This is a genomic window from Cupriavidus numazuensis (genome assembly GCF_905397435.1).
In the GTDB taxonomy this organism is placed as follows: Bacteria; Pseudomonadota; Gammaproteobacteria; order Burkholderiales; family Burkholderiaceae; genus Cupriavidus; species Cupriavidus numazuensis.
In genome coordinates, this window is the sequence record NZ_CAJPVI010000044.1 from 1 (window position 1) to 57,671 (window position 57,671).

The 57,671-nt window shown below is 66.2% G+C and carries 47 protein-coding genes, 1 tRNA gene, 1 pseudogene and 1 riboswitch; of the genes and pseudogenes, 22 read left to right on the plus strand and 27 right to left on the minus strand.

Annotation, left to right across the window (positions count from 1 at the left end):
• The 4 genes from KHO41_RS28780 to KHO41_RS28795 all read left to right on the plus strand — a co-directional run.
• Positions 1–267: hypothetical protein (locus KHO41_RS28780; RefSeq protein ID WP_211956649.1), on the plus strand; the 267-nt coding region annotated here is incomplete at its 5' end.
• An 80-nt stretch (positions 268–347) separates the two neighbouring features.
• A complete protein-coding gene (locus KHO41_RS28785) occupies positions 348–512 on the plus strand; it encodes a hypothetical protein (protein WP_211956650.1) in 165 nt (54 codons plus the stop codon).
• Between the two features lie 164 nt (positions 513–676).
• Positions 677–925: a hypothetical protein gene (locus tag KHO41_RS28790; RefSeq protein ID WP_211956651.1), complete on the plus strand. Its 249-nt coding sequence runs from the start codon at positions 677–679 to the stop codon at positions 923–925.
• 293 nt (positions 926–1,218) lie between these two features.
• Positions 1,219–1,428, plus strand: coding sequence for a DUF2188 domain-containing protein (locus KHO41_RS28795; protein WP_211956652.1), 210 nt, complete (start codon positions 1,219–1,221; stop codon positions 1,426–1,428).
• A 298-nt stretch (positions 1,429–1,726) separates the two neighbouring features.
• Here the strand turns inward: KHO41_RS28795 and KHO41_RS28800 are convergent, their stop codons facing one another.
• Together KHO41_RS28800 and KHO41_RS28805 are read right to left on the minus strand one after the other, a co-directional pair.
• Positions 1,727–2,239, minus strand: a complete 513-nt coding sequence (locus tag KHO41_RS28800; RefSeq protein WP_244874076.1) for a DUF4142 domain-containing protein — start codon at positions 2,237–2,239, stop codon at positions 1,727–1,729.
• A 200-nt stretch (positions 2,240–2,439) separates the two neighbouring features.
• Entirely contained in the window at positions 2,440–2,871 is a 432-nt protein-coding gene (locus KHO41_RS28805; protein WP_211956654.1) for a PRC-barrel domain-containing protein, read from the minus strand.
• A gap of 558 nt (positions 2,872–3,429) precedes the next feature.
• Between KHO41_RS28805 and KHO41_RS28810 the strand changes: the two are divergent.
• Positions 3,430–7,495: pseudogene (locus KHO41_RS28810) on the plus strand (CheR family methyltransferase).
• Between the two features lie 103 nt (positions 7,496–7,598).
• Here KHO41_RS28810 and KHO41_RS28815 read toward each other — a convergent pair.
• A complete protein-coding gene (locus KHO41_RS28815) occupies positions 7,599–8,141 on the minus strand; it encodes a hypothetical protein (RefSeq protein WP_211956655.1) in 543 nt (180 codons plus the stop codon).
• Positions 8,142–8,330: 189 nt separating this feature from the next.
• Between KHO41_RS28815 and KHO41_RS28820 the strand changes: the two genes are divergently transcribed.
• Entirely contained in the window at positions 8,331–8,924 is a 594-nt protein-coding gene (locus tag KHO41_RS28820; protein ID WP_211956656.1) for a recombinase family protein, read from the plus strand.
• Positions 8,925–9,037: 113 nt separating this feature from the next.
• Here the strand turns inward: KHO41_RS28820 and KHO41_RS28825 are convergent.
• Positions 9,038–9,124: transfer RNA gene (locus KHO41_RS28825), tRNA-Leu, on the minus strand.
• Between the two features lie 70 nt (positions 9,125–9,194).
• On the minus strand, positions 9,195–9,566 hold the full coding sequence (locus KHO41_RS28830; RefSeq protein WP_211956657.1) for a hypothetical protein: 372 nt from the start codon (positions 9,564–9,566) through the stop codon (positions 9,195–9,197).
• A gap of 701 nt (positions 9,567–10,267) precedes the next feature.
• On the opposite strand from KHO41_RS28830, the gene ilvA reads away from it, so the two are divergent.
• Positions 10,268–11,851 (plus strand): threonine ammonia-lyase, biosynthetic, encoded by a 1,584-nt coding sequence (ilvA, locus tag KHO41_RS28835; protein WP_211956658.1) that lies wholly within the window; start codon positions 10,268–10,270, stop codon positions 11,849–11,851.
• A gap of 33 nt (positions 11,852–11,884) precedes the next feature.
• Here ilvA and KHO41_RS28840 read toward each other — a convergent pair whose 3' ends face one another.
• The gene (locus KHO41_RS28840) at positions 11,885–13,228 is read right to left on the minus strand and encodes a tetratricopeptide repeat protein (protein ID WP_211956659.1); all 1,344 of its coding nucleotides are present in this window, start codon (positions 13,226–13,228) and stop codon (positions 11,885–11,887) included.
• 186 nt (positions 13,229–13,414) lie between these two features.
• Between KHO41_RS28840 and KHO41_RS28845 the strand changes: the two genes are divergently transcribed.
• Positions 13,415–13,864, plus strand: coding sequence for an FKBP-type peptidyl-prolyl cis-trans isomerase (locus KHO41_RS28845; protein ID WP_211956660.1), 450 nt, complete (start codon positions 13,415–13,417; stop codon positions 13,862–13,864).
• Between the two features lie 21 nt (positions 13,865–13,885).
• On the opposite strand, the gene KHO41_RS28850 is transcribed toward KHO41_RS28845, so the two are convergent.
• The gene (locus KHO41_RS28850; RefSeq protein WP_244874077.1) at positions 13,886–14,713 is read right to left on the minus strand and encodes an MlaA family lipoprotein; all 828 of its coding nucleotides are present in this window, start codon (positions 14,711–14,713) and stop codon (positions 13,886–13,888) included.
• Between the two features lie 64 nt (positions 14,714–14,777).
• Positions 14,778–17,411, minus strand: coding sequence for a hopanoid transporter HpnN (gene hpnN / locus KHO41_RS28855; protein ID WP_211956661.1), 2,634 nt, complete (start codon positions 17,409–17,411; stop codon positions 14,778–14,780).
• A gap of 183 nt (positions 17,412–17,594) precedes the next feature.
• Here hpnN and KHO41_RS28860 point away from each other — a divergent pair, with 183 nt between their 5' ends.
• On the plus strand, positions 17,595–18,239 hold the full coding sequence (locus KHO41_RS28860) for an MlaC/ttg2D family ABC transporter substrate-binding protein (RefSeq protein ID WP_211956662.1): 645 nt from the start codon (positions 17,595–17,597) through the stop codon (positions 18,237–18,239).
• A 12-nt stretch (positions 18,240–18,251) separates the two neighbouring features.
• Here the strand turns inward: KHO41_RS28860 and KHO41_RS28865 are convergent, their stop codons facing one another.
• The 8 genes from KHO41_RS28865 to ispH form a co-directional block, all read right to left on the minus strand.
• Positions 18,252–19,253 carry an HpnL family protein gene (locus KHO41_RS28865; protein WP_211956663.1) on the minus strand — a complete coding sequence of 334 codons (1,002 nt, stop codon included), beginning with the start codon at positions 19,251–19,253 and terminating at the stop codon, positions 18,252–18,254.
• 10 nt (positions 19,254–19,263) lie between these two features.
• Positions 19,264–20,070, minus strand: coding sequence for a hopanoid biosynthesis-associated protein HpnK (gene hpnK, locus KHO41_RS28870; RefSeq protein WP_211956703.1), 807 nt, complete (start codon positions 20,068–20,070; stop codon positions 19,264–19,266).
• Between the two features lie 47 nt (positions 20,071–20,117).
• Positions 20,118–21,542, minus strand: coding sequence for a hopanoid biosynthesis associated radical SAM protein HpnJ (hpnJ, locus tag KHO41_RS28875; protein ID WP_211956664.1), 1,425 nt, complete (start codon positions 21,540–21,542; stop codon positions 20,118–20,120).
• A gap of 21 nt (positions 21,543–21,563) precedes the next feature.
• A complete protein-coding gene (locus tag KHO41_RS28880; RefSeq protein ID WP_211956665.1) occupies positions 21,564–22,001 on the minus strand; it encodes a DNA-binding protein in 438 nt (145 codons plus the stop codon).
• Complete coding sequence (locus tag KHO41_RS28885; protein WP_211956666.1) at positions 21,952–22,572, minus strand: nucleotidyltransferase domain-containing protein; 621 nt, start codon at positions 22,570–22,572, stop codon at positions 21,952–21,954. The genes KHO41_RS28880 and KHO41_RS28885 overlap by 50 nt, the downstream gene beginning before the upstream one ends.
• Positions 22,573–22,638: 66 nt before the next feature.
• Positions 22,639–23,742 (minus strand): bacteriohopanetetrol glucosamine biosynthesis glycosyltransferase HpnI, encoded by a 1,104-nt coding sequence (gene hpnI, locus KHO41_RS28890; RefSeq protein WP_244874078.1) that lies wholly within the window; start codon positions 23,740–23,742, stop codon positions 22,639–22,641.
• Between the two features lie 27 nt (positions 23,743–23,769).
• A complete protein-coding gene (gene hpnH / locus KHO41_RS28895) occupies positions 23,770–24,930 on the minus strand; it encodes an adenosyl-hopene transferase HpnH (RefSeq protein WP_211956668.1) in 1,161 nt (386 codons plus the stop codon).
• A 23-nt stretch (positions 24,931–24,953) separates the two neighbouring features.
• A complete protein-coding gene (gene ispH / locus KHO41_RS28900) occupies positions 24,954–25,925 on the minus strand; it encodes a 4-hydroxy-3-methylbut-2-enyl diphosphate reductase (protein ID WP_211956669.1) in 972 nt (323 codons plus the stop codon).
• 159 nt (positions 25,926–26,084) lie between these two features.
• Between ispH and hpnA the strand changes: the two genes are divergently transcribed.
• Positions 26,085–27,086: a hopanoid-associated sugar epimerase gene (hpnA, locus tag KHO41_RS28905; protein ID WP_211956670.1), complete on the plus strand. Its 1,002-nt coding sequence runs from the start codon at positions 26,085–26,087 to the stop codon at positions 27,084–27,086.
• 3 nt (positions 27,087–27,089) lie between these two features.
• On the opposite strand, the gene KHO41_RS28910 is transcribed toward hpnA, so the two are convergent.
• The 7 genes from KHO41_RS28910 to cyoA form a co-directional block, all read right to left on the minus strand.
• Positions 27,090–28,238, minus strand: a complete 1,149-nt coding sequence (locus tag KHO41_RS28910; protein ID WP_211956671.1) for a glycosyltransferase — start codon at positions 28,236–28,238, stop codon at positions 27,090–27,092.
• 2 nt (positions 28,239–28,240) lie between these two features.
• Positions 28,241–29,095, minus strand: a complete 855-nt coding sequence (locus KHO41_RS28915) for a ferritin-like domain-containing protein (RefSeq protein ID WP_211956704.1) — start codon at positions 29,093–29,095, stop codon at positions 28,241–28,243.
• Between the two features lie 248 nt (positions 29,096–29,343).
• Entirely contained in the window at positions 29,344–30,723 is a 1,380-nt protein-coding gene (locus KHO41_RS28920; RefSeq protein WP_211956672.1) for an amino acid permease, read from the minus strand.
• Positions 30,724–31,047: 324 nt separating this feature from the next.
• On the minus strand, positions 31,048–31,440 hold the full coding sequence (gene cyoD / locus KHO41_RS28925) for a cytochrome o ubiquinol oxidase subunit IV (RefSeq protein ID WP_211956673.1): 393 nt from the start codon (positions 31,438–31,440) through the stop codon (positions 31,048–31,050).
• Positions 31,437–32,126 (minus strand): cytochrome o ubiquinol oxidase subunit III, encoded by a 690-nt coding sequence (gene cyoC, locus KHO41_RS28930; RefSeq protein WP_376989913.1) that lies wholly within the window; start codon positions 32,124–32,126, stop codon positions 31,437–31,439. Before cyoC ends, cyoD begins: the two co-directional genes overlap by 4 nt.
• On the minus strand, positions 32,119–34,122 hold the full coding sequence (gene cyoB, locus KHO41_RS28935; RefSeq protein WP_211956674.1) for a cytochrome o ubiquinol oxidase subunit I: 2,004 nt from the start codon (positions 34,120–34,122) through the stop codon (positions 32,119–32,121). The genes cyoC and cyoB overlap by 8 nt, the downstream gene beginning before the upstream one ends.
• A gap of 70 nt (positions 34,123–34,192) precedes the next feature.
• Complete coding sequence (gene cyoA / locus KHO41_RS28940) at positions 34,193–35,209, minus strand: ubiquinol oxidase subunit II (protein WP_244874083.1); 1,017 nt, start codon at positions 35,207–35,209, stop codon at positions 34,193–34,195.
• Positions 35,210–35,383: 174 nt separating this feature from the next.
• Here cyoA and KHO41_RS28945 point away from each other — a divergent pair, with 174 nt between their 5' ends.
• The 8 genes from KHO41_RS28945 (at position 35,384) to atzF (ending at position 46,996) form a co-directional block, all read left to right on the plus strand.
• Positions 35,384–36,700 carry an MFS transporter gene (locus KHO41_RS28945; RefSeq protein WP_211956676.1) on the plus strand — a complete coding sequence of 439 codons (1,317 nt, stop codon included), beginning with the start codon at positions 35,384–35,386 and terminating at the stop codon, positions 36,698–36,700.
• A 182-nt stretch (positions 36,701–36,882) separates the two neighbouring features.
• A riboswitch (guanidine-I (ykkC/yxkD leader) is annotated at positions 36,883–36,998 on the plus strand.
• A 59-nt stretch (positions 36,999–37,057) separates the two neighbouring features.
• Positions 37,058–38,077 carry an ABC transporter substrate-binding protein gene (locus tag KHO41_RS28950; protein WP_211956677.1) on the plus strand — a complete coding sequence of 340 codons (1,020 nt, stop codon included), beginning with the start codon at positions 37,058–37,060 and terminating at the stop codon, positions 38,075–38,077.
• An 8-nt stretch (positions 38,078–38,085) separates the two neighbouring features.
• Complete coding sequence (locus tag KHO41_RS28955) at positions 38,086–38,964, plus strand: ABC transporter permease (protein WP_244874079.1); 879 nt, start codon at positions 38,086–38,088, stop codon at positions 38,962–38,964.
• 2 nt (positions 38,965–38,966) lie between these two features.
• Positions 38,967–39,815: an ABC transporter ATP-binding protein gene (locus KHO41_RS28960; protein ID WP_211956679.1), complete on the plus strand. Its 849-nt coding sequence runs from the start codon at positions 38,967–38,969 to the stop codon at positions 39,813–39,815.
• Between the two features lie 40 nt (positions 39,816–39,855).
• Positions 39,856–40,662: an urea amidolyase associated protein UAAP1 gene (locus KHO41_RS28965; RefSeq protein ID WP_244874080.1), complete on the plus strand. Its 807-nt coding sequence runs from the start codon at positions 39,856–39,858 to the stop codon at positions 40,660–40,662.
• 8 nt (positions 40,663–40,670) lie between these two features.
• The gene (locus KHO41_RS28970) at positions 40,671–41,360 is read left to right on the plus strand and encodes an urea amidolyase associated protein UAAP2 (protein ID WP_211956680.1); all 690 of its coding nucleotides are present in this window, start codon (positions 40,671–40,673) and stop codon (positions 41,358–41,360) included.
• 108 nt (positions 41,361–41,468) lie between these two features.
• Positions 41,469–45,170: an urea carboxylase gene (gene uca / locus KHO41_RS28975; RefSeq protein WP_211956681.1), complete on the plus strand. Its 3,702-nt coding sequence runs from the start codon at positions 41,469–41,471 to the stop codon at positions 45,168–45,170.
• On the plus strand, positions 45,167–46,996 hold the full coding sequence (atzF, locus tag KHO41_RS28980) for an allophanate hydrolase (protein WP_211956682.1): 1,830 nt from the start codon (positions 45,167–45,169) through the stop codon (positions 46,994–46,996). The genes uca and atzF overlap by 4 nt, the downstream gene beginning before the upstream one ends.
• A 7-nt stretch (positions 46,997–47,003) precedes the next feature.
• Here atzF and KHO41_RS28985 read toward each other — a convergent pair whose 3' ends face one another.
• Together KHO41_RS28985 and KHO41_RS28990 are read right to left on the minus strand one after the other, a co-directional pair.
• Complete coding sequence (locus KHO41_RS28985; RefSeq protein ID WP_211956683.1) at positions 47,004–47,795, minus strand: helix-turn-helix transcriptional regulator; 792 nt, start codon at positions 47,793–47,795, stop codon at positions 47,004–47,006.
• The gene (locus KHO41_RS28990; protein WP_211956684.1) at positions 47,779–48,693 is read right to left on the minus strand and encodes a DMT family transporter; all 915 of its coding nucleotides are present in this window, start codon (positions 48,691–48,693) and stop codon (positions 47,779–47,781) included. Before KHO41_RS28990 ends, KHO41_RS28985 begins: the two co-directional genes overlap by 17 nt.
• 1,079 nt (positions 48,694–49,772) lie before the next feature.
• Here KHO41_RS28990 and KHO41_RS28995 point away from each other — a divergent pair.
• Together KHO41_RS28995 and KHO41_RS29000 are read left to right on the plus strand one after the other, a co-directional pair.
• A complete protein-coding gene (locus KHO41_RS28995) occupies positions 49,773–51,371 on the plus strand; it encodes a DUF1800 domain-containing protein (protein ID WP_211956685.1) in 1,599 nt (532 codons plus the stop codon).
• 22 nt (positions 51,372–51,393) lie between these two features.
• The gene (locus KHO41_RS29000) at positions 51,394–52,731 is read left to right on the plus strand and encodes a DUF1501 domain-containing protein (protein ID WP_211956686.1); all 1,338 of its coding nucleotides are present in this window, start codon (positions 51,394–51,396) and stop codon (positions 52,729–52,731) included.
• Between the two features lie 6 nt (positions 52,732–52,737).
• Here the strand turns inward: KHO41_RS29000 and KHO41_RS29005 are convergent, their stop codons facing one another.
• Positions 52,738–54,321, minus strand: a complete 1,584-nt coding sequence (locus tag KHO41_RS29005) for an AMP-binding protein (RefSeq protein ID WP_211956687.1) — start codon at positions 54,319–54,321, stop codon at positions 52,738–52,740.
• A gap of 309 nt (positions 54,322–54,630) precedes the next feature.
• On the opposite strand from KHO41_RS29005, the gene KHO41_RS29010 reads away from it, so the two are divergent.
• Positions 54,631–55,623, plus strand: coding sequence for a Bug family tripartite tricarboxylate transporter substrate binding protein (locus KHO41_RS29010; protein WP_211956688.1), 993 nt, complete (start codon positions 54,631–54,633; stop codon positions 55,621–55,623).
• A gap of 63 nt (positions 55,624–55,686) precedes the next feature.
• Positions 55,687–56,835 (plus strand): acyl-CoA dehydrogenase family protein, encoded by a 1,149-nt coding sequence (locus KHO41_RS29015; protein ID WP_211956689.1) that lies wholly within the window; start codon positions 55,687–55,689, stop codon positions 56,833–56,835.
• On the opposite strand, the gene KHO41_RS29020 is transcribed toward KHO41_RS29015, so the two are convergent.
• A complete protein-coding gene (locus KHO41_RS29020) occupies positions 56,836–57,540 on the minus strand; it encodes a porin (RefSeq protein WP_211956690.1) in 705 nt (234 codons plus the stop codon).
• Between the last annotated feature and the right edge of the window lie 131 nt (positions 57,541–57,671).

Genomic DNA, 57,671 nt, shown 5'->3' on the forward strand with positions numbered 1-57,671 from the left:
TCCACCTTCCTGATTCTTGTTGTGTCGCAACTCCAAGATAACAGCGGTGGGCGGTTGGCCCTTTTTGTTTCTAAGCGGTCACGCAATTCGGCGAAGAACCAAAAAAAAGCCCACTCATACGAGCGGGCAACCATCGGGAATCGACGCTCGGCGGCCAGACGCCGGGCACATCTGAAGCATATGTCGGAGAAACATCCGCACACCTGTCCGGAATGGCCCCATTTCGGACATAAAGAACCCACTGACGATTCCCCTTGGTTTTCGTAGCATCCAGTCAACAGCTAAGAATCCGGGGTACCGCCATGACTCCAGGCAGATTCCGTGACCTTGTCATTCTGGACCGCTACATGAACGAATTGAAAGCCGAGATCAGTCTGCAGCAGCAGCGCGCTGCGCGGCTGACCGATGCTGCCGAATCGCTGAAGGCGGCCGAGATGGTGGCGAGCCTGGAGCGCGCGCTGGCGGCGCTTGAGGTCCGCCTGAACTCGACGCGGTTGAGCAAGGCATCGTAGGGAGCACTGCGCCCGGGTTGAACCAGGTCGTCCACGATGACACGGTGTGTCGATACTGACGCGCTGGACGCGACACCGGCAAGACGGATGCCTGCGGCGGATTCCTGCTTTACCAGACAATCGCCATCAGGCAATAACACGACGACACGACGCGGAGAGTGGACATGAGTTCGCTGGAGCTCTGGTGCATTGCGCTCGCCGCAACGGGCCTGCTTCTGCTCGCGCGCGTTTATGCCATTTACCGGATACGCGCGACATTCATGGCCGACCCCCGGTTGCGCGAAGTCCTGTACGGCCGCTTGCCCGGCTACGACGAAATGGCCTTCGCACCCTGGCACTGGGCGCGGTGGTCGATCGGCGCATGGCAATCCTTTGCGCTGAATTCAGTCGAGACGGAGAAAAGGCAGGTCTGAGGGATCTGGCCTGGGCAATGCCGGCGCAAGCCATGTGCGCAGTAACTTTTGCAGGACTTGCCAACCTATGTTGCGCACAGCCTCCGGCAGATGATGCACGGCCGACATGCGACGGCCCTCGCATAGAGAATGGCCGACAAGGCGATGGCACAGACAATGCTCCGAAATGGTCAGCTTATGAAGCCGGTGCAAGCGGACAGCTCGCAGCCACCGCTGACATATCTGACATATGGACAGTGCGTGTGGTGCTGTGGCCAGACAGACGGGACCGGTTTCGCCCCGAGGAGTGAATCATGGCGGACGGTGTTGTAAAGGTAATTCCGGTGACAGGCATGCTGTGGGCGGTGGCCATGACGGCCAATGGCAAGACGACGAAGAGCGAAACCTTCGCCTGCCGCAGCGCCGCGATCGCAGCCGGTGTCCAGCTTGCGCTGCAAAACGAGTCGGTATTATTCATTCAGGGCCTCGGCGATGAATGTGCCGGGACCGAAACCATCCAGTAGTTCACGCCTCCCTGCCCGCATCCGGGCAGCCGCTGCAGCACCGCGGCATCCGGCACCGAACTTGTCTTTCTCAATGGTGACAGCGCAGTGCCTGGCCATTTAGACCGATATGGACAAGTCAAAGAATTCCCGCCGCAGGGCGCGGCGCTCAGTCTTCTGCTCGACGACCACCGCAAGGTCAAGAAACTCTTCCGGGCCGTTCACCAAGCCACGGACGCATGCGAGCGCGCAGCGATTGCCGTGGTTTCCGTTGGCCCACGGACAACGGAACCACGCGGCAGTACGAGGTATAGGCGAACTACTTGTTCTTCGCGGCCAGGTTGCGCGCCATGTCGAGGTGGTGTTCCAGCGTTGGCAGCGTTTTCGAGGCGAACGATTTGACGTCGGTGTCGCTTGCCGTTTGCGATGCGCCGCGGAACAGGTCGACGGCCTGCATATGGGCCTGCACGCCCACGGTGTCGGCATAGCGGCGGTCGAACGCGGCGCCGCTCAGGCTCTTGAGCGCGTCGAGTGTGGCGCGGTCAGAGGCGTCCGGTGCGCTCGGCAACGTCACCTGCTTGCGGCTGGCGAGCTGCTTGAGTTCACTGGCCGCGGCTTCGTGGTCCTTCAACATCTGCGCGGCAAAGTCCTTGACGGCGCTGTCGGTGGCCTTCTGCTGGGCAAGCTTGCTGGCCTCGATTTCCATGGTGCCGGCCTGCGCGGCTTTCTTCATGAAATCGGTGTCGGAAGCAGAGGGGGCGGCATACGCAGCAGGGACGAGCACAGATGCCAGGGCGATAGCGAGCAGCTGGGGGAAGCGGGTAACGGTCACGGGGAGTCTCCTGTTGTGTCCGCGGGCGGGATGCGAAGCCTGTGCAAGCTTCATGCCGCGCGCCATGACGCACGGTATCGCGTCAGGTCCTCGTGCACCGGGGGATGTTCCGGCGATGTACCTCTTGCAAGCGGCATCACCGGGAATGCATGACCGGGCAGCCGTTGGTGGAACAGCTGCCCGGTTCGAATGCCAGGTCCTCAGAGAACCGGCGATGAGCCAACCCAGTACGGCTCGCGCTCATAGTAGCGGTGCACGTCGGTGCCCCATTGCGCGTCTGCCATGCTTGGCCAGCTGTCCTTGTTGAAGCCCGGCGAGTTCTTGATGCGGTCGGCGGTCAGGCCAAGGCGGAAACACTTGGAGTCCGTGTCCATCACCAGTGCATTCCACGGAATCGCGTGCAGCGTGTCGCCCATGCCGAGGAAGCCGCCGGTGGTGAGCACCGCGTAGGCCACGCGGCCGCGCGGGACGTCGATCATGATCTCCTTGATCTCGCCGACATGCTGGTCGTCGGACGAGTAGACCTTGGTGTCATCGAGGCTCGACGCCGCCATGACTTCCGGGCCGGGGCCTTCGCCGACGCCGCTGCCCACGATGGCAGCGCCTTGATTCGAGTTGAGGTTGCGGTCCATTTGCAGTCTCCGATCGGTTGTGGGTCCCTTCGTGGAGCAACCCGCATGCCCGGTCGCCGCGTGGCACCCGGAACGCAGCGACGCGGCTTGCGCGGGCGCTGCCCCGCGCAACGTGCGGAAGAAACTACAACTGTCGGTAATGAGGTTGCCCCGGCGCTCGAGCTGGAGCCGGACCATGCCGGCGCGGAGCCGCGAGGCTGTATCAGTCAGGGGCATCAGTGGCGGCGATAGCGCCGGAAAGGGGGCGGGAGTCCATACTAGTCCTTGCGCGGAGGCGTTCTGGCCGATGAGGCGCCTGCCGCTTGCGGCGGCAATAGGGCGACAACGGCAGCGCACGCTGTTCGACGCGCTGGAGTGCACGACAGATTCCACGTGGGCCACGCAAGTTCGTGACAACACCGGGGATGCCGGCAACTTCAGGCAGGGAATGTCAAGTGATGACATACCGTCAAGTGATGACATACCGGTATGCCCGTACCGCCACATTCCATTGTCCTGGCAAGGACGTTGCGTAGTAACATCTTTGTCTTACCTGTTCTTCAGAATGCAAGCGCCACGATGGCTCCATCCCGAGTGAAATCGCTCCCCAGTCAACTCACTTTTCCCGTCGTCGGCATTGGTGCGTCCGCCGGTGGGATTGAAGCGCTCAAGTCGTTTTTCGAGACGTTGCCGGGGCGTACCGGCGCCGCTTATGTGATCGTGGTGCATCTCTCGCCCGATCATGCCAGCCACCTGCCGGCGGTGATCAGTGCCGTCACATCCATGCCCGTGACGCAGGTGACGGAAGTCACCTCCATCGAGGTGAACAATGTCTATGTGATCGCGCCGTCCATGACGCTGTCGATGATGGACGGCTGCCTCAGGGTCGAACCCGAAGCCGGGCGCGATACGCACCGCGCGGCTATCGACCTGTTCTTCCGGTCGCTGGCCGAGGCGCACCGCGAACGCGCGGCCGCCATCGTGCTGTCTGGTGCGGGTGCGGACGGTTCGGTCGGTATTACGCGCGTTAAGGAGATGGGCGGCATCGTGATGGCCCAGCAGCCGGAAGATGCCGCGTTTTCCAGCATGCCGCGCGCCGCGGTCAATACAGGCCAGGTCGACATCATCCTGCCGGTGCCGGAGATGGCGCAGAAGCTCATGGAGCTGTGGTCGAACGCGAACCGCATCCACCTGCCGACGGGCGACGAAGCCGGCGGCAGCCTCGCGGGCACGGCCGATACCGAGCACATCCTGCGCGAGATCATGGTGATCCTGCGCACGCGTACCTCGCATGACTTCCGCCAGTACAAGCGCGCGACGGTCCTGCGCCGCATCGAACGGCGCATGCAGGTGAACGGGCTCAGCGAGCTGTCCGAGTACCGCGATTTCCTGCACGGGCACCCTGAGGAAACGCCGCTGCTGCTGCAGGACATGCTGATCAGCGTGACCAACTTCTTCCGCGACCGCGAGGCATTCGACGCGTTGCGCAGTGAAGTGCTCCCGCAGATCATCGAAAGCCGGCGTTCGGAAGGCGACCCGATCCGTGTCTGGAGCGCGGGCTGCGCGACTGGCGAAGAGGCGTACTCCCTGGCCATGTTGTTGCAGGAAGCCACAGGAAACGCGTCGGAAGCGGTGCAATACCAGGTGTTCGCGACGGATATCGACGAGCGCGCGATCGCCCACGCACGGTCGGGGCTGTATCCGGAATCGATCCTGGCTGACGTCGATGCCGGCCGCGTGCGCCAGTTCCTGACGCGCGACGCCGGGCACTACCGCATCAAGAAGGAACTGCGCGAACACGTCCTGTTTGCGCTGCACAACGTGCTGCGCGACCCGCCGTTTTCGCGGCTCGACATGGTGTGCTGCCGCAACATGCTGATCTACCTCGACCGCGAGGCGCAGCTTGACGTACTTCGCACCTTCCATTTCGCGCTGCGTCCGGGCGGCATCTTGTTCCTGGGCGGTTCCGAGGCCGCGGACAGCGTCGGCAACCTGTTCAGCGTGGTCGACAAGAAGGCCCGCATCTACCGCGCCAACGTGGCCGTGCGGGCCGATGCGCCCATGCCCCACGCGCCGACGACCGTGGCGTCCAGCCTGCCGATGACGATCACGCCGCCGCTGGGCCGCCGCAAGTTCTCGTTCGGCGACCTGCACCAGCGCGTGATCGAGCAGCACGCGCCGCCCAGCGTGCTGGTCAGCCGCGATTCCGACATCGTCCACCTGTCGGACCGTGCCGGGCGCTTCCTGCAATATGCGGGGGGGGGAGCCTTCGCACAACATCATCGCGGCGGTGCGTCCCGAACTGCGGCTGGAGTTGCGCACGGCGATATTCCAGGCGCTGCAGGCCAATCACAGCGTGGAGGCGCGGCGCGTCCAGCTTGAGCGCGACGGCCGGCGCTTCTTCGTGAACATGATCGCGCGGCCCGTCCATGACGTGGAAGCCAACGCGGACTTTGTGCTGATCCTGTTCGACGAGGTCGAGGACAGCATGGCCGAGGCCGATGCGGCTGCCGTGAGACCGCAGCGCGACCCGATGGTCAGCCAGCTCGAAGGCGAGCTCCAGCGTACCAAGGAGCAGCTGCAGGCCACCATCGAGCAGTCGGAGACGTCGACCGAAGAGCTCAAGGCTTCGAACGAGGAGCTGCAGGCCATCAACGAGGAACTACGCTCGGCCACGGAAGAGCTGGAAACCAGCAAGGAAGAGCTGCAATCGATCAACGAAGAACTCACGACGGTCAATGCGGAGCTCAAGTCGAAGGTCGAGGAGACCAGCAAGATCAATGACGACCTGCAGAACCTGATCACCGCGAACGACATCGGCACGATCTTCGTCGACCGCAATATCCGTATCAAGCGCTATACGCCGCGGGCCACGGACGTGTTCAGCATCATCCCGTCGGACATCGGCCGCTCGCTGCTCGACATCACGCATCGCCTCGAATACGACAAGCTGTCGGACGACGCCGCCGAGGCGTTCGATTCGCTGCGGCTGATCGAGCGCGAAGTCCGCAGCAGCGATGGCCGCTGGTACCTCGCCCGGTTCCTGCCGTACCGGACCACTGAAGACCGCATCGATGGCGCCGTGCTGTCATTCATCGACATCACGTCGCGGCGCGCCGCGGAGGACCGGCTGCGCGACGGCGAGCTGCGCATGCGTATCGTGGCCGAAAGCACGCGCGACTACGCCATCATCACGTTTGACGACGATGGCCGCGTGACGAGCTGGAACGTGGGCGCGCACCGGCTCTTCGGCTATGACGAGTCCGAAATGCTGGGCCGGCCGGCCGATGTCCTGTTCACGCCGGAGGACCGCGAACAACGCGTACCGGCGGAGGAAATGGCACAGGCGCGCAAGTACGGACGCGTCGAGGAAGACCGCTGGCACTTGCGCAAGGACGGCACCCGCTTCCGTTCGAGTGGTGTGCTATCGCGGCTGGATACCGCCGGTATCAGCGGCTACGCGAAGATCGCGCGCGACCTTGACGAGGTGCTGCCGCAAGGTGCGCCGCGCAATGACCCGACCTGGCGGCAGGACGACGATCACGTGCGGAGCGACGAGTTCCTGGCGGTGGTTTCGCACGAACTCAAGCATCCGCTGAACCTGATCAGCGCGAGTAGCGAGCTGATCGCGCGCTCGGCCGAGGCGCGGCGCAACCCGGTCATCGCGCGGGCGACCTCGACGATCCGGCGTACCGTGCAGAACCAGGCGCAGATCATCGATGACCTGCTCGACATGTCGCGCGTGCGTACCGGCAAGCTGTCGCTCACGCGGGACCCGATCGACTGGCGCGAAGTCGTCCAGCGCGTGTGCGACGCCGTGCAGGAAGACGCGGCGAGCAAGAATCTGACGCTGCATTGCAATCTGTCGGGGACGCCGGTCTGGATCAATGCCGATGTCACCCGAATCGAGCAGGTGGTCTGGAACCTGATCAGCAATGCGCTGAAGTTCACGCGCGAGGGCGACGAGATCAGCGTCACGCTCGAGAACGAGGGTGATCGTGCCAGGCTGGTGGTCAAGGACAGCGGCCATGGCATCGACGCGCAGGTGCTGCCCCATATCTTCGACATGTTCCGCCAGGGCGCCAATGCGCGCGGGCGGCAGAGCGGCCTGGGGATCGGCCTGTCGCTGGTCAAGGAGATCGTGACGCTGCATGGCGGCACGGTTTCCGCGAGTTCCACGGGACTCGGCCATGGCGCGACCTTCACTGTCGAGTTGCCGGCGGGCTCCGACTCGCGCATCGATGACACCGAGCCGCCGGTGACGCCGTCACTGCTGCGCGGATTGCGCGTCATGCTCGTGGACGACGATGCGCCGACGGTCGAGACGTTCCGGATGCTGCTCGAATCCGAAGGCGCTGTCGTGCAGGTTGCGACGGATGCCGAGGTGGCACTCGGGGAGATGGCGGCGAGCCCGCCGGACCTGTTGCTGTCCGACCTCGGCATGCCGGGCATGGACGGCTTCGAGCTGCTGCGCGCCGCGCGCAAGCTGCCGGGCCTGGAAGGATTGAGGGCTGTCGCCCTCAGTGGCTACGGGCAGCAGCGCGACATCGACGCGGCCCTGGAGGCGGGGTTCGACGCCCACGTGTCCAAGCCGATCGTGCTGGACACGCTGCTTACGACGCTGATTCAGCTTCGCAAGGACTGACAACGTCGGGCGCCAGGCCCTGGTCCTTGTCGGGGCCAGGCGCCTGACGCCCGACGGTGTTGTTGCCTTGTTGTCGTGTCACTCTCACACACCGTTGCCGCAATTACCGGCTGCGCGATCGCACACGCGACGCCGCGGCGACCTGCTGGCGCAAGCGATTGCGCTGTTTGCGCAGCGACGCCACGGTGTGGCACAGGGTGTGCAACAGCATCTCTGTGAACTCGGTAGGCAGGCCGTCGGCGCGAAGCTGGCGCGCGAACCGGATCTGGCGACGGAGATTGCTGCGGACCTCGCAGATATGGCGTTCGAGGTCGAGCAATTGCCGCCTGGCGCAGTCAGTGGCCGCAGAGGGGCGCGGCAGGATCTTGTGCTGCAGCACCGTCGCATCGCCGTCTGCGGCGCAAGGGGCCTCCTCGGCCTCCTCCGGCTCCGCAGGCTCAGAGCTGGTATGCATATCGATCCAGCTTTTCGCCCACGCAAGCCCCTGGGCTTGCGCGCGTTCGCGGGTCCGGTAGAACCCCAGTTCGCCCGACTCGACCAGCACGGCGCCGGCACGTACCACGCAACCGGTCGCCTGCCAGGTGTCGTCGGACAGCAAAGTTGCTGAACCTTCGACGGTATGGTCGTAGTATTGTTGGGTCGTCATCGGCACTTTTTCGTGTCTCCGGTGGAGGCCGCGCCGCATGCGTGACTGCAACCGGCCGTAGTATTTATTTTCGTGTCTCCAAGGAGATGGTAAGAAAGGTTGCTTCTCGCTGATATGTCAGGGAGCCGTCGAGAATGCAATAATTCCGGACACCTAGGGTGCGCCGCTGGCCTGCGGCAAGGAGATGGAATGCCGACTACGTATCTTTATACGAATCAGGCAGGGAGCCTCAGCGAATTCGAGAACGAATGCATGGCGCTGGATGCCGCCGGGTATGTCGTCAACATTGGCAATGCCTGGTGGGAACGCTCGTTGGTGACGGGGCCGGCGATGCAGCGCCCCGCCTTCCAGCAAATGTCGCGGCGGCTGCGTGCGGGCGACACCATCGTTACCGCCACGCTCGCGAGCCTGGGTTGCAACCTGCGCGATGTCATCGCCACGCTGCAGCGTTGCTGGTCGCTGGGCGTGCGGGTGCATTGCGCGGAAGTTGGCGATGAGAACCTGTCCGCGCCGAGTTCGGTGACCATGCGGACCTTGCATGCCGTCGACAATCTCGAGCGACAAGGCCGCAGCGCCCGCATGAAGCAGAGCGCGCAGGAGGCCGTCGGCCGCGGTGCCCGGCTCGGCCGCAAGCCTTTGCTCGAACCCGATATGCACGAGGAAATCCGCGCGGCGATCCGTGTCGGGACATCGATCAGCGAGCTTGCACGTACGCTGCGCGTGTCGCGCCAGACGATCATGCGGATCCGCGATGGTTGCCCGGCACGCACCGAGGGGTTTTGACATCCACGCACATCCCCGAGCAATTTCTGTCGTCGTGACGGCGCCCTGAACGCGTCGGACGCATCAATGAAAAAAGGCTTGCCGAAGCAAGCCTTTTTCAAACTTCCAAATCTTGGTGCCCAGGAGAGGACTCGAACCTCCACAGTGTTGCCACCGCTAGGACCTGAACCTAGTGCGTCTACCAATTCCGCCACCTGGGCAAGTGAGCTGCGCATTGTATCAAAGGATCTGGAAAATGCAAGCGGTACCTCGCATTTTCCGATCGTGGCGCTACGCTTGCCCTTGCAGCAGGTACTCCTGAAGCTGCGAAAGCTCGATGGCGATACCGCCTGGAAAGCCCTGGCGCCCGCCGCGCTTGTCGATCAGCAGGTCTTCCAGATAGGCGCGGATCGCGGTGGGATGCGGCCACAATGCAGCGAGCTGATTGCCGATGCGCGGATAGCGGCGGCACAGTTCCATGGGCCGTGCTCCGGCCGGCAGCGAGGCAAGCCAGCGCATGGCGGTGACGCTCAGCACCCGCGATTCGGGCGGCTCGGGCCGCCGCAAAGTGGGCCAGTGTGGCTCGGCCTGCGCGGGCGGCGCGCCGTCCAGGATTAGTTTCGCTTCCTCGACGGAAACGAATTCGAATGATAGGGGTTCCATGCCGGTAGGAAATACGGTGCGGGACAAAAGCAGGCGAAAGCCCGCGTCATACAGTTACGGCCTTTCCGGCAATTTCTTGATGCCGCGTTCCGCGGCAACGTGTGATGACTCGCAGCAACTCCATACTGTCTGCGCTATTGCGCCTTCGCCATATTCGGGTTTGTGCCAGCTAGCCCGCGTGAGGACGTTGGAGTCTACTGGAACTGCGCACAAGACGTGGCTGGATGGAAGATCGGGCTGCAGTGCTGGCCCATCGCAATCCGGTCGGACTTAGATCCCTACGGAGACTACACCATGGTGACCAAGCAGGAAGACGCCTTCATTGTGAAGAACCTCATCGCGCTGGCAGCAGTGGAAACGATCGGCGCAGCGATTGCGCTGGGCCTGGTCTTCAACGTTCTTACCTGAGTCTCAGAGTCTCCCACTGGCCCGCGCCATCGGCCGCGGGCCACATCCCCACATCGCTACATCACTTCATTTCGCTTCACTCGTCATTGTCAATCAGAAGATTGACAAATCGCCCCGGGTCCGACAAGCTTTCGTCCATGGACCGCCGTCACAACGACATCGCGCTGATTATTATCACCATTCCTGGAATGGTGGGTTAGCGCGCGTCCTCAGATCAGTTACCGCAAAACCCGCCCTGAGGCGGGTTTTTTGTTTCCGTCTCCTGGGCACCCATTCAGCACAGGAGCCCCGCCATGCCGGCACAAGCCGCCGATCTTGCCACCGAATATTGCGATGTCCATTCGCCGGACGTTGCCGACCAGAACAGTTATCTCAGGCGCATCCTGAACGCGCGGGTCTACGACGTCGCGCGCGAGACCGAGCTTGAGCTGGCGCGCAACCTGTCCGCGCGCACTGGCAACGCCATCTGGCTCAAGCGCGAGGACAACCAGCCGGTGTTCTCGTTCAAGATCCGCGGCGCCTACAACAAGATGGCCAATCTGGATGCGCAGGCGCTGCAGCGCGGCGTGATTACTGCGTCGGCGGGCAATCATGCGCAGGGCGTGGCGTTGTCGGCCCGCCACCTTGGCGTGCGGGCGGTGATCGTGGTGCCGACGACCGCGCCGCAGGTCAAGGTCGACGCCGTGCGTGCGCATGGCGGTCCCACGGTCGAGGTGGTCCAGGCCGGCGCGTCCTATACCGATGCGTGGCGCCACGCAATGCAGCTGCAGCAGGAGCTTGGCCTGACCTTCATCCCGGCCTTCGATGATCCCGACGTCATCGCAGGCCAGGGCACCGTGGGCGCGGAGATCCTCGCGCGCCATCGCGGGCCCCTCGACGCCATCTTCGTGCCCATCGGCGGTGGCAGCCTCGCCGCGGGCGTGGCCACCTACGTCAAGGCCGTGCGTCCGGAAGTCCGCGTGATCGGCGTGCAGACGCAGGACTCGTGCGCAATGGCGCAGTCGCTGCGCGCGGGACAGCGCGTGGAACTCGACGATGTGGGCCTGTTCTCGGATGGCACCGCGGTGAAGCTGGTCGGCGAGGAAACCTTCCGTCTATGCCGGGCGTATCTCGACGATGTCATGACGGTCAGCACGGATGCCGTGTGCGCCGCCATCAAGGACGTGTTCGAGGATACGCGCAGCGTGCTGGAACCCGCCGGTGCGCTGGCCGTTGCCGCCGCCAAGCAATACGCGCAACTGCATGGCCTGCAGGGCCGCACGCTGGTGGCGGTGACGTCGGGCGCCAATGTCAACTTCGAGCGCATGCGCTTCGTCGCCGAGCGCGCGGAAATTGGCGATGCGCGCGAGGCCGTGTTCGCGGTGACGATGCCCGAGGCGCGCGGCACGTTCCTGCGCTTCTGCGATCTTGCAGGCAGCCGCAGCATCACCGAGTTCAGCTACCGCATTGCCGATGCGCAAACCGCGCACGTGTTCGTCGGCATGCGCGTGAAGGATCGTGCCGAGGCTGCGCAGATTGCTGGTGCGTTCAGTGCGCAAGGTTTTGCCACGGTCAACCTGACCGGCGACGAACTGGCCAAGCAGCACCTGCGGCATATGGTAGGTGGGCGCTCCGTACTCGCCGGCGGCGAACGCCTGTTCCGCTTTGCATTCCCCGAGCGGCCCGGTGCGTTGATGACCTTCCTGCGCGCGTTGCCGGCGGACTGGAACATCAGTCTCTTCCATTACCGCAACGATGGCGGTGACGCGGCGTCGGTGCTGGTCGGCATCCAGATGCCAGAGGCGGCTGCACAGCGCAGCGATGCAGTGCTGGCCGCGCTCGGCTATCCGTACTGGGAGGAGAGTGCCAATCCGGCCTATCGCCTGTTCCTGGCGTAGGCCGGATTGGCGCGAGATCGCCGTCGGGCTTTCTCAATGCCGGACCGCGGCCGGGCCGCAGTCGTCGGCGCGATGCATCAGGCGGCGCAGGCTCGGGTTCATCGGCTTGAGTGCCGCGCGCTCGGCGCACAGGGCCTGGGCCAGATTTGCGCGCCCGCCGCGCAGCGCGGCTTCGATGAGCGTCAGGTTGATGACGTCGCGCTGCGCATGGCTGCCGCCAAAGCGGTTCGCGATCAGGCGCGCCGGCATCAGCAGGTCGACGGCCGTGGCGTAGTCACCGTCCTCGAAGGCGATCAAGGCATCGGCGACCGGCACGCCGACCTCGCGCGACATCATGGCGTTCGTCCCCGTACCGGCTGCGGCGCCGGACAGGGCTGCGCGCGTTTCCGCCGCCGCGTCGGGCTGGCCGGCGCCCAGGCTGGCCATGATCGCGTGGACATCGTTGAAGGCGTAGTAGCCGGCAGCGCCACGCCCCTGCCAGTCGCTGGCAAGCGGCTGCCAGCGCGCGCCCGCCTCCACGCCGCGAAGGTGCAGCCGCCACAGCAGCGCCGAGGCGTCGACAAGGTCCAGCGCAATCGCGGGGGCAGGGCGGCACACGTGTTCGTCATAGAGCGCGAGCACCGCATCGGTATCGCCCTGTTCCAGTTCGAACAGCGCCAGATGCCACCAGTTGTGCACGGCCAGCATGTTGTCGTCGGCCCAGTCCTCGCGGCGCCCGCCGAGCCAGCCGATGCCTTCGTCGAGCCGGCCCTGCATTTCCATGACATGCGCCACGGCGTGGATGGCCCACGGATCGCGCGGGTTCAGGTCGAGTGCGCTACGACCGCGGTCTTCGGCACGTTCGTAGAACTGGGTTTCCTCAAGTCCGAACGCATGCATGCCCAGCAGGAAGCTGAACCCCGGCATCTCGGCGTCCCAGTGCGGCAGCACGCGGGCGATGCGGTCGCGCAGCATGCCGGACTGCCCGAGCAGGAAATCGCCGATATGCGCAACCTGCACGGCAAGCAGGTCGCGGGGGTAATCGATGGCGATATCGCCGTAGAGCGCGACGGCACGCGTGAACGATCTGTCCAGCCACGCGCGTGCTGCAGCGATATGGCGGCGCTCGCGGTCATTGGCACTGGCCTGCAGTGCCTCGCCGGCCTCGACGCTTTGGCGCAGCATCGGCTCGGCCGTGCCGTCGCCTGACGTTACCATCAGTCCCGCACGCAGCGCGTGGCCCATGGCGAAATCGGGTGCTTCGGCCAGCGCTTCGTCGATGGCGGCAAGCGGGTCGCCGTAGTAGCCGTTGAGCAGGTGCAGCGCCGCGTCGAACTGCTCCAGCGAGCGGGCGCCGCCGGTCGACACTTCCAGGCCGCGGGAATCGACTGTTGCCATGGCTTCCTCCGTGCATGTGGAACCAATCGTAGGCCGGCATTCGCAGGATGCAACGTACCGCACCGGGAATGCCGCGCTGACGCCGCATGCGCGCACGGGCTGTGCGTCATGCGCCGCTGGAGCGGGCGTCGGAGCGTCGGTTACACTGCCCGCTCTTTCCACTACGCCGTTGCAACCGGATTCCCCATGAAACGCATCGCCCTGCTTCTCAGCGCCATGACCTTCGCCTGCGCCGCCTTGGCGGCCGCGCCGGGCGCGTCGGCACCGGCCGCATCGGCCGCATCGGTCCCTGCGGCAGCCCCGCAGACGCTGCCCTCGGGCATGACCATCCAGCATCTGGTCAAGGGTACCGGCCCGTCGCCCAAGGCCACCGATACGGTACAGGTCCACTACCGCGGCACGCTGGCCGACGGCACCGAATTCGACAGCTCGTACAAGCGCGGCCAGCCGATCTCGTTTCCGCTGAACCGCGTGATTCCGTGCTGGACCGAAGGCGTGCAGACCATGCAGGTGGGCGGCAAGGCCAAGCTGACCTGCCCGGCGGCTACCGCCTACGGTGCGCGCGGTGTGCCGGGCACCATCCCGCCGAACGCCACGCTGACGTTCGAGGTCGTGCTGCTCGGCATCGGCGGCTGAGGACAGCGGACGCGCTGATGCTTATTGCTGCGGCGTTCCCGTTGCGGGCGCCGCAGATCCCGCCGGCTCGGCGGCCGGCGCGGATGCGGGTGCCGGCGAGGTCATGGATCCGCCGTCCGACTCTTCGTCATCGCTATAGTCAGGCAGCTTGCCGCTGCCGCCGTCGAGCAGGTAGCGCCGGCGCTGCATATAGGCATCGCGCACGAACGCGTACTTGTCCAGCGCTGCCAGCGTGAGCAGGTCGGTCGCGCCGAGCAGGTTGGTACGCACATCCACCACGTTCATGCCGTACAGCGAATTGCGCACGGCCGGCTCCGCGTACGTGGTCGGGTCGAACCAGAAATTCACATACAGCCCCACGCCGTCACGGAACGAACTCGGGCCGAATATCGGCAGCACAAGGTAGGGCCCGGACGGCACGCCCCACGTGCCCAGCGTCAGCCCGAAGTCCTGCGAATGCTTTTGCAGGCCGGCCGGCGTGGCAATGTCGATGAGGCCGCCGATCCCGAGCACCGAATTGATTGCCACGCGCATCAGGCTCTCGGCCGCATCCACGCCCTTGCCCTGCAGCAGGTTGTTGGCAAAATTGCCCACGTCCGCAATGTTCGAATAGAAATTGGTCACCGCGGTGCGCACGGGCTGCGGCGTGACCGCCTTGTAGCCCTTGGCGACAGGCGTGGCCACGTACTGGTCAAGCTTGTCGTTGACCTGGAAGACCACGCGGTTCATCGGTTCGAGCGGGTCGTCGGGATTGGCCTGCGGGCCGGTGGCGCAGCCGGCCGCGAGCAGCGGAACGAACGCCAGGAAAGCCAGCCGTGCGGGCTGGCGCGGAATACGGGGGAGCAACATGATGCAGCGGTGGATTCGAGGTTGTTATCGTTATGCGGCGGGCCGTGCGGTGGCTGTTCGGTGACTACTCCGCAGGGCTCGCCTGGTGCCGATTCGTGCCTTCGCGGGGTCGGCCCATCAGGATAGGTTGGAAGAACACGGCGCCCACCAGCGTGCACACCAGCGCGAGCGCCAGCAGCTTGCCCATGCTCGCAGTGCCGGGATGCTGCGACAGCCACAGGCTGCCGAATGCGGTGGCGGTGGTGGCGGCGCTGTAGAGCACCGCGTGCGTGAGGCTGGACTGCAGCAGCTTGGTCTTGCCGTGGCGCCACGCGATCACGTAGTAGATCTTGAATGCCACGCCGATGCCCAGCAGCAGCGGCAGCGCGATCACGTTGGCGAAGTTCAGCGCAATGCCGAATGCCGCGCACAACTCCAGCGTGACGATGGCCGACACCAGCAGCGGCACCAGCGTGCGCAGCACGTCGCCAAAGCGGCGCAGCGCAATCCACAGCAGCACGGTGATGGACAGCACGGCCCAGGCGCCGGCCTGTGCGAATGCGCCCATGATCGTGTCGGCGGAACCGCGGATCGCTATCGGGCCACCTGTCGCGTTCGGTTCCACGCGCAGCACGGCGTCCATGAACCGGTTGAGCGCGGCTTCCCGTTCGATGCCATCCTGCTGCGGCAGCCGGGGCGTGATGCTGACGAGTGCGCGGCCATCCGGAGTCAGCCAGTCGCGCACGATCTCGGGCGGCAGCGTTTGCTGCGTGATGGGCCGCGGCTCCAGCATCAGGCGCAGGCGGCCCAGCGCCAGGCGCAGTGGCAGGGCGATGGCCTGCTCGGCGCGGTCGCGCGTGGCGGCATCCGCGTCGGCGAGCCGCTTCAGCACCTTGGCCAGCCGCGCGGCCTGGGCCGCGCCGGTTTCGGGATGTTCGTCGGCCGCGATAGCGAGCTGGCGCGACGCACTGCGCAGCGCATTGACGCGGGCCATGTCGGTGGCCGGGGTGGCGGTCTGCTGCGTGAGCACCGGCATCAGCGCCGTGCGGGCGGTTTCGATGGCTGCGAGCTTGGCGGGCTGGTCGTCGGGGATGAATGTCTGCAGCGTGACCACGCGCGACACTTCCGGCAGAGGCGACACCTTGTCCGCAATCTGCCGCGCCGCTGCCAGAGACGGCGCCAGCACGGTGACATCGTCGGTGCCCGCTTCGGGCGCATCCTTGAGCGCGAGCAGCGTCGCCATCGATTCCGAATGCGGATCCTTCAGGTGCAGCGGATCGAAGTCAAAGCGCAGGCGCAGCAGCACCGGCGATCCGAGCAGGATCGCCGCACAGGTGAGCAGCAGCACGGGCTTGCGGTGGCGCTCGAAGAACTCGTCCGCGGGAGCCAGCCAGGCAAAGCCCGGCGCTTCGGCTTCGCCGCGCGGCTGCATGACCTGGATGAGCGCGGGCAGCATCGTGAACGTCGTGAGGAACGCCACCAACATGCCGACACCGGCAATCTGGCCAAGCTCCGCCACGCCGCGGAAGTCGGTGGGAAGGAAACAGAAGAATGCGGCGGCCGTCGCCGCAGCCGCCAGCGTCAACGGCATCGCGGTGCCCTGCGCGGCATGTTCCAGCGCTTCGGCGATATGGCCGCGGTCATGGCGCTCGGCGCGATAGCGCACGCCGAACTGGATGCCAAAGTCGACGCCCAGGCCAACGAACAGCACCGCGAAGGCCACCGAGATCATATTGAGCGCGCCGACCATGGCCAGGCCCAGCGCCGCCGTGATCAGCAAGCCCGTGATCAGGCTGGCCAGCACCGCCAGGATCAGCCGCTTTGATCGCAAGGCCATCCACAGAATCAGCACGACGACCAGCACCGTAAGCAGCCCATTGAGCGCGGCGCCTTCGCTGACGGAGGCGAACTCGTCGTCGGCCAGCGGCTGCGGTCCGGTCAAACGGACGCTGGCCTGGTAGCGCTCGCCCAGTTTCAGTTCGGCGGCCGTCGCGCGGATGGCATCGGCGGCGGCGGAGCCCGCCTGCAGGTCGCTGTAGTCGAGCACGGGGCTGACCGTGATGAAACTGAAGACGCGGCCTTCCTTGTCGGGCTTGAGGCGGTCGTCGAGCAGACCGGCCCACGACATGGCCGCCGGCTTGCCGGCCAGCACCTGTTCGAGCGCGCCGGCGCTGGCGCCGAGCAGGGTGTCCGTATCGGCCAGCTTGACCTGGCCCATCGTCAGCGGCAGGCCCAGCATGGTCGTCAGCGTGTCGGAGAGGCCGCGCAGGGTTGGGTCGTGCGCGAGCTGGTTGAGCAGCGGGCGCGCTTGGACGAGCTGTTGCGTGACCTGCCCGACTTCCTCGGTGCGCGCGAACAGCAGGCCGTTGCGGGAAAAGAATTCGCCTGCGCCGGGCTGGCTTACCGAGCGGAAATGCTCGGGGTGCTTGCGCAGCGCATCGGCCAGTTCGCTGGCGGCGGCATCGGCCAGTTCCGACGCGGGCGCCTGTACCACGGCCAGGATCATCTGCCCGCGCTGCGGAAAGGCCTCGCCGATGGCCGCATCCCGTTTCGCCCACGGCGCATCCGATTCAAGCAGCCGATTGATGTCCGTATTGATGGCGAAGTGCCGTGCCACATAGACGCCGCTGGCGGCGGTGAGCAGCAGGGCCGCCACGATCACCAGCCAGGCGCGGGTCGTGGCGAGCCTGACGAGGCGGGTCAGCAGCGAAGTCAGCATGGAGTGCTCGGGACAGGGCTCGAGCCGCGAGTATACCGGCTGGCGTCCGATTGCCGGGCTGGCGTGGCGCATGCGGCTCAGCCGGCGGCCAACCTCGTTCCGCTATACTGCCCCGGCATCCCGGGCGCCAGCCGAGACGGGGCCCCGGGTCCCTTTCAAACGCTTCTTGCAGCACACATCGGCATGAACAGATTCGGTTTGATTTCCCTGGCACCGGTCGCGGCGGTGGCCATGATCGCCACGGTGCAGGCGCAGACGGCGCAGCCCAACGATCTCAAGGCAGCGCCCGACCGCCTGGTGCAGGCCGCCGTGGAAGGCGTGATCACGACCATCCAGTCCAATCCCGAAACCCGTGGCGGCGACATGGCGAAGATCACTGCGGTGGTCCAGAAGCAATTTCTGCCCTACACGGATTTCGGCCGCACCACGCGGCTCGCGGTCGGCAGCGCCTGGCGCACGGCCACGCCGGAGCAGCAGAAGCAACTCAGCGAACAATTCACGCAACTGCTCGTGCGCAGCTATGCGGTGTCGCTGGCGCAACTGCGCGAGCAGAACGTCAAGTTCCGCTTCAAGCCGGCGCAGACTGCGGGTGGCTCGGGCGACGTGGTGGTGGAGTCGCGCGTGCTCAACAACGGGGACGAGATGCAGATCGACTACCGGCTGCAGCGCACGCCCAGTGGCTGGAGGATCTACGACATCAACATGATGGGCGCGTGGCTGATCGAGGTGTACCGCAAGCAGTTCGCCGATATCGTCGCGCGCGGCGGCGTCGACGGGCTGGTGCAGTACCTGGTCAACCATAACGCGCGGCAGGCGGGAGCGAGCTGACCCGCCGGGACTTCACCGGGCAGCGCTTTCCGCCACCCCGCGCCGCCAGCGGCGCAGCTCCACCCACTGCCACGACAGCAGCGCGGGCACGCCGAACAGGATTTCCCGCGCGCGCTTGACCAGTGCCAGCGCCAGCGACACATGGGCGTCCATGCCCAGCGCCTGGCCCAGCAGCAGCACCACGGCCTCCTGAACGCCCAGTCCGGCCGGCACGAAGAAGGCCACGTGGCGCACGGCCTGGGTGAGGGCTTCGATCGCCATGGCTTGCCAGAACGGCACGGGGTGCCCCAGCAGCATCAGCGCAAACCAGATTTCGAGCGTGCCACTGACAAGGCCCACGAACTGCCAGCCCAGCGCAGCCAGCAGTTCGCGCCGGCGCCGGTTCAGCGCGCGGATCTGCGCATCGAGCCGCGCACCGTCGATCATGGTCACGATGCGGTGGTCTTCGCCAAACAGCTTGCGCGCGGCGCCTTCCAGCTTTTCGAACAGCGCCGTATGGTGCAGCGACAGCGCAAAGGCCACCGGCACCGGCAGTGACAGCGCCAGTCCGGCCAGGATGATCCAGGCCTGGCCGCTGTCCTGCAGCGCGGCGACCAGCATCAGCACGCCCAGCGCCGAAAACAGGTACTGCGCGAACAGCGTGATCATGACTTCGACGACGATGGAGGCCGTGACCGCGGTCGTGTCGTGGATGCGCAGCCGGCTCAGCCGCACGCCGACCAGTTCGCCACCGATGCTCATGGTCGGCAGCAGGCGGTTCACGGCTTCGCGCACGGTGGCCACCCACCACAGGAAGCCCAGACCCGCTTTTTCTTCGGGATCGGCCGAGGTCAGCAGCACGCGCCAGCCCTGCGCATCCAGCAGCAGGGGCAGCGCGTGCAGCGGCACCAATAACAGCAGGAGCCAGCCGCCCTGTGCCATCACAGTGGCGATATCGCTGATGCCCTCATGTACGACCAGGGCAGTGAGCGCGAGCAGGCCCAGCAGGCCGGTCAGGTAAGCAATGCGTTTCATGTAAGAGGGGTCAGGCTGGTGCGAGCACGTCGGCAAAGCCGCCGCGCCGCACACCGGCCGCATCGAGGGCCGCGCGCACGCGCGGCGACAGCAGCGCGGCCAGTTCGTCGGCGTGGCGGTAGCCGGCCATGGTCGGCGCGATGGCCGCGCCCGATGTGACGGCCGGATGCAGATAGATTTCGCCGATGCCTTCCGGCAGCTTCGAAAGCGCGGCGAGCAGCACCGCCTCATCCATTGCGCCGCTGCGTGCGATGCCGACCACGTAGTCATTGTGCGCGATGCCGGCACGCTGCAATCGTCCGCGCAGCAGCGCGAGCCACGGACGCAGCAGCAACGGCGCATCGGATTCCAGCGGCAGGCGCATGGCGCGCAGGCCGAACTCGCGGCCGATCGACAGGATCAGCGACAGCACGGTCGGATGCAGGTGGAAATGCTTGTGCGTGTTGATGTGGTCGAGCGGCAGGCCGGTGGCCGCGAACGCTTCGAACTGCGCGCGGATCTCGGCGGCCAGTTGCCGGCGCACATGCGGCAGGAAGAAAAATCGGCAGCCGTCGCGCGCCATCGCCGAACCAAAGCGGCCTTGCGCATCGACGAGATCGGGAATGGCCGCGCGCGGGAGCATGGCGGGGCCATCGGCGAGGACCACATGCAGGCCCACGCGCAACGATGGCAGGCGTCGTGCGCGCGACACCGCATCGGCGGCTTCCGGCGCGGACACCATCAGGCTGGCGGCGTTCAGCACGCCGTCGCGATGCGCGAGTTCCACCGCTTCATTGACGGCGGTGTGCAGCCCAAAGTCGTCGGCGGTGATGATCAGGCCGCGCGCGGGGCGCGCGGCGGTGGCGGGGCTAAGAGACTGCAGAATCAGGCCTCGTGGGATCGCAGGAAACGGAAGAACTCCACGCCTTCGCGCAGGCGCCGCTTCATCATGTCCCAGCTGCCGAGCATCTCGCGCACGATCTCCCAGATCTTGCCGGGGCGGAAGTAGAACTGCTTATAGAAGCGCTCCACGCCGTGGTAAATCTCTTCCTTCGACAAATGCGGATAGCTGATCGCCGCAAGCTGCACGCCCTTGTCGTTGACGAGGTTGATGACCTTGTTCTCTTCGAGCCAGCCGTTGTCGACCGCCTGCTGGTACAGCGTGGTGCCGGGGTAGGGCGCGGCCAGCGATACCTGGATCGTGTGCGGGTTGATTTCCTTCGCGTAGGCGATGGTTTTTTCGATCGTTTCCTGCGTCTCGCCGGGCAGGCCCAGGATAAAGGTGCCGTGGATCTGGATGCCGAGCTTGCGGCAGTCCTCGGTGAAGCGGCGCGCGATATCGGTGCGCAAGCCCTTCTTGATGTTCAGCAGGATCTGGTCGTCGCCCGACTCGTAGCCGACCAGCAGCAGGCGCAGGCCGTTTTCCTTCATGATCTTGAGCGTGTTGTATGGCACGTTGGCCTTCGCATTGCACGACCACGTAACGCCAAGCTTGCCGAGCCCGCGCGCGATTTCCTCCACGCGCGGCTTGAAGTCGGTGAAGGTGTCGTCGTCGAACATGATCTCCTTGACCTCGGGCATGTTCTCCTTGATCCATTTCACCTCGGCGATCACGCTCTCGGCCGAGCGCGTGCGGTAGCGGTGCCCGCCCACGGTCTGCGGCCACAGGCAGAACGTGCAGCGCGAACGGCAGCCACGCCCCGTGTAGATCGATACGTACGGGTGCTTCAGGTAGCCGATGAAGTAGTTCTCGATCTTCAGGTCGCGCTTGTACACGGGCGCCACGAACGGCAGCTCATCCATGTTCTCGATCATCGGCCGCTGGCCGTTGTGTTCGAGCGAGCCATCGGGCAGGCGATACGACAGGCCGAGGATGTCCTTGAGCGGTTTGCCTGCGGCGACATCCTGGCACGTGTAGTCGAATTCCTCGCGGCAGACAAAGTCGACCGCATCGCTGGCGCCGAGCGTGCCGCCCGGGTCGACCGCCGGCTTGGCGCCGACCATGCCGATCATCACGCCGGGTTTGCGCTTCTTGAGTTCCTCGGCGAACTTGGCGTCGGTCGGGAACGACGGGGTGCTCGTGTGGATGATGACGAGGTCGTAGTCGACAGCGATATCCAGCGTCTGCTGCGGCGTCAGTTCATCGGCGGGCGCGTCGAGCACGCGGCTGCCGGGTACCAGCGCGGCCGGCTGGGCCAGCCAGGTCGGATACCAGAACGACTTGATCTCGCGCTTGGCCTGGTAGCGCGAGCCGGCGCCGCCGTCAAAGCCGTCGAAGGAAGGGGCCTGGAGGAACAGGGTTTTTTTCATGGAGGCCTCGATGTTGTCAGGTCAGGTCAGCTGCGGCTTGTTGGTGTGGAGCCAGGCCTTGACGTCAGCGATCAGTGCGGTGGCACTGGTAATGCACTCGCGCACGGCCGAAGCCGGCACGAGGTCGCCGGAATAGTCAGAGAGATTGCGCTGCTTGCGCAGGGCGTCGAGCACGATCATGCGATCGGCTGGCCAGCCGATCGTCTTCGTCAGCGATTGCAGGGTGGTCTGGTGGTGGCCGGGGCGGCTTGTCAGCGTGCGGTAGCCATTGGCATGCAGCGCGGCGAGCGCGGCTTGCATGATCGCTTTGTAGGCTGCGTCAAACCGGTTCTCATTGCTGAGAGCTTCGATGCCGGCATCGCTGAGGTTGCGCTCAGCCCCTGCCAGCAGGCGCGCTATCTGCTCACGGTCAGGCCGGATCGCGTCCAGGCTGATTCCCAGCAAGTTCTCCAAGGTCATGGTCGCTTCCGATCACGAATAACTTCGGCTTCGCCAGCACATCGCGCAGGAACGCATCGTTGTTCGCCAGCCCCGCGCGCCATTCTTCGCGGGAGAGCACCTTCGGATTGATCTCCCGCGCCAGGACGGCCTGCGCGGGGTAGAGCTGCTGTACAGCACGCGCGAAGCCGATGTCGCCGATCAGCATGATATCCACGTCGCTCTGCGCCGTCTCGCGTCCGCTTGCCGTCGAGCCATAGATGAAAGCTGTATCGATCTCGTGCGCGCAAGGTTGCAGTGCCTGGGCCAGGACGTCGGTCAGGCCCGAGGTCTTCCGCATGATGCTGGACAGCTCCTCGAACACCGGGGAGGCGCGATTGGCCCGATATGCGAGCTGGTTGCCGCGCGGTTCCCGGATCAGGATACCGGCCTGTGCCAGCTTGCTGAGTTCCTTGTGGAGCGTTCCCGGCGCGGTGTCCGTCAGTCGCGCGATTTCGCGCACGTGATAGGACGCCTCCGGATGCAGCAGGAGCAGGCTCAGCACGCGGCGGCGATATTCGCCGAAGAGAGTGTCGGAGAGTGTTTGAAGCATTTATGGCTACGATTGTAGCTAAAAAAGCTTCATTAGCAAGGGACGGGCGTGCACATGACATGGCGATCACAGTGGGGTGCCGTCCTGGACCGGATCACGCACGGACAGGATCTGATCGCGCCAGCGCACCCTCCTGCCGGCCAGCGCAGCGCCCCATCCGGCGAGCAACAGCGCATCGCGCAACGGCGCCCTGGCTGCGGGCGCCAGCGAGCCAGCTACCGCGCAGCGCGCAAGCACGCCGACCAGCGCCACGGCAAATATCACCGGCGTTGGCGCCAATACCACCCCCGCCACCAGCATCGGCCACGTAAAAGTAATGAACGTGAACGCAAATCCCGCTGGGTTCAGCGACCGGATGGTGCGGAGCCAGCGCAGTTCATGCGTCCACAGTTCGGGCAATCGCGTCTCGGTCACGTCGGTGGTGACCATCACGTCGGACAGCACGGTGCGCAGGCCCGCCTGCCGTGTCAGCTCGCCAAGCCAGAAGTCGTCGGCGAGCCGGTCGGACAGCGAGGCGAAGCCGCCGATCTGCGCCAATGTGTCGCGCCGCAGCGCAATGGTGGCGCCGAACGCGAAGCGGCGCGAACCACCGGCGTGGGCAATGCGTACAGACGGCGCGAACCAGTCGTCGATGAACTGCGCCCCAAGCTTCGCCCAGAAAGCGTCAACCGGACGCCCGCGATACAGGCAGGTGACGATGCCGACGCCAGGGTCGGCCAGCGGTGCGGCGACGCGCGCCAGGTAGTCGTGCGGTACCGCGATATCGCTGTCGGCCACAACCAGAACGTCATGGCGCGCTTGCGCGGCCAGGTTGATCAGGTTGCTGACCTTGAGATTGCTGCCGTGCACGCGCGGGTCGATGACCAGCATGATGTCGATATCCGGAAAATCCTGCTGCAGGCGTCGCACCATGGCAATGGCGGGATCGTCCGGGTCACGCACGCCGCACACGACCTGGTAGCCGGTGACGGACTGGCGGCACAGCGTAGCGAGGTTGTCGTACAGGCGTGGCTCGGCCCCGCACAGCGGCTTGAGCACGCTGGCGCGGACTTCGCCGGCCGCGGCGGCAGCCGGCGCACGTGCGCCGGCGCGCCGCGTCAGCACCGCGGCAGCCACGGCATAGCCCGCCGACACGCAGGTCAGCGCACTGCCAAGCAGGGTCGCGGCCATGGCCGCTGCTTCCGCGGGCATGAAGACTTAGTGGGCTTCGGAGGTCTCTGCTCGGGCCGGCCGTTCCTTGCGCGGCTGGGCCCGGCCGATCTCGGCCAGCTTGATCTCGACGTGGCGCGAGAACACGTAATCGGCAGGGCGCTGGTTGTCGAGCGAGATGTCCGGGGCCATTGCGCCATCGGTCTTCACGCCCCGCAGGCTCACGCCGAGCGCCTTGAGCGGATGCGCGAATGTATCGGCGACCGCGGTAGCCTCGTAGCCGCTGTGGACCATGCAATCGGCGCACTTCTCGTAGTTGCCGGTGCCGTAGGCGTCCCAGTCGGTCTCGTCCATCAGCTCCTTGAAGGTCTGCACATAGCCTTCGCCGACCAGATAGCAAGGCCGCTGCCAGCCGAACACCGTGCGCGCCGGGTTGCCCCACGGCGTGCAGTGGTAGGTCTGGTTGCCGGCCAGGAAGTCCAGGAACATGGTCGACTGGCTGAACGACCACTTCTTGCCGCGGCCGCGGCTCAGGATGTCGCGGAACAGCTGCTTGGTCTTGCCGCGGTTCAGGAAGTGCTGCTGGTCCGGCGCGCGCTCGTACGCGTAGCCGGGCGAGACGGTGATGCCGTCGACGCCCATTTCCTTGACTGTGTCGAAGAAGCTGGCCACGCGGTCGGGCTTCGCATCGTTGAACAGCGTGCAATTGATATTGACGCGGAAGCCGCGCGCCTTGGCGGCACGGATGGCCTCGACGGCGCGGTCATAGACGCCTTCCTGGCTGACCGAGTGGTCATGCATTTCGCGGTCGCCGTCCAGGTGCACGGACCAGACGAAGTAGGGGCTGGGCTCGTACTGGTCCAGCTTCTTCTCCATCAGCAGCGCGTTGGTGCACAGATAGACGAACTTGCGCCGCGCGACGATGCCGCGCACGATTTCGGGCATGTCCTTGTGCAGCAGCGGCTCGCCGCCGGCGATCGACACCACGGGCGCGCCGCATTCATCGACGGCGCCCAGGCATTCCTCGACCGACAGGCGCTGGTTCAGGATCGGATCCGGGTAGTCGATCTTGCCGCAGCCATTGCAAGCAAGGTTGCAGCGAAACAACGGCTCCAGCATGAGCGCAAGCGGATAGCGCTTCTGGCGCGCCAGATGCTTGCCGACAATGTAGGCGCCCACGCGGGCGACCTGCAGGAACGGGATAGGCAAGGGGACTTCCTTTTTATTCTGGTTCAGCCGGGGACTTTCTCGACAGGCTGGGGCGCGGCTGCGGCAGGCCGGACATCGGCCAGTTCGGCGGGCAGGCGGAATTCGGCATGCTCCTCGCGGCCTTCCATGGTGGACACATCCACCGGGCCCAGGCGGCGCAGCGCGTTGATCACGTCTTCGACCATTTCCTCGGGCGCCGAGGCGCCGGCGGTAATGCCGACGATATTGGCCCCCGTCACCCACGCCGGATCGAGTTCGCTGCCGTCGGCGATCAGGTAGCTCGGCACGCCGCTTTCAGTGCCGATCTCGCGCAGCCGGTTGGAATTGGAGCTGTTGGTGGCGCCGATCACCAGGATCACGTCGGCGCGCTTGCACAGGTCACGCACGGCGCTCTGCCGGTTCTGCGTGGCATAGCAGATGTCGCGCGTGTCGGGGCCGACCATGTTGCTGAAACGACGGGCGAGCGCAGCGATGATATTGCGCGTGTCGTCGACGCTGAGCGTGGTCTGGGTGACATAGGCGACCGGGGTGTCGGCCGGCAGGTCGAGCCGCTCGACCTCGGCCTCGTTCTGGACCAGGATCACCTTGCCCGGGATCTGGCCCATGGTGCCTTCGACCTCGGGGTGGCCGGCATGGCCGATCAGGATCACGGTCCGGCCGCTGGCCGCGTACTGGCGGCCCTGGTTATGCACCTTGATCACCAGCGGGCAGGTGGCGTCGATGGCGTGCAGCTGCCGCTGGCCTGCATCAGCTACCACGGCGCGCGATACGCCGTGCGCGCTGAAGATGGTGACGGCGCCCGCAGGGACCTCGTCGAGTTCTTCGACAAAGCGCGCGCCCTTGTTCTTCAATCCCTCCACGACATGCTTGTTATGCACGATTTCGTGGCGCACGAACACCGGAGCTCCATGCTTGACGAGGGCGCGGTCGACAATTTCGATCGCGCGCACGACGCCGGCACAGAAACCTCGGGGTTGAGCAAGAATCACCTGCATACGGTAGGCCCCCCGACCCGTCAATGGGTTTCAGTGAATGGGATGGTGTACAGAAATCACATTTCCGACACATGGTGGTTACTATATACCCGCCGCGCCGGAAATGTCTGGCAGCCCTCTCAGTCGGGCGGCGTTCCCATCTCACGATGAAACGGGGTTATGACCGTAAACGATTACGCGCTGGTGACAGGTGCATCGGGTTTTCTCGGATCCGCGGTGGTGCGGCAGGCGCTGGCACGCGGATGGCGCGTGCGCGCGCTGGTGCGGGCCACGAGCCCGCGTGCCAACCTGGCGGGTTTGACCGTCGACGTGGTCGAGGGCGATATGCGCGACCCGGCCGCGCTGGCGTCCGCCATGCGCGGGGTGCGCTACCTGTTCCATGTGGCGGCCGATTATCGGCTATGGGCCCCTGACCCCGAGGAGATCGTCCGCACCAATGTCGACGGCACCATGGCTGTCATGGAGGCCGCGCAGGAGGCAGGGGTAGAGCGCATTGTCTATACCAGCAGCGTGGCGACGCTGCGGGTGGCGGGCGCCTCGGCGCCCGTCGACGAGACGGCCGCTCTGACACCGCACGAGGCCATCGGCGCGTACAAGCGCAGCAAGGTGCTGGCCGAGCGCGTGGTCGAGCGCATGGTCGCCGAGCGCGGGCTGCCGGCCGTGATCGTCAACCCGTCCACGCCGATCGGGCCGCGCGACGTTCGGCCTACGCCGACCGGACGCATCATCGTCGAGGCCGCGACCGGCAAGATTCCCGCATTTGTCGAGACCGGGCTCAATCTGGTCCATGTCGATGACGTGGCTGCCGGCCACTTTCTGGCGCTGGACCGAGGGCGGATGGGCGAACGCTACATCCTTGGCGGCGACGACGTGATGCTGCAGCAGATGCTGCGCGATATCGCCGGCCTGTGCGGGCGCCGTCCGCCGTCGGTGCAACTGCCGCGCTGGCCGCTGTATCCGCTGGCGCATGCGGCCGAGGCCGTCGCGCGCGTGACGCGCAAGGAGCCGTTCATCACGGTGGACGGGCTCAATATGTCGAAGTACCGGATGTTCTTCCGCTCGGACAAGGCCCGGCGCGAACTGGGCTACCAGCCGCGCCCCTATATAGAAGGACTGCGCGACGCGCTGGACTGGTTCCGCAATGCCGGGTATCTGCGCTGATTGTCAGGGCCGCACGGGCGCCTGGCTGCGTCCCTTCCATTGCCCGCCACGACGCAGCCAGTAGCGCCGCGCGGAATCCAGCGTGGCGCCCAGATAGAACAGTGCGGTCAGCGGCAGCAGCGGCGCCAGCCACCAGGGCTGGCGGTATTCGCGCAGCATCGGTAGATAGGCCACCGCCATGGTCGCCCATGCCAGCCACGCCGGCCACAGCCGTGCGCCGCCGGCCAAGGCCAGCACGGGCGGCGCCAGATAGGTCAACGTCATGGCGACGGCAGTTCCGGCCAGCAAGACTGGCGAATAGCGCAGTTGCGTGTAGGCGCTGCGCGCGATCATGTCCCAGAGGCTGCGCCAGTCGTCATACGGACGCAGGGACTCGCTGTCATCGGCCAGGTCAAGCGCGATAGGCCCGCCGGGCTTGATCTTCGCCGCCAGGCTGCAATCGTCGATCAATTCGCCGCGAATGGCGGCGAATCCGCCGATACGCGCCAGTGCCGTGCGACTGGCCAGCATGCAGCCGCCTGCTGCGGCAGCCACCGGGGTGCGCGGATTGCGCACGCGCTCGAACGGGTACAGTTTGGCGAAGAAAAAGACAAAAGCCGGCACGATGAGCCGTTCCCACGCCGAAGCGCAGCGCAACCGCACCATGAGCGACACCAGGTCGCGTCGTTCATGCACGGCGCGCGCTACCAGCCCCCCAAGAACCTCGGGGCCATGCCAGATGTCTGCATCGGTCAGCCATACGTAGGCAGCGCCCGGTGCGATGCGATCGGCGGCGGCGAGCCCCTCGGACTGCGCCCATACTTTGCCGCTCCAGCCAGAAGGCAGATCTCGGGCCGAAACGACCGATAGCGCATCGGGCCGGGGCGTGGCAGCCGCAGCGGTGGCCGTAGTTTCGGAGGTGCCGTCATGGCTGTGGTCGTCCACCACTACCAATGACAGCTTTCCGGGGTATTTCTGGCCGAGCACGCCAGCCACACATCGCCCGATGACTTCCGCCTCATTGCGCGCCGGAACGATGGCTACCACTTCGGGCCATGCCGGAGGGGCGGGTACCGGCGCGGGCTTGCGAATGCGCCAGAAGCCCGCACGGCCGAACAGCAGGACACACCAGATGGCCAGCGATGCCAGGGACAGTGCGAACGCGGCTGTCATGATCACTTTACGAAGCGGCGCGCGAACCGCGCCAGACGCGGCACGGTTTCGGGCCGCAACAATCGTTCGTCGTAGCCGGCCATGCGCCGGTCGTTCTCGGCCAGGCACAGGTCGATCATGGTGCCCGGCGACAGCGAATCGCCGAGCGCTTCGGAGCCGTTCATCGTGAAATTGGCATCCTGCGCGACGCCATCTGCGTCGATCCCGCGCGCAATGCCGATGCGCTCCCAGATCAGGAACGCCCACACGCGCGCCACCTTGAGCGCAAACAGCGGCCGGCGCCACCAGGGCAGGTTGCGCCGATACCACGCGGCCCAGTTGACGAAGAAGAGGATGTGCCGGCCTTCCTCCTGGATCACCGGCTCGAACGTCTCGACCAGCTCGGCCGGGAAATAGCCCGAGCGTTTGGCCATGGCGAACAGGCCAAACGCGAAGAAGCTGTCGATGCATTCGCTGTAGCCGGTCACGAGCCAGCCCCATTCGGGGTCGTCCGGCGGCGGGTAGTCGGGTTCCGGCGCGAGCGGAATGCCATAGGCCTCGACCAGCTTCGACAGTACAACCTTGTGGCGCGCCTCCTCGCCGCCGTCCATGTCCAGCGCGCTGCGCAGCAGGGGGTCGGTGACGGTTTCGGCAAAGGTCTTCACGCGGATCGAGGCGCGGCCCTCGGTCTGCACGGCAATGTCCCAGATCGGCAGCGAGGTCACGCGCGCGAGCGCGTCGGGCGACAGCGTCGGCCATTCGATCACGGCCGGTTTATAGGGATTGTGGGTCTGCAGCAGCATGTTGCTGAACATGCGCAGATGCTGCGCGGAGCCGATCCGTACCGGACCCGGCGTGGGGTCGGTCCAGTGGCGCATGGCGAGGTCCGCCTGCTCGACCGCGGTGCGCGCGACCGTATCGGCCACGGCCGCTGCGCGTGCGACGGCATCTTCCGCCGAGTTGGCTCTTGCGGCAGTCACGCCGCCACGGCGTGCGTCTGGGTCGAGCGCCCCGTCATGGCGGCGCGGCGCGGCGTAGAGTTCGGACATCTGGCCCCCTGGCGATGGATTGCCCGGGGGCCATTGTAGCGGCGGGCGTCCGCTGGCGCACCCGCCGGGAATGCCGGTCAGGCCTGGTAAGTAACCGGGCCGCGAGCCTGCATGCCAAGACGGTAGTACAGCACCGTCAGCAGCACCAGCCAGGCCGGGCCGACGTACAGGGCGATGCGCGTGTCCGGGAAATAAGCCATCAGCGCAATGACCAGCGCCAGGAAGGCCAGCGCAATCCACGAGCCATACGGCCAGAACGGCATGCGGAACGCCAGCTTGTCGCGCTCGGCCGCCGACAGGTTCTTGCGGAACTGCATCTGCGTGACAAGGATGATGGCCCAGGTCCAGATCGCGCCGAAGGTCGAGATCGACGTCACCCAGACGAACACCTTCTCGGGCACAAGGTAGTTCAGCAGCACGCCGCACAGCAGCGCGCCGATCGAGACCAGCAGCGCGCGGCGCGGCACGCCGTTGCGGTCGACCTGGGCGAATGCCGCCGGGGCCTGCCCTTGCTGGGCCAGGTTGTAGAGCATGCGGCCCGTGCTGAAGATGCCGCCGTTGCATGACGACAGCGCGGCGGTCAGCACGACGAAGTTGATGATGCCGGCCGCGGTCTTGATGCCGAGGCGCTCGAACGTCATCACGAACGGGCTGCCCTGCGCGCCGATCTCGTTCCACGGATAGAGCGACAGGATCACGAACAGCGCGCCGACGTAGAAGATCAGGATGCGCCAGAACACCGAATTGATCGCGTCCGGGATCGACTTGCGCGGGTTCTTCGCTTCGCCGGCGGTCAGGCCGATCATCTCCACGCCCAGGTACGCGAACATCACCATCTGCAGCGACATCAGCACGCCGCTGGCGCCATTGGGCATGAAGCCGCCGTGCGCCCACAGGTTACTGATACCCGTGGCGATGCCACCATTGCCCAGGCCGAACACGATCATCGCGCCGCCGCCGAACAGCATCAGCACGATGGTCACGATCTTGATCATGGCGAACCAGAACTCGAACTCGCCGTAGGCCTTGACCGTCAGCAAGTTGACCGAGCCCATCGTGGTCAGCGCGGCGAGTGCCCAGATCCAGCGCGGCACGTCGGGGAACCAGACGCCCATGTAGATGGCCACGGCCGTGATCTCGGCCACGCAGGTCACAAGCCACAGGAACCAGTAGTTCCAGCCGGTCAGGTAGCCGGCCAGCGGGCCCATATGATCCTGCGCGTAGCGGCAGAACGAACCCGCGACCGGGTTGTGCACGGCCATTTCGCCGAGCGCGCGCATGATCAGGAAGATCATCGCGCCGCCGATCAGGTAGGCCAGCATGATGGCCGGCCCGGCCATCTTGATGGCATTAGCCGATCCCAGGAAGAGCCCTACGCCAATGGCCGATCCCAATGCCATCAGGCGGATATGGCGTTCGCCGAGCCCGCGCTGCAAATGCTCTGAATTTGCACTCATGTGTCGTTGTCTCCGTTCATCAGAAGGCCGCGCCGCCCTTGTGGGGCGATGCGGCGCAGTGAGCTTTGCTGTTCCGGCCAAAACGCGTGCGCGGCCAGGTCATGGCCGGAACGCGAAATGTCATCTCGTGGAGGTTGACGCGGGCAGGGGCGGGAAGGGCCAGGCAATGGCCACCCGCTTAACAGCAAAGAGCGGGCAGATTAATGACAATGCCTTGGCATTTGTTGCTGAAATCGCTGATGATTTCAGGAAACATTGCGTTATATGACGAAAAAGGCGCCCAGGGGGCGCCTTTGGGTACCTTGAAGTCTGTCGCCGGTGCCGTCAGCGCTCCATCCCCGGCATCATGTTCGAATTCAGGTGGAACATGACCCACAGCGTGCCGCTCAGCGTGATCACCACCAGCACCAGCGTGAACATCAGCGCCAGCATGTTCCAGCCGCCCTCGGACTTGGCGTTCATGTGCAGGAAATAGATCATGTGCACGACGATCTGCACGGCCCCGAGCGCCAGCAGCACGAGCGCGGTGGTGCTCGACTTCTCGAAGACTTTCCCCATGACCAGCCAGAACGGGATCGTGGTCAGGATCACCGACAGCACGAAGCCCGTCACGTAGCCGCTCATCGAGATGTGGATGTGACTGTCGTCATGGCCATGCCCATCATGCCCCTCGTGGCCGTCATGGCCATGGGCGAGCGTGTGGTCCGATGCACTCATGGCAGCACTCCCATCAGGTAGACAAAGGTGAAGACGCCGATCCAGACCACGTCCAGGAAGTGCCAGAACATCGACAGGCACATCAGGCGGCGGCGGTTCTCGGGGATCAGCCCATGCAGCCGCACCTGCAGCATCAGCGTGATGAGCCAGATGGTGCCGAAGGTCACGTGCAGCCCGTGCGTGCTGACCAGCGAGAAGAACGAGGTCAGGAAGCCGCTGCGCCACGGCCCCGCGCCTTCGCCGACCAGGTGGACGAACTCGTAGATTTCCACGCCAAGGAAGCAGGCGCCCAGCACGCCGGTGATGGCCAGCCAGCCTTGCGTGCCACCGACGCGGCCCTGCTGCATCTGCAGCATCGCGAAGCCGTACGTGATCGATGACAGCAGCAGGAACGAGGTGTTCAGCGCCACCAGCGGCAGGTCGAACAGCTCGGCGCCGGTCGGGCCGCCCGCGTAGCTGCGGCCGAGCACGCCATAGGCCGCGAACAGGCAGGCGAAGATGAGGCAGTCGCTCATCAGGTAGACCCAGAACCCGAGCAACGTGCCGTTGGGCGCGTGGTACTCGCTGGTCATGTAGAAGCGCAGTTCGCCCTCGTCGGTGCCATGGCCCGACTGCGTGGCGTGCGGCGGGGCGGACGGGACGGCCTGCGCGCGGCCGGCGGGGAAGGAGGCAGTCGTATCAGGCATGGCGTGCCAGCAGCGCCGAACGCGCCGCCTCCGTGTTGCCGACCGTATCGGCCGGGATGTAGTAGTCGCGCTTGTAGTTGAAGGTATGCACGATGGCCGTGATGATCGTGGCGGCGAACGCCAGCACAACCAGCCACCAGATATGCCAGATCAACGCAAAGCCGCACACGGTGCTGAGCCCCGCCAGGATGATGCCCGCGCCGGTGTTCTTCGGCATGTGGATCGGTATGAAGCCCTGCGCCGGGCGCTGGAAGCCGTGCGCCTTCATCTGCCACCAGGCGTCGGTGTCATGGACGATCGGCGTGAAGGCGAAGTTGTAGGCGGGCGGCGGCGATGACGTAGACCATTCCAGCGTGCGGCCATTCCAGGGGTCGCCGGTGACGTCGCGCAGCGCTTCGCGGTGCATGAAGCTCACTACGAGCTGGATCAGGAAGCAGCCGATACCGAGCGCGATCAGGAACGCGCCGAACGCCGCGAGCAGGAACCAGACTTGCAGCGACGGGTCTTCGAAATGGCTCATGCGGCGGGTCACGCCCTTCATGCCAAGCACATACAGCGGCATGAACGCGAAATAGAAGCCCACCAGCCAGAACCAGAACGAGCACTTGCCCCAGAACGGATCGAGCTTGTAGCCGAATGCCTTCGGGAACCAGTACGTGATGCCGGCCATCAGCCCGAACAGCACGCCGCCGATGATCACGTTGTGGAAGTGGGCGATCAGGAACAGGCTGTTGTGCAGCGAGAAGTCGGCGGGCGGCACCGCGAGCAGCACGCCGGTCATGCCGCCAATCACGAAGGTGACCATGAAGCCGACCGTCCACAGCATCGGCACTTCGAAGCGGATGCGGCCGTGGTACATCGTGAACAGCCAGTTGAACAGCTTCGCCCCGGTCGGGATCGAGATGATCATGGTGGTGATGCCGAAGAACGAGTTGACGCTCGCCCCCGATCCCATCGTGAAGAAGTGGTGCAGCCAGACCAGGTAGGACAGCACCGTGATCACGACCGTGGCATAGACCATCGACGCGTAGCCGAACAGCCGCTTCTGGCAGAACGTGGAGACCACTTCGGAAAACACGCCGAACACGGGCAGCACGAGGATGTACACCTCGGGGTGTCCCCAGATCCAGATCAGGTTCACGTACATCATGGCGCTGCCGCCAAGATCGGCCGTGAAGAAGTTCATGCCCAGGTAGCGGTCCAGTGCCAGCATGGCCAGCGCTGCGGTCAGCACCGGGAACGCGGCCACGATCAGCACGTTGGTGCACAGCGCGGTCCAGGTGAAGATCGGCATGCGCATCAGCGTCATGCCGGGCGCGCGCATCTTGACGATGGTGACCATCAGGTTGATGCCCGATAGCACTGTCCCGACCCCCGCAACCTGCAATGACCAGAGGTAATAATCGACGCCAACGTCCGGGCTATGGACGATGCCCGACAGCGGTGGATAGGCGAGCCACCCGGTGCGCGCGAACTCGCCGACGAACAGCGACATCATCACCAGCACCGCGCCGCCGGTGGTCATCCAGAAGCTGAAGTTGTTGAGGAAGGGAAAGGCCACGTCGCGAGCGCCGATCTGCAGCGGCACCACGAAGTTCATCAGCCCCGTCACCAGCGGCATGGCGACAAAGATGACCATGATCACGCCGTGCGCGGTGAAGATCTGGTCATAGTGGTGCGGTGGCAGGAAGCCCGGGTTGTCGCCGAAGGCCACCGACTGCTGCATGCGCATCATGACGGCATCGGCGAAACCCCGCAGCAGCATGATGATGCCGAGGATTACGTACATGATGCCGATCTTTTTGTGGTCGATGCTGGTGAACCACTCGCGCCACAGATAGCCCCACAGGCGGAAGTAAGTCACCGCGCCCAGCAACACCAGTCCGCCAATGACCACGACGATGAAGGTGCCCAGCAGGATCGGCTCGTGCAGCGGTATGGCCTCCCAACTCAGGCGGCCGAAGATAAGCGTGGCGAGTTCGGATCGCTCCTGCATGTTGTCCTCCAGGGCCAGGGTGTAGGTCTTTCGGTCTTTCGGGGCGATTGCAACCCGGTTCTGCTACGTGCTACTGCAGCGCTACCGCACTGCGTTCGCTGTACGGAGCGGCCGGATCGAACGGCGCTTTCGGCGTATTGCTGGCGGTGCAGACGGCGCCGAGCGCGCCGCCCGCCTGGCGGCGTGCGTCCATGGCCATCATGTCCTTGGTGCACACCTGTCCGGCGCGCACGCAGCGGTTCAGGATGGCGTCGAACAGGTCGGGCGCGACGCTCCCGTAGTGGCGCACGGGATCGCGCTCACTGGGCTGTTCGAGCTGCACATAGCCGTCGCGCGACAGCGGGGTGCCGCTGTTCTTCACGCGCTGGACCCAGCGGTCGAAGTCGTCATGGCTCATGCCGTGGAAGCGGAAACGCATGTGGGAGAAGCCCGCACCGCTGTAGTTGGCGGAGAAACCTTCATACTCGCCGGGCCGGTTCATCACCGCATGCAGCTTGGTTTCCATGCCTGGCATGGCATATACCTGGCCGGCCAGCGACGGGATGAAGAAGGAATTCATCACGGTGGAGGCCGTGATGCGGAAGCGGATGGGGCGGTCCACCGGCGCGGCCACTTCGTTGACGGTGGCGATGCCCTGCTCCGGGTATAGAAAGAGCCACTTCCAGTCGAGTGCAACTACCTCGACCGTCAGCGGTTGCGCATCGGCGGGCACGGCCCGCTGCGGATCGAGCCGCTCGATCGGGCGGTACGGATCGAGCTTGTGGGTGCTGACCCAGGTGACCGCGCCCAGCGCGATGATGATCAAGAGCGGTGCCGACCAGATCAGCAGTTCCAGCACCGTGGAGTGGTCCCAGTCGGGGTTGTAGGGCGCGCCGGGGTTCGAGTCCCGGTAGCGCCACGCGAACAGCAAGGTCAGCACGATCACCGGCACGATGATCAGCAGCATCAATCCTGTGGAGATCAGGATCAGGTTGCGCTGCTGGACGGCCAGGTCGCCGCCCGGCGACATCAGCACGGCACTGCATCCACAAAGGGCCGCCGCTGCCGGAACCAGGATGGTCCAGCGCAGCGCGCGCACTACTGCCATCGTCGCACGGTCGGATCGCATAGGCTTGGGTCCTCTGTTGCCATCCTGTACGCTTAAGCGTACGTGACTTAGACTGTTCAGAGCAACTATGGCAGTTTAGGCGCTCAGGGGCAATCGACGGGAAGCAAATTCCAAATTCCTGATGAGCCCCGATTCTCCATTGGAGGTATACGGATGGCCAGCATGACCCACCAGCATCGTGCGTCTCCTTCTGCACCTCCGGCGCCCGGGGCCACGCATATCGCGCCCGCGGAAATCGCCACCGGCGTCGTGATTGGCCGCGCATCCGAGTACTTCGACTTCTTCGTCTACGGCATTGCGTCGGTGCTGGTTTTCCCGACGGTGTACTTTCCCTATGCCGACCGGCTCGACGCGCTGCTCTACTCGTTCTCGGTTTTCTCGCTGGCCTTTGTCGCGCGGCCGTTCGGCACGGCGCTGTTCATGCGCATCCAGCGGCGCTGGGGGCGCGGCATCAAGCTGACGGCGGCGCTGTTCCTGCTTGGTACGGCCACGGTGGGCATTGCCTTCCTGCCCGGATATGCCACGCTGGGCCACACCGCCATCGTGCTGCTGGCCGTGTTCCGCGCGCTGCAGGGCATTGCCTTCGGTGGTTCGTGGGACGGGCTGCCGTCGCTGCTGGCACTGAACGCGCCGCCCGAGCGGCGCGGCTGGTACGCGATGATGGGGCAACTCGGCGCGCCCACCGGCTTCATCGTCGCCGGCTCACTGTTCCTGTTCCTGAACCTGAGCCTGGACCGCGGCGAGTTCCTGGAGTGGGGCTGGCGCTATCCGTTCTATGTCGCCTTCGCCATCAACGTGGTGGCGCTGTTCGCGCGGCTGCGGCTGGTGGTGACGCACGAGTACACCCAACTGCTGGACGAGGACGAGCTGGAGCCGATCAGCACCGTGGAGCTCATCAGCAAGCAGGACTACAACATCTTCCTCGGCGCCTTCGCCGCGCTGGCCAGCTTTGCGCTGTTCCACCTGGTCACGGTGTTCCCGCTGTCCTGGGTGGAACTGCATCAGACCCAGCCGATCACCGACGTCCTGACCGTGCAAGTGGCCGGCGCGTTCATCGGCATCCTGAGCACCATTGCCTCGGGCCGCATCGCCGACAAGATCGGGCGACGCACCACGCTCGGGACCATGGCGGTGCTGATCGGCGTGTTCGCACTGTTCGCGCCGCTGCTGATGGGGGGGGGGCCGCTGGCGCAGGACCTGTTCATCCTGATCGGCTTTGGCCTGCTTGGCCTGTCGTATGGGCAGGCGGCGGGCGCGGTCACGTCCAATTTCGAACGCCGCTACCGCTATACCGGCGCTGCACTGACCACGGATTTCGCGTGGCTGTTCGGCGCGGCCTTCGCGCCGCTGGTGGCGCTGGGGTTGTCCGCCAAGTTCGGGCTGATTGCGGTCAGCGCCTACCTGCTGTCCGGCACCTTCTGCACGCTGCTGGCATTGCGGATCAACCGGGCCCTGGCTTCCGAAGACTAGGAAGTTCCAAGGCGCGGGCGCATGCCCGAATACTGTGCGCGGCGGGGTCCACTGCACCGCCGCGCAGCGTCTGCGTGCCCATTCCCATGCACTGCATGCACGCTGGCGGTGCGCCGGGCATGCCTGATCGCTGGCACACCCCTTGCTGAATAGTGACCAGGGAAGCGATGCATCATCGCTCACCGAAGGGTCGCTAGGGTTCCGGTCGCGCTGCGCGCGATGCCTGGTCCAAGAGCAACCGGCCTCAGGCGCGCTCGACCGCGTCCAGGCTCCACGGCGGGACAAAAGCCCGGGAGGTTCACTTCGTTGCGAGGTGTCTTCCCTGCCTTTTTGTCACCGATCGAATGGAGCCGCCCCATGTCCCGCCCGTTGTCCGCGCTTTCCGCGTTGTCCGCATTCCCCCTTGCCAGACGCCTGCATGCCGCGCTGATCGGCCTGGCGCTGAGCCTTTCCCTTGTCGCGAGCGGCCCCGCGCGCGCAGAGATCCGTGTCGGCGTGTCCGACTGGCCCGGCTGGGTAGCTTGGTACGTCGCGCAGCAGAAGGGCTACTTCGGCAAGCACGGCGCGGACGTCAAGCTGGTCTGGTTCGCCAACTACAGCGATTCCATCGCCGCGTTGTCGTCGGGCCAGCTCGACGCGAATTCGCAGAGCTGGTCCGATACCCTCGGTCCGCTCGCCAAGGGCGTGCCCGTTAAGGCCGTGCTCGTCAACGACAACTCGGCCGGCAACGACGCGCTGGTCGCGAGCGCGAAGATCCGCGCCGTCGCCGATCTCAAGGGCAAGACCGTCGCGCTCGAGCAGTACAGCATCTCGCATTTCGTGCTCGTGACGGCGCTGGCCAAGGCCGGGCTCAAGCCCGCCGACGTGAAGATCGTCAACCTGTCCGCCGGCGATGCCGCTGCCGCCTTCATGATGGGCCGCGTCGATGCCGCCGTGGTGTGGAACCCGTGGATCGACCGTATCGTGAAGAGCGGCAAGGGCCGCGCGCTGTTCACCTCGGCCGACATGCCGGGCCTGGTGCCCGACCTGCTGGTCGCGCAGCAGAAAGCCATCGCCAGCCACCGCAAGGACCTGGTCGGCATGATCCGCGCATGGTTCGACGCGGAACGCTTCATCCGCGAACAACCTGCCGAGGCGGCCGCGATCATGGCCAAGGTGGTCGGCATGAAGGCGGACGACTACAAGGTCTTCCTGCCCGGCACGCGCTTCTTCGACGCCAGCGCCAACCGCGCCGCGTTCGACGCCGCGCAGCCGGCTTCGCTGCAGGCCGTGGCGCCGACCATTGCCGCGTTCCTGCACGACAACAAGCTGCTCGACGGCAAGCCGGACGCGACGCGCGGCGTCGATGCCACGCTGCTGGCCGAGGCACTGAAATGAGGGCCGCCATGCAAGACGAAAGCGCCCTCGCTGCGCCGTTGCCCATGACGTCAGCCACTGCGTCCGATCCGCGCGAGCCGCAATGGATCGACGTGCCGAAGCCCTGGTGGCAATTGCGTACTGCGCTGCCCGCGCGGCGCGTGGCACTGCTCGTCGGTGCCGGCCTGATTCTGCCCTTGCTAGGCTGGGCACTGCTGGCCGCGAGCGGATGGGTGGATCCCGTCTTCATGCCAGGGCCGGCTGCCATCGTGGCGCGCCTGCGCGAATGGGCCTTCGATGACGACCTGGCTGGCGATATCGCCATCAGCACGGCGCGCGTGCTCGCGGGCTGGGCACTGTCGGCGTTGCTCGCACTGCCGCTCGGCCTGCTGATCGGCAGCTTCCGCACGGTGCAGGCGCTGCTGGAGCCGCTGACCGATTTCATCCGCTACATGCCTGCGGTCGCGTTCATCCCGCTGGTCATGGTGTGGGTCGGCATCGACGAAGGCGCCAAGGTCGCGATCATCTTTATCGGCACGTTCTTCCAGATGGTGCTGATGGTGGCCGAGGACGTGCGCCGCGTGCCGATGGCGCAGGTCGAAGCCGCGCAGACCATGGGCGCCACGCGCGGCGAGATCATCCAGCACGTGATCGTGCCGTCGGCCAAGCCGGCGCTGCTGGACACGCTGCGCGTCACCATGGGTTGGGCCTGGACCTACCTCGTCGTGGCGGAACTGGTCGCCGCCAGTTCCGGGCTGGGCTTTGCCATCCTCAAGGCGCAGCGCTTCCTGCAGACCGACAAGATCTTCGCGGGCATCCTGCTGATCGGCGTGATCGGGCTGGCGATCGATCAGCTCATGCGCCGCCTGCACCGGCTCGCCTTTCCCTATCTCTACGCGGGACGCTGATCATGAACGCAACATCCCAACCCAAGCTCAGCGCGCGCGGCGTGTGGAAGTTCTACGGCCCGCGCAACGGCCAGCCTGCCTTGCAGGACGTGAGCCTCGACGTGCCCGAGAACGGCTTCGTCACGCTCGTGGGCGCGTCGGGCTGCGGCAAGTCGACGCTGCTGCGCACGCTGGCCGGCCTGGAAACACATGACGCCGGCGCGCTGCAGTGCGACGGCCATGCCATCGCGGGCCCCGCGCCGGAGCGCGCCATGGTGTTCCAGCACTACAGCCTGTACCCGTGGCTGACTGTTGCCGAGAACATCCGTTTCTGCCGCCGCCTGAGCCTGTTTGCACGCAACCGCACCAGCGCCGATGTGGAAGCGGCTTCCGGCCGTGCCGATGCACTGCTGCAACTGATGGGCCTCGCGCACGTGGCCAGCCATTATCCGGGCCAGCTTTCCGGCGGCATGCAGCAGCGCGTGGCGATTGCTCGCGCACTGATGAGCCGCCCGCGCGTGCTGCTGATGGACGAGCCGTTCGGCGCGCTCGACGCGCAGACGCGCGAGGTCATGCACGACCTGATCCTGCATGTGCACCGGCTCGAGCGGACCACGATCGTGTTCGTGACCCACGATGTCGAGGAAGCCATCTACCTGGGCCAGCGCGTGGTGCTGATGGCGCCGCGGCCCGGCCGCATCGACACCATCTACGACGTGCCGCTGCCAGCGCAGCGCTCGCAGGACATGAAGCACTCGCCCGAATTCCTGCAGCTCAAGCGCGACATCCTCGCCCGCATCCGCGCGACGTCCGGCATGCAGACCGACCTCGAACTGCTTGAACAGCTTTCGCGCGAGGCGCGCGCGGCCTGACATCCGGACCGACCCGCAACGATTCCCAAGGAGACCATCGATGTCCCACCCCGACCATACCCTCGACAACCCGCCGTCTCTCGCGCCTGTCGACGCCGCTGCTCACTGGCAGCGCTTTGCGGCGGATCTGCCCGCCACGCGCGTGCTGTGGAGCGAAATCGTGCCCGGCGGCGGCCACTGGAGCTGGCGCGTGACACGCGGCACGTCGCTGCGCTTCGCGGCGCTCGGCGAGCGTGCCAACTGCTCGGTGGTGCTGTACGCCGCCCATGACAAGCTTGAACGCTACAGCACGCCGGACACCTGCAAGGCGCTGCACACGGCCCACTTCACGCGCGGCCATGTGCTGATGAGCGATATGGGCCGCGCCATGGTGTCCGTCACGCACGACACGCTCGGCTGGCACGACCCGTTCGGTGCGGTGCTCGACACCGCGCGCATGCGCGACAAGTACGGGGAATGCCGCTTCGAAGCGCATCGCAATGCCATGCATCGCTCGGGCAGGGACGGCCTGCTGATCGAAGCCGGCAAGTACGGGCTGACCGCGCGCGACCTGATTGCGCCGGTCAACCTGTTCAGCAAGGTGGCGGTCGACGAGCAAGGGCGCTTCGCGTTCGATGCCGCGCGCTCCGTGCGCGGCAGCAGCGTCGAACTGCGCTGCGAGATGGACCTGGTGATCGCCATTTCTACCGCGCCGCATCCGCTTGATCCGCGCGATGGCTATCAGCCCGGCGCCATCGGCGTTGCCGCGTGGCGCTCCGGCCCTGCGCCGGCCGACGACTTCTGCCGCGGCTTCCGGCCGGAATGCGCGCGGGCCCTGCATAACGCCGACGTATTTGCCCTTTCCTGAACCGGACCATGACCCCTTCCATGACCATGCCCGCCGAGGCAAGCGCCTTCGTGCCACACACCAGCCTGCTTGATCCGGCTGCCGCCGCCTTGCGCCATCGCCAGCCCGCCGGTGAGCCATGGCTGGCCGAGATCCGTGCCGGCCAGACCGTGCGCATCGTCGACCTGCTCGGCAACCAGGCGGCCGACGTGCTGTTCTACAACCGCCATGACGTGGCCGAGCACTACAGCGCCACCGATACGCTGCTGCGGCAGGGCGGCATCTATTTGACCACCGGCTCGGCGCTGGTGTCGAACCTTGGCAACCCGATGCTGACCATCGTCGCCGACACCTGCGGCCGGCATGACACGCTCGGCGGCGCGTGTGCGGCCGAAAGCAACACCGTGCGCTACGCGCTGCAGAAGAAGTTCATGCACTCGTGCCGCGACAACTACCTTCTGGCGATGGCGCAGGCCGACGTGGGGCTGGGCAAGCGCGATCTCGTGCCCAACGTCAATTTCTTCATGAATGTGCCGGTGACGGCCGATGGTTCGCTGCACTTTGCCGATGGCGTATCGGGGCCGGGCAAGTATGTGGAACTGCGCGCCCACATGGATGTGTGGATGCTGGTCTCGAACTGCCCGCAGCTCAACAACCCGTGCAACGGCTACGACCCGACGCCGGTCGAGTTCATCGTCTGGGACGCCGCCGGCGCCTGACACCTTCCTCTCGCGCCAACTCCACTCCATTGGCGCCGCCGCGGGACGACCCGTGGCCGATACGCAACCGGCAGGACGACCTGCCCGACATCGAGAGGGAACACCCCCATGTCCGCGAATTCCACTCCAGCCTTCGGCGCCGGCACGCCCGCGCCGCGCTTTGACACCGTCCTGATTGCCAACCGCGGCGCCATTGCCTGCCGCATCATCCGCACGCTGCGCGAACTGGGCCTGCGTTCCGTCGCCGTGTATTCCGAAGCCGATGCCGAGTCCGCACACGTCGCCATGGCGGATGAGGCGGTATGCATCGGCCCGGCGCCCGCCGCACAGAGCTATCTCGATGCAGCAAGATTGCTTGAGGCCGCGCGCGCTACCGGCGCAGGCGCCATCCACCCGGGCTATGGCTTCCTGTCCGAGAACCCCGGCTTCGCGCAGGATTGCGAAGCGGCCGGCATCGCGTTCATCGGCCCGACGCCCGACCAGATGCGCGCATTCGGCCTGAAGCACACGGCCCGCGCGCTGGCGGAGCAGCATGACGTGCCGCTGCTGCCGGGCAGCGGCTTGCTTGATGGCCTGGACCACGCCCGCACGGAAGCCGCGCGCATCGGCTATCCGGTCATGCTCAAGAGCAGCGCGGGCGGCGGTGGCATCGGCATGCGGCTGGTGCGTAGCGAGGCGGAGCTGGTGCCTGCGTTCGAAGCCGTGGAGCGGCTCGCGCGCGCCAACTTCAAGGACGCCGGGCTGTTCCTGGAAAAGTTCGTCGAGCGCGCGCGCCATATCGAGGTGCAGTTGTTTGGCGACGGCTGTGGCAATGTGGTGGCGCTCGGCGAGCGCGATTGTTCCGCACAGCGCCGTAACCAGAAGGTGATCGAGGAAACGCCGGCGCCGGGGCTGGACGCCGCTACACGCGACGCACTGATGGCGGCGTCCGTGCGGCTTGGCCGTGCCGTCAGCTACCGCTCGGCTGGCACGGTGGAATTCGTGCTCGATGCCGACACGGGCGCGTTCTATTTCCTCGAGGTGAACACGCGGCTGCAGGTCGAGCATGGCGTGACCGAGCAGGTCACTGGCGTCGACCTCGTCGCATGGATGGTGCGGCTTGCGCGTGGTGATGCGCTTGCGCTGGAAGCACCCGCACCGCGCGGTGCATCGATTCAGGTACGGCTTTATGCCGAAGACCCGGCGCGCAATTTCCAGCCGAGCGCCGGCTTGCTGACCGAAGTGGCGTTTCCCGACGACATTCGCGTCGAAAGCTGGGTGGCCGCCGGCACCGAAGTGCCGGCCCACTACGATCCCATGCTCGCCAAGCTGATCGTGACCGGTGTCGACCGCGCGGATGCCGTGCAGCGGCTCCAGCGCGCACTCGCCGCCTGCCGCGTCGGTGGCATTGAAACCAACCTGCGCTACCTGCGCGACGTCGCCGCGAGCGAGGATTTCGTCAACGGTCGCATCGTCACACGTTCGCTGGGCCAACTGCATTTCGTGCCGGATGCCATGGAAGTGCTCGATGCCGGCGTGCAGACCACCGTGCAGGACTGGCCGGGCCGCCTCGGCTACTGGGACGTGGGCGTGCCGCCGTCGGGTCCCATGGACGACCAGTCGCTGCGGCTGGCCAACCGCCTCGTCGGCAATGCCGCGCATGCCGCGGGCCTCGAATGCACGCTGGGCGGCCCGACGCTGCGCTTCTGGCGCGAGGCCGTGATCGCGGTGTGCGGCGCGCCGTTGCCGCTGATGCTCGACGGCAAGCCACTCGCGCCGTGGATGGCGCATCGCGTGCCGGCCGGCAGCACGCTGGCGATCGGCGCGGCGCCCGCGCATGGCAGCCGCGCGTACCTGGCCGTGCGTGGCGGCCTCGACGTGCCGCATTACCTCGGCAGCCGCTCCACGTTCACGCTGGGCCAGTTCGGCGGCCATGGCGGACGCACGCTGCGCGTGGGCGACGTGCTCCATATCGGCGCGGATGTGGAAGAGGAACCGTCCGCGCTGGCGGCCGAAGCGGTGCCAGCTTTCCCGCAGGCAGGGCAGGCATGGGACATTGGCGTGCTGTACGGCCCGCATGGCGCACCGGATTTCTTCACCGACGCCGATATCGATGCGTTCTTCGCCGCCGAGTGGGAGGTCCACTACAACTCGAGCCGCACGGGCGTTCGCCTGATCGGCCCCAAGCCGCAATGGGCACGGCCCGATGGTGGTGAAGCGGGCCTGCATCCGTCCAATATCCACGACAACGCGTATGCGATCGGGGCGATCGATTTCACCGGCGATATGCCGGTGATCCTCGGCCCCGACGGCCCCAGCCTCGGCGGCTTCGTGTGCCCGGCCGTGGTGGCCGCGGCCGAGCGGTGGAAGCTCGGACAGCTGCGCCCGGGCGCCAAAGTGCGATTCCGGCGCATCGCGCAGTCGGAAGCTGCTGCACTGCACGCGACACAGGACGCGCTGGTGCGCACGCTCGCGCCGCAGTGCGCCCCCGAGCTGGCGTCGGCATCGCCCGAATCGCCCGTGGTACTGGCCCGGCCGGCGGCGTCGGGCCGTCCGGCGCTGGTCGTGCGGCAGGCCGGCGACCGCTATCTGCTCGTGGAACTGGGCGAGGCGCAGCTCGACATCGGCCTGCGCATGCGTATTCATGCATTGCATGCGGCTGTGCAGGCGCTCGGATTGCCTGGCATTGTCGACCTGACGCCCGGCATCCGCTCGCTGCAGATTCATTTCGATCCCGCGCGGATGGAACGCGGTGGGCTGGTCGATGCCATCGTGCAGGCCGACAATGCGCTGGGCGACACGGACGATCTCTCGGTGCCGTCGCGCACGGTGTGGCTGCCGCTCTCGTGGGACGACAGCGCGACGCGGCTGGCCATCGACAAGTACATGCAGTCCGTGCGCCCCGATGCGCCATGGTGCCCGAGCAATATCGAGTTCATCCAGCGCATCAACGGACTCGACAGCATTGAGGCCGTGAAAGACATCGTGTTCTCGGCCAGCTATCTCGTGCTAGGCCTCGGCGATGTCTACCTGGGCGCGCCGGTCGCGACGCCGCTCGATCCGCGCCATCGGCTCGTGACGACGAAGTACAACCCGGCGCGCACCTGGACGCCGGAGAATGCCGTAGGCATCGGTGGCGCATACATGTGCGTGTACGGCATGGAAGGGCCCGGCGGCTACCAGTTCGTGGGCCGCACGCTGCAGATGTGGAACCGCTGGCGCGATGCCGACAGCGGCGCGCCAGCGTTCGAAGCCGGCAAGCCGTGGCTGCTGCGCTGCTTCGATACGATCCGCTTCTACCCGGTCGGCGAGGACGAACTGCTGCAGATCCGCAAGGATTTCCCGGCGGGCCGCTATCCGGTGCGCATTGAAGCGGGGCGCTTTTCCATGCGTGACCATCAGCGCCTGCTCGAGGAGAATGCCGGCGACATCGCCGCGTTCCGCGTGCGCCAGCAGTCGGCGTTTGCAGCCGAGCGCGAGCGGTGGCGCCTGGCGGGACAGGCCGAGCATGTGGACGAGCCGGTCGCGGCTGCATCCGCTGCAGATGATGCGGGCGAGCGTCCGGACGGTGCACGCGCGGTCTGCAGCGCCGTGCCCGGCAGTGTCTGGAAGGTGTTGGTGCAGCCCGGCAGCAGCGTCGAAGCGGGCGACACGCTCGTCGTGGTCGAGTCGATGAAAATGGAGTTCGCTGTGGTGGCCCCATGTTCGGGCACCGTGTGGCATCTTGGCTGCGCCGAAGGTGCGCCGGTCGGCGCGGGGCAGGAGGTGGCGGTCGTCGTGCCGGATGCCGTGCAGGTCTGCGCCGATACGGCAAGCGAGGTGGCAGCATGAATACGCCCGCTCGCACCGTGCCGTTTTCGCTGGATATCGCCTCGCTGCAGGACGACTATCGCAGTGGCAGGCGTACGCCGCTCGATGTCGTCGAAGCGGTGATCGCTGCCACGGGCGAGGATCCGCACCATGCATGGATTCACCGGCTCGATGCAGGACAGTTGCGCGAGCGCGCCCGCGCGCTGATGGCGCGCGATCCCGCGACGCTGCCGCTCTATGGCATTCCGTTCGCAATCAAGGACAACATCGACCTGGCCGGTTGCCCGACCACGGCAGCATGTCCCGACTACGCCTATGTGCCGCAGCAGAGCGCGTTTGTCGTGCAGCGGCTCATCGATGCCGGCGCGATTGCCGTCGGCAAGACCAACCTCGATCAGTTCGCGACCGGGCTGAACGGCACGCGCTCGCCTTATGGTGCGTGCCGCAATGCGTTCGATCCGGACTACGTGTCGGGAGGCTCCAGTTCGGGCTCGGCGGTGGCAGTGGCGCTCGGCCACGTGAGCTTCGCGCTCGGGACGGACACCGCGGGATCGGGCCGCGTGCCGGCCGCGTTCAACAACCTCGTGGGGCTCAAGCCGACCTGTGGACTGTTGTCGGCGTCCGGCATCGTGCCGGCGTGCCGCTCGCTCGATACCGCGTCAATCTTTGCCTTAACTGCGGACGATGCGCACCGCGTCTTCGCCGCGGCGCACGGGTTTGACGAAGCCGACGCGTTCTCGTGCAAGGCCTTGCCACATGGCTTCGATTTCGGCGGCGCGCCGTCCTTCCGCGTGGGCGTGCCGGCGCTTCAAGCGTTGGGCAACCTGGCGCCTGATTATGCCGAGGCCTGGACGCAGGCACTTGATCATGCACGCAGCCTTGGCGCGGAGCTGGTGGAGATCGACATCGCTCCGTTCCTGGAGACCGCGCGCCTGCTCTACGAAGGGCCATGGGTGGCCGAGCGTTACCAGGCCATCCGCGCCTTCATCGACGCGAACCCGGAGGCCGTGTTTCCGGTCACGCGGCAGATCACGCTCGGCGGCGCGGCACCGCTGGCCGCCGATGCCTTTGCCGCGGCGTATCGACTGCGCGAACTGCGGCGCCGGTGCGATGCGGCATGGGGGCAGGTGGATGCCATGCTGCTGCCGACGGTGCCGCAGCATCCGACCATCGCGGCCATGCTGGCGGACCCGCTCGGGCTGAACAGTGAACTCGGCCGTTTCACCAACTTCATGAACCTGCTCGACTACACCGGCATTGCGGTGCCTGCGGGCTTTACCGCGCGCGGCCTGCCGTTTGGCGTCACCGTGGTGGCGCCCGCGCAGCAGGACGTACCGCTGCTGCGGCTGGCACGCCGCTGGCAGCAGGCGCTGCAGGGTCGCGAAGCGACGCTTGGGGCGACGGGCAGGCCAATGCCGCAAGGTTGCGCAGTCCCCGCTGCCGTGCCCTCCGGCCAGATCCGCGTGGCCGTGTGCGGCGCACACCTGCAAGGCCAGCCATTGCACCACCAGCTCGCCGACCGCGGCGCCCGACTCGTCGCGCGCACGCGCACGGCGCCGTGCTACCGGTTCTATGCGCTGGGCGGCGAAGGCCCGCGCCGGCCGGGGCTGGTGCGCGTGGCCGAGGGCGGCGCGGCGATCGAGGTGGAAGTCTGGGAGTTGCCGCAGACGCAGTTCGGCAGCTTCGTCGCGGGCATTCCGGCGCCGCTGGGCATTGGGCGCACGCTGCTGGCGGATGGTGCCGAGGTGACGGGCTTTATCTGCGAGCCGGCAGGGGTGTCGGGCGCGACCGACATCACCAATTGGGGCGGATGGCGCGCGTGGCTGGCACGGGCCGAGGCGGCCTGAGCTGCCTTCAGGCGCGCACCGATGCACGCCACGCACCGGGTGGCTGTCCGAACCGGCGTGTGAAGCTGCGCGTGAAGGTGGTCTGGTCGGGATAGCCGGAGGCCAGCGCCACCTCCACCAGCGGCAGGCCGCTGTCCGCCAGCAACTGCACCGCACGGTCCAGCCGCAGCCGGGTCTGGTAGCGGTGGGGCGTGTCGCCGAAGGCATCGGCGAACAGCGTGTGGAAGCGCCGCACGCTCCAGCCGAAGTGCCCGGCCAGATGGTCCGCATGCAAGGCTGACGAGAGGTTCGCGCGCAGGTAGGCGTCGATGGCCATGACCGGGAAAACGCTCGCGGCCTCATGCACGTCTGGCGTACCGAGGCTTTCGGCAAGATCGCCGGCCAGCGTCGCCGCCACGGTCCAGTTCAGAGGCGTGGCGCGCGGGTTTGCGGGACGCAGCGCGGCCAGTGCCTGCACGCGCGTGCCAAGCGCGCCGTCCAGCACGAACGCGCGGGGCCGCTCCATCAGCCGTGCGGGCAGCGCGACCGACGCGCCGGGGAAATCCGCCACGACCTGCAGGTTGCCGTCCAGACCGAGAAACTCGTGGTGGCTGCCGGCCGGCACGATCAGCCCGTGGTCGCGGTCGACCCGGTACAGGTGGCCGTCAATCTCAAGCTCGGTGGCACCGTCGAGCCCGAACAGCAACTGGTGATGGTCATGCGCATGCCCCGCGGGCCACGGGTGGTAGCGGCGGGGCTCCACCAGGGGGTTCGCGGCGCGGGCGCTTTCCATGCGCATTGGCTCAGTGGGCAGTGGCATGCCTCTGCTTTTGTTGCGGCTGCCGCGTCTGGCACAGCCAGACTCCGGCACCGGCGACGGCCATGCCGAGCCACTGCAGCGGCCCGAGGCGGTCGCCGAACAGCAGCCAGGCCTGCACCGCAGCCAGCGGCGGGGCCAGGAACATCAGCGCCGAAGCGCTGGCGGCCTGCCCGCGTCGGACGATGCCAAGCAGCAGCCAGGTGCCGGCGCCCGAGATCACCAGCGCCGCCCAGCCAAGCGCGGCCCACAGGACCGGTCCGGGTTGCCAGTGCGGTGCCGGCGACAGCCACACCGCGACGCCGGCCACCAGCATGGCGCCAACGTTCTGCCAGGCGGAGCTGGTGCGCAGGTCCGAAGCGGCGATCGACATTTTCTGCAGCAGGGTTCCCATGGTGATCGAAACAATGGCAAGCAGCCCGGTCAGCACGACCCAGGGCGACACGGCCTGGCCGATGCCGGCCTGCATGGCCGGCACCACCACCAGCGCCACGCCGGCGGCGCCGACGGCCAGTCCTTGCCACGTGCGTCTGGAAGGTAGCTCTTTCAGCAGGGGAATGGCAAGCAGTGCGGTCAGCAGGGGCTGCAACGCGCCGAGCAGCGCCATCACGGCGGGCGGCAGGCCGTGTGCGACGGCGCCGAAAGCGGCGCACAGGTACAGGCCCTGCATCAGCGCGCCGGCCAGCAGATGGCGCGGCACGTCGCGCCATGCCGGCCAGGCGGCGCGTGCGGACAGTGCTGCGATGCAGAACATCAGCGCTGCCAGCGCAAAGCGCGCGAGCAGGAACAGGCTGGTGTCGGCCAGCGGTACGATGGCCTTGCCGACGATGAAGCCGGTGGACCAGATCAGGACGAAGAGGAGGCCGGGCAGCCAGCTGGCTGAAGGGTGAGGGCGAGACATAGGGGGGGCACCTGCGTTTTAACGGAGTTCGGCACCTGTGGGGGATATCCACGGCGTCGGCATGCTGGGGAAATTAATGCTGCGCGGTGGGAATGTCTTGGCGATTTCGGCAATTGGGGGGGGTATGTTGGCTGGTTTGAGGGGTTCTGGGGTGGGGTTGGGTTGTCGTTCTTGGCTGGCGCCGCGGTTTCGCCGGCGTAGCCGGCGAGTCACTTTTTGTCCGAGCGACAAAAAGTAACCAAAAAGCGCGTCGTTGCCGCTGGCCATCAATTCCACGGTGGCAGTCGTTCAAACGGCTTTGGACGCCTGCGATGGTGGTCGGCCGTTCGACCCTGCTACGCCATGTGAGTCAGAACCTGTGCCTGGCGCGGCACGGCTTTTGGACGATCCCCAAGACGGACTCGGGTACAGCGTTTCAACCCGGTCAGTGGTGGGACGCCTTCGGCTGCGCTGCGCGCACGGCGTCGTCTGGATGCAAGCTCATCAACGTCGCTGGCGCCCGAGGCCTGTTTCCTTTCTCTACGCGCATGCAAGCGCGGGCATCTTCACCGAGGCGTGGTTTGCCCTGGGCCTGCGTGCTCAGACTAGGGCTCTGCGCGTAGCGCAGCCGAAGGCGATTACACGATACCGGTAGTAGCAGGGGCCACAGACGCTTGCAGGGCTCGTTCAATCAGCGCTGTAATTCTGACCACGGTCGTGCCCCACGCGGCAGGCAGCGTAACTCACTCTGAAGCCCATACCCGTACAACACCCTCAGCACACTACGATAAAAATTCGCCCCTTTGGGGCAACCAAAACGCGTTTTTGGTTACTTTTGTCGCTCGGACAAAAGTGACTCGCCGGCTACGCCGGCGAAACAGCCGCGCCCGCCAAGCACGACCAACCCTCTCCTAACCAGAATCCGGCTACACCAGCGAAGAAACAGTGGCGGCGCCCGCCAACCACGACCCCGCCGGCGATTCGAGCGGAAAACCGAAATCCTTTGTAACGAACAGCCAAGCCCAGCGCTGTCAACCGCGCCCCCTCGGGACACGTAAGATCACCATATCCCCGCATCCCCAAGCGAAGGAGCCTGGCATATGTCCCCTTGGCGGCAGACCATCCACGCCGGCGTCCGCATCCACCCCCTGCGGCGTGTGCTCGCCACGCTGCTGGCCGCTGCGTCCATCGTGTCACTGGCGTCTTGCGCGCTTCAGTCGCCGGCGGCGTCAGGCCCGCTCAGCGCCGCGGACCTCCACTGGCTCAATACCGTGAGCTTCGGCGCCGACCAGGCGAGCATCGCCCGGCTGCGCGAATTGGGCCGCAAGCGCTTTCTGGAAGAGCAACTGCGCATGCCGGCCACCGATCCGCCCGATGTGGCCGCCGCCATCGCGGCATTGCCGAACCTGCAAGGCACGGCCGTGGACCGAGTCCGCGCGGCGCGGGACGAACGCCAGCGCATCGCCGGCCTGCCGGACGAGATGGCCAAACAGCAGGCCCGCCAGGCACTGAACCAGCAAGGGCGGCAGACGATCGCCGACACCGGCCGCCGGCACCTGCAGCGTGCGCTGTATTCGCCGGCCCAGTTGCGCGAACAGATGACCTGGTTCTGGATGAACCACTTCAGCGTCTACGGGTACAAGGGACAGGTGCGCTGGTCCTTGCCGGACTATGAGGAGAACACCATCCGCCCGCGCGCGCTCGGCAAGTTCGGCGATCTGGTCCTCGCGACGGTGACCGCGCCGGCCATGCTCGAGTATCTCGACAACGCGCAGAGCAGCGCCAACCGCGTCAACGAGAACTACGCGCGCGAACTGATGGAGCTGCATACGCTCGGCGTATCCGGCGGCCCCAGCGGATCGCGCTATACCCAGCAGGACGTGCAGGAACTGGCGCGCGTGCTGACAGGCTTCGGCGTCAACTTGCGCGGCGAGCCGCCGCGGCTGGGCCCGGCGCGTGCGGCGGCGTACCGCAGCGAAGGCCTGTTCGAGTTCAACCCGAACCGCCATGACTTTGGCGCCAAGACGCTGCTGGGGCAGCGCATCGAGCCGACCGGGTTTGACGAAGCCGCGCGTGCCGTCGCGATCCTGACGCGCGATCCGGCCACGGCCCGCTTTATCAGCGCGAAGCTCGCCGCGTACTTCGTCGCGGACAATCCGCCGGCCGCGCTGGTCGACCGCATGGCCGCCACCTTCACGCGCACCGACGGCGATATCTCGGCCGTGCTGACCACGATGTTCCTGTCGCCGGAGCTCGATCGCATGCTCGACGCACCAGGCCGCAAATTCCGCGACCCGATGGCGTTCGTCATGGCGTCTATGCGCCTCGCCTACGACGGCCGCACCGTCAGCAATCTGCGCCCGGTCCTGAACTGGCTGAACCAGCTTGGCGAGCCGCTCTACGGGCATGTCACGCCCGACGGTTATCCGGCTGCCGAAGGCGCGTGGGCCAGTTCGGGGCAGATGGTCAAGCGCTTCGAGATCGCGCGCGCGATGGGCTCTGGCCCGGCAGGGCTGTTTGCCGGCGATGCCAATGTGCCGCCGGGCCCCGCGCGCTTCCCAGTGGTGGCGGGCAAGGCCTACTACGACACCGTCGAACGAACACTGGGCGCGCAAACGCGCGCGTCGCTCGCGCAGGCGGAAACGCAGGCCGAATGGAACACGCTGCTGCTCAGTTCGCCCGAGTGGATGCAGCGTTGAAGATTTTCGTAGGGGATCCGAGATGAAACGTCGGGAATGGCTCAAGACGATAGGCAATGCCGGGCTCGCGCTCGCATTGCCATCGGTCGTCTCTCGCGTCTATGCGTTGCCCGCGCAAGCGGACGCGCGCTTCCTGCTGGTGTTCCTGCGCGGCGCCTACGACGCCACCAGCGTGCTGGTGCCCGCGGGCAGCGATTTCTACTACGCCTCGCGGCCCAATATCGCGATCCGCCGTCCGGTACCTGCGGGCGCCGAGCCCGATCCCGCGGCAGCTGTTGCGCTGGCACCTGCATTTGCATCCGACAGCAGCCGGCGCGGCATCGGCGATTGGGCGCTGCATCCGGCGCTGGCCGACACCATGCTGCCGCTGTGGAACCGTCAGCAGCTCGCGTTCGTGCCGTTTGCCGGTACTCACGACATGTCGCGCAGCCACTTCGAGACGCAGGACAGCATCGAAGCCGGCATGTCGGGCACCGGCGATGCGCGCCATGACGCGGCTTCGCTGCGTGGCAGCGGCTTCCTGAACCGGCTGGCGCAGTCGATGGGCGGGCGTGCGGCGCCCGTGGCCTTTACCGACGGATTGCCGATGGTGCTGTCAGGCAGCCAGGATGTTCCCAATGTCTCGCTCAAGGGCACGGGGCGCACACCGTTCGATGCGCGCCAGACGCGCGCGCTCGCGCAGATGTACCGCGGCACGCGCTTCGAATCGCTGATCGATGAAGGCTTCGAGCTGCGCCAGACGGTTGCCGAACAGGCGCAGGCGATGCAGGCCCGGACAGCGATGGGCACGACGGCGGGTGGGATGGACAGTGCGGCCGCGCGCATGCAGGACATGCAGGCGGCCAACCGCCGTTCGCTGAGCGCGCGCGGCTTTGAGATCGAGGCGCGCCGCATGGCGGGGCTGATGCGCGACAAGTTCAACCTTGGCTTCGTCGACGTGGGCGGCTGGGATACGCACGTCAACCAGGGCGCGGCACAAGGGCAACTGGCGAACCTGCTCGATAACCTCGGCCGCGGACTGGCCGGCTTTGCGCAGGAGATGGGCCCCGCATGGAACAAGACCACCGTGGTGGTGGTCTCCGAATTCGGCCGCACGTTCCGCGAGAACGGCTCGCGCGGCACGGACCATGGCCATGGCACGGTCTACTGGGTGGCCGGCGGCGCCGTGCGCGGCGGCCGTATCGCCGGAGAGCAGGTAGCCGTGGAGGCGGCTACGCTCAACCAGAACCGCGACTATCCGGTGCGCAACGAATACCGTGCCATGCTCGGCGGGTTGTTCCGGCAGCTGTATGGCCTCGACGAGGCGCGGCTGGCACAGGTGTTTCCCGGCGTCCGCGCGCAGGATCTGGGCCTCGTCTAGGCGGGTTCAGCCGCGCCCCGTCCGCACGGCGTGGCCCGATGCCGGCTGCGCGCGATGGCGGTCCTTCAGTTCGCGGCGCAGCAGCTTTCCGGTAGGCGTGCGCGGCAACCGTTCATCGAAGACGATGGTGCGCGGCAACTTCAGGCGGCCCAGCTTGCCCTGGCAGAAGTCGACGATCTCCTGTGCCAGTTCCGGCCTGGCCGGCATGCCGTCGCGTAGTTGGACCACGGCCTTCGGCACCTCGCCGAATTCCGCGTCGGGCACGCCGATCACTGCGACGTCGGCGACGGCCGGGTGCTCCATCAGCACGCTTTCGATCTCCTGCGGATAGACATTCACGCCGCCCGAGAGGATCAGGTCGGCACGGCGGTCGCTCAGGAACAGGTAGCCTTCCTCGTTGATATAGCCGAGATCGCCATAGGTCGCCCAGCCCTTGTCGTTGTAGGCGGAACGCGTCTTCTCGGGATCGTTGTGATAGGCGAACGTTGCTACGCCGGAGAAGTACACCAGCCCGACCTCGTTGGGCGGCAGTTCGGCGCCGTCTTCGCCGACGATATGGATCACGCCGGCCGAAGCCCGGCCTACCGAACCCGGATACTTGCGCCATTCGAGCGGACCGATGGCGGTGGAACCGGCGCCTTCCGAACCGGCGTAGTACTCGTACAGGACGTCGCCCCACCAGTCGAGCATCGCCTGCTTGATGTGGACCGGGCACGGCGCGGCCGCGTGGATGGCAATCTTCATCGACGACAGTTCGTACCGTCGACGCGTCTCGTCGGGCAGCTTGAGCAGGCGCACGAACATGGTCGGCACCCACTGGCTGTGGGTGACGCGGTAGCGTTCGATTGCGGCGAGCGCGGCTTCGGCGTCGTACTTCGCCATGACCACGCAGGTGCCGCCAACGTCGAGCGTGCGCAGGATGTAGCGCAGCGGCGCGGCATGGTAGAACGGCGCCGTCGACAGGTACACAGTGTGCTGGTCGAAGCCGAACGCGCGGCGCCAGGCCTGGACTTCCACGTCGGGCTTGTCACGGTCTTCGTAAGGGACCAGCGGCCGGCGGATGCCTTTCGGGTGGCCGGTGGTGCCCGACGAATACAGCATGTCGCGGCCGAGCGGGCGCTGTGGCAGCGCGGCGTTTGCACTGAAGGCGGCGATGGCCCCTTCGTAGTCGCCGAATCCCTCCGGCAACTGCGCCGCGCCGGCCAGCACGAACACCGGCAGCGTACGCGCATGCGCGTCGGCCGCGCGGATGGCGTCTACCAGCGGCAGCATTGCGGGCGATACCACCAGCAGCTTCGCGCCGCAGTCGGCCAGCACATAGGCCGCCTCGGCGGGCGCGAGGTGGGTGTTGATCGCCGTGTAGTACAGGCCGGCGCGCCGGGCACCGGAGGCCAGTTCAATCAGCCCCGGGTGGTTTTCCACCAGCAGCGCGATGCCGTCGCCGGCCTCCAGCCCGCGCGACACCAGCCATTGCGCGGCGCGGGCCGCGCGCGCGTCGAGTTCGCCATAACTGATGGTGTGGCCGGTCTCGGTCTGAATCAGCGCCGGCTTTTGCGGATGTTGCGTGGCCCAGTCGTGCAGCGTCGTCATGACGGGTCGTCTCCTCTGATGAATCTGAAATTGCCGGCGGCACGCGCCTGTGCGCCTTCGTTTGCTTGGTCGTAGTTTTTCGATACAGTGGTCTCACAACGTGCATTGTGATTGTCGAAAAATGGACCAGTCAAGCTAAATATTGAGTGAGTTCGCTGGACTTTTTGGTCCAAATCAGTCAAAGATACGGGCCGCGAGCTTGGATTTCGAGTCTTGCGTCTCATTTTTTCGAGCTATCGACGTGACGCAGAGGCACATCCCGGCAAAGAAAGGCAAATAGCCATCCAACACCATCGCAGGAGACAGACAATGCAACGCAGGCAGTTCCAGACGCTCGCCGTTCGCGCGGGCCTCGCGCTGGCCACGGCGGGTATCGCCACCTTCGCCGGCCAGGCCAATGCGCAGGCATGGCCGGCACGGCCCATCACGATCATCGTGCCGGGGGCGCCCGGTGGCACCACCGACATCCCGACCCGCATCGTGGCGCAGAAGCTGTCGGCCCTGCTTGGCCAGCCGGTGGTGGTGGACAACCGCGCCGGCTCGGGCGGCATCATCGGCACCCAGGCATTCCTGCAGGCGCCGGCGGATGGCTACACGTGGCTCGTCGGCAATACCGGCTCGCACGCGATCAACTACACGGCCTACAAGAAGCTGACCTACAAGCCGCAGGACTTCGTGCCGGTCACGGACATGATCTCGTTCCCGAACGTGCTCGTGGTGAACGCACAGTCGCCGGTGAAGACCGTATCCGACCTGATGGCCGAACTGAAGAAGCAGCCGGGCAAGCTGTCGTATGCCTCGGCCGGTATCGGCCAGACCACGCACCTGACATCGCTGATGTTCACGCAGCGTACCGGCACGTCGGCCATCCACGTGCCGTATCGCGGCTCCACGCCGGCGACGACATCGCTGATCGCTGGCGAGACCACATTCATGTTCGACAACCTGACGCAGGCGCTGCCGCAGATCCGCGCGGGCAAGCTGCGCGCGCTCGCCGTGACGAGCGACCAGCGCCAGGCCAATGTGCCCGATGTGCCGACCATGGCCGAGGCCGGCGTCAAGGACTTCGTCGTGCAGGGCTGGCTCGGCGTATTCGCCGACGCCAGGGTGCCGCGCGAGATCGTCGCGAAGATGCAGGCGAATCTGGCCAAGGTTCTGCAGGACCCCGACGTGGCGCGCCGCTTCCGCGAGATGGGCGGCATTCCCGGCGGCGAGCCGCAGGCAAAGTTCGCCGAACTCGTCGGCATGGAACAGAAGCGCTGGGGCGACACCATCCGCCTTGCCAACCTGACGCTGGACTGATGGCGCGCTGAGCGTCGCCGGGTCATATCAAGACATTACGGAATTCAAGAAAGGACAAGCAGCATGGTTACCCCTCAGATGCCCTGGATCTCGGGCGACCTGGAGACGTTCCAGGATGCCATCCGCAAATTCGTCGAGCGCGAACTGGCGCCGAACGAGGAGCGCTGGTGGAAACAGCAGCACATCGACCGCGAGGTCTGGTACAAGGCCGGCGAAATGGGCATGCTGTGCGCCAGCATTCCGGAGGAGTACGGCGGTGGCGGCGGCACGTTCGCGCACGAGGCGATCCTCACGCTCGAGCAGGCACGCGCGGGGGTGAGCAGCCTGGGCACGAACGTGCACTGCGGCATCGTCGCGCACTACATCCTGCGCTATGGCACCGAGGCGCAGAAGCGCAAGTGGCTGCCGAAGATGGCCACGGGCGAGATGGTCGCGGCCATCGCCATGTCGGAGCCGGGCGCGGGGTCAGACCTCAAGAACGTCAAGACGCGTGCGCTCAGGGACGGGGACCACTACGTCATCAATGGCTCGAAGACCTTCATCACCAATGGATACCACGCCAACCTGATCCTGGTCGTGTGCAAGACCGATCCGGAGGCGGGTTCGCGTGGCGTGTCGATCGTGGTGGTCGAGACCGATGGCCAGGAAGGCTTCCGCCGTGGCCGCATCCTCGAAAAGATCGGGCAGAAGGGCCAGGACACGGCCGAGCTGTTTTTCGACGACATGCGCGTGCCGTGCGAGAACCTGCTCGGCACCGAAGAGGGCAAGGGCTTCTACCAGCTGATGCAGCAGTTGCCGCAAGAACGCATGATCATCGCGCTCGGGGCACTCGCCGCGATGGAGCGCGCGATCGGCCTGACCGTCGAGTACGTGCGCAACCGCAAGGTATTCGGCGAAGCGTTGCTCGACCTGCAGAACACGCGTTTCAAGCTTGCGGAGTGCCAGACAAACGCCACCATCGCGCGTAGCTTCGTCAACGACTGCATGGCCAAGGTCCTGCGCGGAGAGCTGGATCCGGGCACCGCGGCCATGGCCAAGTGGTGGTGCACGCAGCGCGCCTGCGAAATCATCGACGAATGCCTGCAGCTGCACGGCGGCTACGGCTACATGATGGAGTACCCGATTGCACGGATGTACGTGAACGCGCGCGTCAGCAAGATCTTCGGCGGATCGAACGAGATCATGAAGGAGCTGGTCGCGCGCGAGCTGTGATCAGAAGCGGTGCCGCAGCCCGATCACCGCGCCGAACTGGTTGTCCCGGGCCCCGATCTGCTCGGTCGGGCCCGACAGCGCCGTCGCGTACGGATTCAGTGACGGGCCGAAACCGGTCAGGCCCATGGCCGGGCTGTTGCGGCTGCGGGCAAATCCGAGCGTGGTGAAGACGTCGGTGCGTTTCGAGTACGCATAGGACCCCGTCAGCATGAAGCTGTACGGATCGCCGGCGCCGGTCTGGGCATCGTTGTAGTAGGCCGCGCCCCCGACCTGGATCGCGGACGTGACCTGGTACTGCACGCCAAGCCAGTACAGGTTGGTGCGCAGCCCGACGGTATTGAAGCTGTCGTAAGACCAGCGGTACCCGGCGATCGCCCTTGCCGGCCCGAGCGAGTACGCGGCGCCGATGCTCGCGCGGTTAGCCAGGTTAGTGCTGCCGACATCCGGGTAGCTGCCGTTTTCGACCGCCATGAATGCCTTCAGGCCGGTGCCCGGTTCACTGCCATGGCGCAGCCCCCAGCGTGATTCCGACAGTTCCGCGGCGTATTCGCGCATGACATAGCGGCCGCCTGTGCCGGTGGCGGCCGCGCTGGCGGTGTATTCGACCCCGGCATCGGCAATGCCGTAGCGCACGGCGCTGGTTTGCGCATGGGCGGCGACGGCCAGCATCGACAGTGCGGCCAGGCAGGCTAGACGGATCTTCATGTTCGGGCCCTCGTCATGTGGGACAGCAAACCGGTCAATGGTGCTATGACGCAGAAGATCGTCTGCGCTGACCGTCTGTTTTCGCACATGGAGATCGCACATCGGCACGCGCATGCCGGATACGGCATGTC

Bases quoted from the DNA above. Each gene is read 5' to 3' on its own strand.
- KHO41_RS29000 (WP_211956686.1), top strand. From the start codon at position 51,394: ATGAAACGTCGGGAATGGCTCAAGACGATAGGCAATGCCGGGCTCGCG.
- uca (WP_211956681.1), top strand. From the start codon at position 41,469: ATGTCCGCGAATTCCACTCCAGCCTTCGGCGCCGGCACGCCCGCGCCG.
- atzF (WP_211956682.1), top strand. From the start codon at position 45,167: ATGAATACGCCCGCTCGCACCGTGCCGTTTTCGCTGGATATCGCCTCG.
- KHO41_RS28950 (WP_211956677.1), top strand. From the start codon at position 37,058: ATGTCCCGCCCGTTGTCCGCGCTTTCCGCGTTGTCCGCATTCCCCCTT.
- KHO41_RS28965 (WP_244874080.1), top strand. From the start codon at position 39,856: ATGTCCCACCCCGACCATACCCTCGACAACCCGCCGTCTCTCGCGCCT.
- KHO41_RS28815 (WP_211956655.1), bottom strand. From the start codon at position 8,141: ATGACGACCCAACAATACTACGACCATACCGTCGAAGGTTCAGCAACT.
- KHO41_RS28885 (WP_211956666.1), bottom strand. From the start codon at position 22,572: ATGCTTCAAACACTCTCCGACACTCTCTTCGGCGAATATCGCCGCCGC.
- KHO41_RS28910 (WP_211956671.1), bottom strand. From the start codon at position 28,238: ATGACAGCCGCGTTCGCACTGTCCCTGGCATCGCTGGCCATCTGGTGT.
- hpnA (WP_211956670.1), top strand. From the start codon at position 26,085: ATGACCGTAAACGATTACGCGCTGGTGACAGGTGCATCGGGTTTTCTC.
- hpnI (WP_244874078.1), bottom strand. From the start codon at position 23,742: ATGGCCGCGACCCTGCTTGGCAGTGCGCTGACCTGCGTGTCGGCGGGC.
- KHO41_RS28850 (WP_244874077.1), bottom strand. From the start codon at position 14,713: ATGTTGCTCCCCCGTATTCCGCGCCAGCCCGCACGGCTGGCTTTCCTG.
- KHO41_RS28790 (WP_211956651.1), top strand. From the start codon at position 677: ATGAGTTCGCTGGAGCTCTGGTGCATTGCGCTCGCCGCAACGGGCCTG.
- KHO41_RS29005 (WP_211956687.1), bottom strand. From the start codon at position 54,321: ATGACGACGCTGCACGACTGGGCCACGCAACATCCGCAAAAGCCGGCG.
- KHO41_RS28820 (WP_211956656.1), top strand. From the start codon at position 8,331: ATGCCGACTACGTATCTTTATACGAATCAGGCAGGGAGCCTCAGCGAA.
- KHO41_RS28840 (WP_211956659.1), bottom strand. From the start codon at position 13,228: ATGGCAACAGTCGATTCCCGCGGCCTGGAAGTGTCGACCGGCGGCGCC.
- KHO41_RS28845 (WP_211956660.1), top strand. From the start codon at position 13,415: ATGAAACGCATCGCCCTGCTTCTCAGCGCCATGACCTTCGCCTGCGCC.
- KHO41_RS29010 (WP_211956688.1), top strand. From the start codon at position 54,631: ATGCAACGCAGGCAGTTCCAGACGCTCGCCGTTCGCGCGGGCCTCGCG.
- KHO41_RS28860 (WP_211956662.1), top strand. From the start codon at position 17,595: ATGAACAGATTCGGTTTGATTTCCCTGGCACCGGTCGCGGCGGTGGCC.
- KHO41_RS28970 (WP_211956680.1), top strand. From the start codon at position 40,671: ATGACCCCTTCCATGACCATGCCCGCCGAGGCAAGCGCCTTCGTGCCA.
- KHO41_RS28960 (WP_211956679.1), top strand. From the start codon at position 38,967: ATGAACGCAACATCCCAACCCAAGCTCAGCGCGCGCGGCGTGTGGAAG.
- KHO41_RS28880 (WP_211956665.1), bottom strand. From the start codon at position 22,001: ATGACCTTGGAGAACTTGCTGGGAATCAGCCTGGACGCGATCCGGCCT.
- KHO41_RS28795 (WP_211956652.1), top strand. From the start codon at position 1,219: ATGGCGGACGGTGTTGTAAAGGTAATTCCGGTGACAGGCATGCTGTGG.
- KHO41_RS28955 (WP_244874079.1), top strand. From the start codon at position 38,086: ATGCAAGACGAAAGCGCCCTCGCTGCGCCGTTGCCCATGACGTCAGCC.
- KHO41_RS29020 (WP_211956690.1), bottom strand. From the start codon at position 57,540: ATGAAGATCCGTCTAGCCTGCCTGGCCGCACTGTCGATGCTGGCCGTC.
- KHO41_RS28920 (WP_211956672.1), bottom strand. From the start codon at position 30,723: ATGAGTGCAAATTCAGAGCATTTGCAGCGCGGGCTCGGCGAACGCCAT.
- KHO41_RS28805 (WP_211956654.1), bottom strand. From the start codon at position 2,871: ATGGACCGCAACCTCAACTCGAATCAAGGCGCTGCCATCGTGGGCAGC.
- KHO41_RS29015 (WP_211956689.1), top strand. From the start codon at position 55,687: ATGGTTACCCCTCAGATGCCCTGGATCTCGGGCGACCTGGAGACGTTC.
- KHO41_RS28865 (WP_211956663.1), bottom strand. From the start codon at position 19,253: ATGAAACGCATTGCTTACCTGACCGGCCTGCTGGGCCTGCTCGCGCTC.
- KHO41_RS28945 (WP_211956676.1), top strand. From the start codon at position 35,384: ATGGCCAGCATGACCCACCAGCATCGTGCGTCTCCTTCTGCACCTCCG.
- hpnJ (WP_211956664.1), bottom strand. From the start codon at position 21,542: ATGAAAAAAACCCTGTTCCTCCAGGCCCCTTCCTTCGACGGCTTTGAC.
- KHO41_RS28985 (WP_211956683.1), bottom strand. From the start codon at position 47,795: ATGCCACTGCCCACTGAGCCAATGCGCATGGAAAGCGCCCGCGCCGCG.
- ispH (WP_211956669.1), bottom strand. From the start codon at position 25,925: ATGCAGGTGATTCTTGCTCAACCCCGAGGTTTCTGTGCCGGCGTCGTG.
- hpnN (WP_211956661.1), bottom strand. From the start codon at position 17,411: ATGCTGACTTCGCTGCTGACCCGCCTCGTCAGGCTCGCCACGACCCGC.
- cyoB (WP_211956674.1), bottom strand. From the start codon at position 34,122: ATGCAGGAGCGATCCGAACTCGCCACGCTTATCTTCGGCCGCCTGAGT.
- cyoC (WP_376989913.1), bottom strand. From the start codon at position 32,126: ATGCCTGATACGACTGCCTCCTTCCCCGCCGGCCGCGCGCAGGCCGTC.
- cyoA (WP_244874083.1), bottom strand. From the start codon at position 35,209: ATGGCAGTAGTGCGCGCGCTGCGCTGGACCATCCTGGTTCCGGCAGCG.
- cyoD (WP_211956673.1), bottom strand. From the start codon at position 31,440: ATGAGTGCATCGGACCACACGCTCGCCCATGGCCATGACGGCCACGAG.
- KHO41_RS28830 (WP_211956657.1), bottom strand. From the start codon at position 9,566: ATGGAACCCCTATCATTCGAATTCGTTTCCGTCGAGGAAGCGAAACTA.
- KHO41_RS28990 (WP_211956684.1), bottom strand. From the start codon at position 48,693: ATGTCTCGCCCTCACCCTTCAGCCAGCTGGCTGCCCGGCCTCCTCTTC.
- KHO41_RS28915 (WP_211956704.1), bottom strand. From the start codon at position 29,095: ATGCGCCACTGGACCGACCCCACGCCGGGTCCGGTACGGATCGGCTCC.
- KHO41_RS28995 (WP_211956685.1), top strand. From the start codon at position 49,773: ATGTCCCCTTGGCGGCAGACCATCCACGCCGGCGTCCGCATCCACCCC.
- KHO41_RS28785 (WP_211956650.1), top strand. From the start codon at position 348: ATGAACGAATTGAAAGCCGAGATCAGTCTGCAGCAGCAGCGCGCTGCG.
- ilvA (WP_211956658.1), top strand. From the start codon at position 10,268: ATGCCGGCACAAGCCGCCGATCTTGCCACCGAATATTGCGATGTCCAT.